This is a genomic window from Kitasatospora sp. NPDC057198 (genome assembly GCF_042670125.1).
In the GTDB taxonomy this organism is placed as follows: domain Bacteria; phylum Actinomycetota; class Actinomycetes; order Streptomycetales; family Streptomycetaceae; genus Kitasatospora.
Genome location: NZ_JBHUWH010000012.1, coordinates 1 through 46,017 on the forward strand (window position 1 = coordinate 1; position 46,017 = coordinate 46,017).

Below are 46,017 nucleotides of genomic sequence, written 5' to 3' on the forward strand. Positions count from 1 at the left end.
GCCGTGCTCGGGCCCGCCCTGCTGCTGGCCGGGTGCGCCTGGCCGTCGTCCACCGCACCGGGGGCGTACCGGTGAGAGCGGTTCCGGCGGCGGGCGGCACGTCCGCGGCGGGCGCCCGGGGACGGTTCCGGGCGGCTGCCGGGCGCGCGGCGGTGGGTTTTCCCTGCCGGGCCCGTGCGGTCGGGCCGGGGCTGGCCGGTCGCCGGGCCCGTGCCGTCCGGGGACGGGTGTGCCGGTTCGTCGATCAGATTTCGTTCCGCCCGGCGGGTGCCGGGCCCGAGGGAAGGACTTGGACCCGATGAGGGTGCTGCTGCTGGGGGCCGACGGGTTCATCGGCCGGCGGGTGGCCGACCGGCTGCTGGCGGAGGAGGGGCCCCAGGTGACCGTGCTGGGGCGGGGCGATTCCGCCGACATCCGGTTCGACCTGGCCGCGGGGAGTCCGGGTGCGCTGGCCCGGTTCCTGGACGCGGTCGCCCCGCAGGTGGTGATCAACTGCGCGGGGGCCACCTACGGGACGTCGCGGAACCTGATCCGGTCCAACACGCTCGCGGTGGCGACGGTCTGCGAGGCGATCCGGCGCAGCCGGGAGCCCGCGCGGCTGGTGCACGTGGGTTCGGCGGCCGAGTACGGCCCGGCGCAGCCCGGCGGGCCGATCCCGGAGGGTGCGGAGCCGCGCCCGGTGGGCCCGTACGGGGTGTCCAAGCTGGCGGGCACCGAGCTGGTGCTGAACTCGGGGCTGGACGCGCTGGTGCTGCGGGTGTTCGACGTGGTCGGGCCGGGGGCGCCGACGGCCTCGCTGTTCGGGCGGCTGGCGGAGGGGCTGCGGCGGGCGCTGGAGCAGGACGAGAACCAGGTGCGGATGCCCGACCTGTCCGGCTACCGGGACTTCGTGGACGTCCGGGACGTGGCGCGGGCGATCCAGGCGGCGGCGGTCTCGGCCGCCACCGGGGTGATCAACATCGGCTCCGGCCACGCCGTCCGGGCCCGGGACGCGGCGCACCTGCTGGTGCGGGCGTCCGGGTTCGAGGGCACCGTCAGCGAGGACGCCCGGCAGGTGGTGCTGCCCGCCCAGCAGGCCGGCGCGGAGGGGCTGCGGGCGGTGGAGGCGCGCGCGGTGGTCGAGCCGGTGCAGTGGCGGCAGGCGGACGTCCGGACCGCCCGGGACCGTCTCGGATGGCGGACGCAGGTGCCGCTGGAGGAGTCGCTCGGGGACGTCTGGCTGGAGACCGCCTGCCGGGTGTGAGCGAGAACGGCCGGGCCTGACCAGGGGGTTGGCCCGGGGAGCCGAGGTCTCGGCATCCGGTGTCGTGCATCTCACCCACTGGACCCACTGTCTTGGAATACCCCGGGCACGTGACACTGTTGGCGTAGTCGAACAGAACCTGACGACCATCGGAGTCCCCGTGTCGCTGCCACCCCTGGTCGAGCCCGCCGCCGAGCTCACCGTCGAAGAGGTCCGCCGGTACTCCCGCCACCTGATCATCCCCGACGTGGGCATGGACGGGCAGAAGCGGCTGAAGAACGCCAAGGTGCTGTGCGTCGGCGCCGGCGGCCTCGGGTCCCCGGCCCTGATGTACATGGCCGCCGCGGGCGTCGGCACGCTCGGCATCATCGAGTTCGACACCGTCGACGAGTCGAACCTGCAGCGCCAGATCATCCACGGCCAGTCCGACATCGGCCGGTTCAAGGCCCAGTCCGCGCGGGACTCGGTCAAGGAGATCAACCCGCTGGTCGAGGTGGTCCTGCACGAGGAGCGCCTGGACAACGACAACGTGATGGAGATCTTCTCCGGCTACGACCTGATCGTCGACGGCACGGACAACTTCGCCACCCGGTACCTGGTGAACGACGCCGCGGTGCTGCTCGGCAAGCCGTACGTGTGGGGTTCGATCTACCGCTTCGACGGCCAGGCCAGCGTGTTCTGGGCCGAGCACGGCCCGTGCTACCGCTGCCTCTACCCGGAGGCCCCGCCGCCGGGCATGGTCCCGTCCTGCGCCGAGGGCGGCGTGCTGGGCGTGCTGTGCGCCTCGATCGGCTCGATCCAGGTCAACGAGGCCATCAAGCTGCTGGCCGGCATCGGCGAGCCGCTGGTCGGCCGGCTGATGATCTACGACGCCCTGGAGATGCAGTACCGCTCGGTGAAGGTCCGCAAGGACCCGAACTGCGCCCTCTGCGGCGAGAACCCGACCGTCACCGGGCTGATCGACTACGAGTCGTTCTGCGGTGTCGTCTCGGAGGAGGCCAGCGCGGCCGCCGCCGGCTCCACGATCACCTCCAAGCAGCTCAAGGAGTGGATCGACAACGGCGAGCCGATCGACATCATCGACGTCCGCGAGATCAACGAGTACGAGATCGTCTCGATCCCCGGCGCCCGCCTGATCCCGAAGAACGAGTTCCTGATGGGCAACGCCCTGCAGGACCTGCCGCAGGACAAGCGCATCGTGCTGCACTGCAAGACCGGCGTGCGCTCCGCCGAGGTCCTCGCGGTGCTCAAGTCCGCGGGCTTCGCGGACGCGGTGCACCTGGGCGGCGGCGTGATCGGCTGGGTCAACCAGATCGAGCCGGAGAAGCCCGTCTACTGACGGACGCCCGCGTCGAGACCGCCCGGTCGGGGAGTTCCCCGGCCGGGCGGTCTCGTGCGTTCAGGGGGAGGCCAGGCCGAGCAGGGTGCCGGTGCGGTGCATCAGGTGGTCGAAGTACGCCGCCGGGTCGGCGGTGATCCGTGCGAGGTGGCCGAACAGCTCCAGGGCGAGCGCGCCCAGCAGGTCGCTCCAGCCGGCCAGCGCGGAGACCACCAGGTGGTCGGGGGTGCCGGGGGGCAGCCGGTCCAGCAGCGGGGCGAGCGCGGCCCGGACCGGGGCGGGGACGGCCGGGTCGCCGGGCGGGCGGTAGGCACCCGCGGCGGCGGCCTCCTGGAAGAGCCGGCCGATCAGCAGCGGCAGCCGGGTGCCCGGCCCGGTGGTGTCCTCGGGGGCGGTGTAGCCGGGCACGGGGGAGCCGTGGACGAGCGCGAACTCGTGCGGGTGGGCCACCGCCCAGCCGCGGACGGCCCGGCAGACGGCCAGCCAGCGGGCCGCGTGGTCGGCGCCGTCGAACGGGTCCGCGGCGGCGTCCGCGGCGTCGCCCAGCGCGTCGTAGGCGTCCGCGATCAGGGCGGTCAGCAGGGCGTCCCGGCCCGGGTAGTAGCGGTAGAGCGCGGAGGCGGAGACCAGGCCCACGTCCTTGGCCAGCGTCCGCATCGAGAGCCCGGCGGGCCCGTGCTCGGCGAGTTGGCGGCGGGCGGCGTCCTTGATCTCGCGGGTGAACTCGGCGCGGATCCGCTCGCGGGGGGTGGGGGCCTTCGGCATGCGGATCATCCTCCCAGCGGGCGAGAACGGCCGCAACATTCGAGTACGTCGTTCTCTGGGGAGAACACTGTTCTTGACAGTGGCGCGGGGGCTGCGCCAGGCTGGACACCGAGCGAGAACACCGTTCTCCCGGACTCCGAGCGGAGCGTTCCCATGAGCAAGCACCTGGTCGTCGGCGCCGGACCGGTCGGCTCCACCACCGCCCGGCTCCTCGCCGAACGCGGCGAGGAGGTCGTGGTCGTCACCCGCACCGACGCCGCCGCCCGCCCGCTCGACGGCGTCCGCCGCCTCCACCTGGACGCCGCCGACACCGACGCGCTCAGTGCCGCCGCGGCAGGCGCGGCGGCGCTCTACAACTGCGCCAACCCGCCCTACCACCGCTGGACCGAGGTCTGGCCGCCGCTCGCCGCGTCCCTGCTCACCGCCGCCGAACGCACCGGCGCCGTGCTCGCCACCGTCTCCAACCTGTACGGCTACGGCGCGGTGGACGGCCCGATGCGCCCCGACAGCCCGCTGCGGCCCAACTCGGCGAAGGGCGAGGTCCGCGCCGCGATGTGGCGCGAGGCGCTGGCCGCCCACGGGGCCGGACGCGTCCGGGCCACCGAGGTGCGCGGCTCCGACTACCTCGGCCCGGGTGTCACCGGCGTCCTCGACGGCCGGGCCCTCGGCCGCGCGCTGGCCGGCCGCACCGTCCAGGTCGTCGGCGACCCGGACGCCCCGCACAGCTGGACCAGCCCCGAGGACACCGCCCGGCTGCTGGTCACCGCCGCCGCCGAGGAGCGCGCCTGGGGCCGCCCCTGGCACGTCCCCTCCAACCCGCCGCGCAGCCAGCGGCAGGTCGTCGCCGACCTCTGCGCGGCCGCGGGGCGGCCCGCCCCGAAGGTCACCGCGATCCCGCGGCCGGTGCTGGCCCTGCTCGGGCTGGCCAACCCGGTGGTCCGCGCCGTCCGCGAGACGGCGTACCAGTTCGAGCGGCCGTTCGTCATCGACGACAGCGCGACCCGGGAGACCTTCGGGCTGGAGCCGGTGCCGTGGGAGCGGATCGTCGCCGAGCTGCTGCCGTGAACGTTCAGAGGGGCTCGGGAGTGCAAGCACAACAGGGGCTCGGGGAACGGCGAGGCCCAGTCTGCTGGCGGTTCACTGCCGGAGCGCGCATCGGCTTCTGGTTCTGTTCAAGACACGCAGCAGCACGGACCTTCGATGGGCTCCGGCCGTCAGCAGCACGGACTCGCCGTTCCCCGAGCCCCTGACGGGGCTCTCTCAGAGGGCGTTTCGGCGCTGGAGGATGTTGTAGGCGATCCAGCCCGGGAGGACCGGGAGCCAGAAGGTGAGCAGGCGGTAGAGGAAGACGGCGGGGGTGGCGGCCGTCGCGGGGACGCCGGCGACGGTGAGGGCGGTGATCAGGGCGATCTCGACGGGGCCGATGCCGCCGGGGGTGGGGACGGCGGAGCCGGCCGCGTTGGCGGTGAGGAAGACCACGGCGACGGCCGCGTAGGTGACGTTGGCGCCGCCGCCGAAGGCGTGCACGGAGGCGTCCAGGCAGGCGGTGAAGGAGAGGGTCAGCAGGAGGATGCCGCCGAAGCCGGTGAACAGCTTGCGGGGGGTCTGCATCAGGTCGAGCATCCGCGGGATGACGCCGAACAGCAGCGAGCGGACCCGGGTGACCACGAAGCGGCGCAGCGGGGCGACCGCGGCGACCACCAGGGCGAGGACGGCCGCGGTGAGGACGCCGATGATGACGGCCCGGGACGCGCCGAGGTCCCCGTTGGTCTGGGAGCCGGTGATCAGGCCGAAGGCGAACAGCAGCATCAGGTGGCCGCCGAGGCCGGCCAGTTGGGAGGCGCCGACCGAGGCGACGGCCTGGACCGGGCGGATGCCGGCCTTCTGCAGGTAGCGGGTGTTCAGGGCGATGCCGCCGACCGCGGCCGGGGCGACCAGCTTGACGAAGGAGCCGGCCAGCTGGGCGGCGACGGTGCGCCAGAACGGGAGCCGCTCCGGGACGAAGCCGGTCAGGCTCATCGCGGCGGCCACGTACGAGAAGGCCGAGGCGGCCAGTGCGACCGCGGCCCAGGCCCAGTTCATCTGGGAGACCTTGAACTGGTCGGGCCGGATGGTGGTCAGGGCCAGGTAGGCGGCGAAGGCCAGCGCCACCACCATGATCAGGGTCTTGGGCTTGAGGCGTTCCAGCTTGGCGGGGGCCAGCGGGGCCTCGGGGGCGATCTGCAGGATCTGGGCGCGGATCCGGGAGAGCAGGTCCTCGCCGGCCCTGGCGATGTCCTCCTCGGCCTGCTGCTGGGTGCGCTCGCCGGCGGCGACCTGCTTGAGGGCGAGGGCCTGGGCGGCGGTCTTGCGCTCCTTGGTCATCCGCTGGAGGTCGCCGCGGGTCTGCCGGCTCAGGCCGACTGGCTGCAGCAGCGGCAGCGCCTCGGCGACCCGGGTGGGGCCGAGGACGCCGGTGGCGACGGCGACCGAGCGTTCCGGACCGATCCGCAGGGCGAAGGTGGTGAGCAGTTGGGCGACGTCGATGCGCAGGGTGAGGTCGCCGGCCGCGATGTCGCCGCCGGAGAGGTTGACCAGGCAGCCGGTGCGCTCGTCGACGACCAGCAGGGACTCGCCGGTGAGCCGGCGGTGGGCGATCCGGCGCTCGTGCAGGGTGGCGACGGAGGTCCAGAACGAGGCCATCACCGGGTCGGTGACCTCCTCGTCGGCCAGGTCGTCCAGCGTCCGTCCGGCGACGTTCTCGTAGACCAGGATCGCGGCGTCCGGCCCCAGTTCGGAGGTGGCGACCAGTTGCGGGGCGCGGGCCCCGGAGGCGGCGGCCGCGTACGCGATCAGGGCCTCCTGCTCGAGGGCCTGGCGCAGCGACTGGGGGCTGCGGCGGATCGCGACCGAGCGCAGCCGCAGGCGGCGCCAGGCGCGGTAGAAGAAGCCGGACGCCTGCTGCTCGCGGTCGATGATGTGGACGTCGAGCAGCGGGCCGGCCTGCTGGGTGACCAGGTAGCGGCGGGTGCCGCCGGGCGCGGCGGGGGCCAGGTGCGCGGCGGACGGGGCGAAGCCGACCTTGCGCAGGCCGATCATCAGGTGCTGCCCGGTGGGGCGGATGTTCGGCGAGCCGATCGCGTACAGCGTGCCGTAGGCCACCGACCAGCCGATCAGGACGGTCAGCACCAGGGACAGCGGGGTGGTGTTGCCGTTGATCAGCTCGGCCGCGCCGGAGAGGATCACCACCACCCACAGCGCGACCCGCCAGCGCGGCCGGCTCGACATGCCGACCGCCGTCATGTAGGCGATCACCGGTGCCAGGTAGCCGTGCACCGGGTCGGTGAGCGTCTCGCCGCCGCCCGGCGGGAACTGGGTCAGCGCGTTGCGGATCTCCTCGGGCGCGCTGGCCGCCACCCACCAGTCGACGCCCAGCGAGACGCCGTACGCCAGCACCGAGGCGAGCACGCCGTCGGCGACCCGCAGGCCGTCGCGCTTGATCAGCCGTTCGACGGCGAAGGCCAGCGGCACGGTGAGCACCGCGATGGAGGAGACCAGCGCGGAGATCTTGGACAGCACGCCGGGGATCCGGTCGGCGTTGACCGTGATGTCCTTCTCGATGCCGGTGGTGGTGGAGACCGCCACCTGCGCCAGCACGAACACCAGGACGATCAGGAGCAGTCCGCCCAGGAACTTCAGCAGGTCGGACGGCCGGTGCGCGCGCGGGGCGAGCAGCGGCTCGTCGACGGCCAGGTACTCCCCGGCGGGCTCCTCGGCCGGCGGTCCGCCGTCCGCCGGCGGTCCGTCGTCGGCCGATGGCCCGTCGTCCGCCGATGGCCCGTCGTCCGGCTCCGGCGGCCGGTCCGGTGTGTCCGGACGCCCCGTCCCGTCGTCCGGCGGCAGCTGTGCGGCCACCGTTGCCTCCCCCGTGTGGTGCGCGTCCCGCGCCCGGTGGCGCAGGTCGACCGGCCGTGCGGCAGAACCGTCGGTGGCGGGCTGCTCGGAGCCCTCGTCCACGTTCAATCCCGCCGTCCCGGTCATCTGGTCTTCGTCCTCGTGTGTCGCACTGCCCCGAAGATGCTGCCATGCCCGCCACCCGGGTGCGGTCCAGGGGCGGCATCCCGCGCGCCGGGTCGCCCGCACGGGGTGCTGGAAATCGACCGGATGGGGAAGAATGCGGCGGATGACCGACTCCGAGGACGCCCCCGAGATCCCGCCGTACGCCGAGGCGGTGCTCGACCTCGCCGAACGCATCCCGCCCGGGAAGGTCATGACGTACGGGGACGTCGCCGAGTACCTGGGCCGCGGCGGCCCCCGGCAGGTCGGCCGGGTGATGGCGCTGTACGGGGCGCCGGTGCCCTGGTGGCGGGTGATCCGGGCGGACGGGCGGCCGCTGCCCGGCCACGAGCACCGGGCGCTGCCCGAGTACCGGGCCGAGGGCACCCCGCTGCGCACCGTCGGCGGCGAACCCCGGGTCGACCTGCGGGCCGCCCGCTGGGACGGGGCCGGCTGACCTGGAGGGGTGCGCCCGAGGGGTCTGTGGGTGCAGGATCGTAGGCTCGTCGCGTAGGCCCTCCCCTCCGGATCCGGAGGGGAGGGCCGGGCCACCCCGCGGCCCGCCACCGAACCGCCGTACGACCCTGGACCGCAGTGACCTCACCGTTCCGCCTGGTGCGCAGCCCCCTCGCCCAGCCCGACCCGCCCCAGCTGGACGCCTTCCAGCAGGCGGTCGTCGAGCACGCCTCGGGGCCGCTGCTGGTGCTCGCCGGGCCCGGGACGGGCAAGACCACCACCCTGGTCGAGGCGGTCGCCCGCCGGGTCGCCGACGGCACCGCGCCCGACCGCGTCCTGGTGCTGACCTTCAGCCGCAAGGCCGCGATGGAGCTGCGCGACCGGATGACCGCCCGGATCGGCGCCACCGCCCCGCAGGCCACCACCTTCCACTCGTTCTGCTACGCCCTGCTGCGCGCCCACCAGCCGCCCGAGGAGTACGCCGAGCCGCTGCGGCTGCTCTCCGGCCCCGAGCAGGACGTGATGGTCCGCGAACTGCTCGCGGGCGGCGCCGAGGACGCCAGGGCCGGCGTCGGCACCATCGCCTGGCCGCTGGACCTGCGGGCCTGCCTGACCACCCGCGGCTTCGCCGACGAGGTGCGCGCCGTGCTCGCCCGCAGCCGCGAGCTCGGCCTCGGCGAGCAGGAGCTGGAGCGCTTCGCGGCGGGCGTGCGGCGCCCCGACTGGGCCGCCGCCGCGCACTTCCTGGCCGAGTACCTGGACGTGCTGGACCTGCGCGGCGTCCTCGACTACGCCGAACTCGTCCACCGCGCCGTGCTGCTCGCCGAGCGCGAGGACGTCGCCGCCCAGCTGCGCGAGCGCTACGACGCGGTGTTCGTCGACGAGTACCAGGACACCGACCCCGCCCAGGTCCGGCTGCTGCAGCGCCTCGCCGGCCACGGGCGGGACCTGGTCGCGGTCGGCGACCCCGACCAGTCGATCTACGCGTTCCGCGGCGCCGACGTGAACGGCATCCTGGAGTTCCCCGACGCCTTCCGGCACGCCGACGGCCGCCCCGCCGAGGTCAGGGTGCTGCGGGTCTCCCGGCGCTCCCGGCCGGTGCTGCTGGCCGCCTCCCGCGAGCTGGCCCGCCGGATGCCGATGGGCCGGCTGCCCGCCGACAAGCTCGCCGCGCACCGCGCCCTGCTGCCCTGCGCCGACGGCCACGGGCGCGAGGGCGGCTCCGTCGAGGTGTACACCTACCCGACGCCCGGCGCCGAACTCGACTCGGTCGCCGACCTGCTGCGCCGCGCCCACCTGGAGGACGGCGTCCCCTGGGGCGAGATGGCCGTGCTGGTCCGGGCCGGCTCCCGGACCATACCGGCGGTGCGCCGCGCGCTGGCCGCCGCCGGCGTCCCGCTGGAGATCGACGGCGACGACCTGCCGCTGCGCGAGGAGAGCGCCGTCGTCCCGCTGCTGCTCGCCCTGCGGGTCTGCGCCGAGGGCCCCGGCGCGCTCACCGCCGACCTCGCGCACACCCTGCTCACCGGCCCGCTCGCCGCCCTCGACGGCTCCGACCTGCGCCGCCTCGGCCGCACCCTGCGCGAGGAGGAGCGCCGCGCGCTGGCCGCCGACGGCGCCCCGGGCGTGGTCCGCCCCGCCGAGGAGCTGATCCGCGAGGCCCTGGAGCACCCCGACCAGCTGGCCCTGGTGGACGCCCCCTACGCCCGCCGCGCCCACGAACTGGGCATGCTGCTGCGCAAGGTCCGCGAACTGCTGGCCGGCGGCGCGAGCGCCGAGGACGCGCTGTGGGAGCTGTGGGACGGCTCCCGGCGCTGGCGCGAACGCCTGGAGCGGGCCGCCCTGCGCGGCGGCCCCGCCGGGCGCAACGCCGACCGGGACCTGGACGCGCTGTGCGCCCTGTTCGAGACCGCCGCCCGCGCCGAGGAGCGGGTCACCGGCCACCGCGGCGCCCTCGACCTGCTCGCCGAGGTCGAGGCCCAGGACATCGCCGCCGACACCCTGCACGTGCGCGCCGTGCGCCCCGACGCCGTCCGGCTGATGACCGCGCACCGCTCCAAGGGCCTGGAGTGGCGCCTGGTCGTCGTCGCCGGCGTCCAGGAGGGCCTGTGGCCCGACCTGCGCCGCCGCGGCTCGCTGCTGGAGGCCGACCGGATCGGCCGCGACGGCCTCGCCGAACCGCTGTCGGCGGCCGCGCTGCTCGCCGAGGAGCGCCGGCTGTTCTACGTCGCCGCGACCCGCGCCAAGGACCGGCTGGTGGTCACCGCCGTCAAGGCGCCCGCCGAGGACGGCGACGAGCCCTCCCGGTTCCTGCGCGAGCTCTACCGGGAGAGTGTCGACCCGCGCACCGGCCGGGTGCTGGAGCGCGTCCCCCGGGTCAAGGTCGCCGACGTCGCCTCCCGGCCGCGCCGCCCGCTGTCGGTGCCCGCGCTGGTCGCCGAACTGCGCGCCGTCACCGTCGACCCGGACCGCTCCCCGCAGCTGCGCCGGGCCGCCGCCGAACGCCTCGCCACGCTGGCCGCCGCCACCGACGGGGACGGCCGCCCGCTCGTCCCCGCCGCCCACCCCGACCAGTGGTGGGGCCTGGAGGACCCCACCGCCGCCCCGCAGCCGCTGCGCGAGCCCGAGCAGCCCGTCCGGCTCTCCGGCAGCGGCCTGGAGCAGCTGGAGTCCTGCACGCTGCAGTGGTTCCTGGAGAAGGACGTCCGGGCCGGCACCACCGCCTCCGCCGCCCAGGGCTTCGGCAACGTGGTGCACGCCCTCGCCGACGAGGTCGGCTCCGGCCGCACCCCCGCCGACCTGGCCGTCCTGATGGAGCGCCTGGACACCGTCTGGGACGCCCTCGCCTTCGACGCGCCGTGGAAGTCCACCCAGGAGAAGGGCGAGGCCCGCGCCGCCCTGGAGCGCTTCCTGCGCTGGCACGTGCTGGAGCGCGAGCGCACCACCGTCGCCACCGAGCACGGCTTCGACCTGACGCTGGACGTCGGCGGCGTCGCGGTGCGCATCCGCGGCTCGATGGACCGGGTCGAGGCCGACGCCGCGGGCCGGGCGTACGTCGTCGACTTCAAGACCGGCAAGCACGTCCCGACCGACAAGTCGCTGCCCGAGCACCGCCAACTCGCCGTCTACCAGCTGGCGGTGAGCCGCGGCGCGCTCGACGGGCTGCCCGGCTTCGAGCACGGCGCCACCCCCGGCGGGGCCGAGCTGGTGCAGCTGCGCGAGCCCGACAGGAAGGACCCGGAAGCGCCCAAGGTGCAGCGGCAGCTGCCCGAGGAGAGCACCCCCTGGATCGAGGACCTGCTGGTGGAGACCGCCGGCAAGGTGCTCGCCGAGAAGTTCACCCCCACCGCGGGCGAGCGCTGCGGCCGCTGCGCCTTCCGCGGCAGCTGCTCCGCGCAGCGGGACGGGCGGCATGTCGTCGACTGAGCCGCTCAGGCACCCGGCCCGGCTCCGCGAACTGCTCGGCATCCCGTTCAACGACGAGCAGTTGGCGGCGATCGGCGCACCCCTGGAACCCGGCGTGATCGTGGCCGGCGCGGGCTCCGGCAAGACCACCGTGATGGCCGCCCGGGTGGTCTGGCTGGTCGGCTCCGGCGCGGTGCGCCCCGAGCAGGTGCTCGGCCTGACCTTCACCAACAAGGCGGCCGGCGAGCTCTCCGAACGCGTCCGGGCCGCCCTGCTGCGGGCCGGCGTCCGCGAGGAGGACGAGGACGCCCTCGGCGAGCCGCAGATCTCCACCTACCACGCCTTCGCCGGGACACTGCTCAAGGAGCACGGCCTGCGCCTGGGCATCGAGCCCGACGTCCGGCTGCTCGCCGACGCCACCCGCTTCCAGCTCGCCGCCCGCGTGCTGCGCCAGGCCCGCGGCCCCTTCCCGGCGCTCACCGGCACCTTCTCCGCGCTGGTCGCCGAGATCGTCGCGCTGGACTCCGAACTCGCCGAGCACCTGGTCGAGCCCGCGCAGCTGCGGGCGTACGACGAGGAGCTGCTCGACCGGCTGGCCACCGTCAAGCTCACCAACGAGGACCTGCGGGCCGTCCCGAAGGCCGCCCGCGGCCGGCAGGAACTGCTGCGCCTGGTCGAGGACTACCGGGCCCGCAAGCAGAAGCTCGGCCTGCTCGACTTCGGCGACCAGATCGCCGCCTCCGCCCGGCTCGCCACTCAGCGCCCCGAGGTCGGCGAACTGCTGCGCGAGCAGTACCGGGTGGTGCTGCTGGACGAGTACCAGGACACCTCCGTCGCCCAACGCCTCATGCTGGCGGGCCTGTTCGGCGGCGAGCGGGGCGCCGGCCACCCGGTCACCGCGGTCGGCGACCCCTGCCAGGCGATCTACGGCTGGCGCGGCGCCTCGGTCGCCAACCTGGACGACTTCCCCCGGCACTTCCCGCGCGCCGACGGCAGCGGGGCGCACCGCTTCGCGCTCAGCGAGAACCGCCGCAGCGGCGGCCGGCTGCTCGACTTCGCCAACCGGCTCGCCGCCCCGCTGCGCGCCATGCACGAGGGCGTCGAGGCGCTGCGCCCCGCCCCCGGCGCCGAACGCGACGGCTTCGCCCGCGTCGCGCTGCTGCCCACCCACGCCGAGGAGGTCGACTGGCTGGCCGACTCGATCGCCCACCTGGTGCGCACCGGCACCGCACCCGGCCGGATCGCCGTGCTCTGCCGGGCCGGCTCCTCCTTCCCCGACATCCACGCCGCGCTGGTCGGGCGGAAGGTCCCGGTCGAGGTGGTCGGCCTCGGCGGGCTGCTGCAACTGCCCGAGGTGGCCGACCTGGTGGCGCTCTGCGAGGTGCTCCAGGACCCGACCGCGAATGCCGCCCTGGTCCGGCTGCTGATCGGCCCGCGCTGGCGCACCGGCCCGCGCGACCTGGCGCTGCTCGGCCGCCGCGCCGCCGAACTCGTCCGCACCGCCCGCCCCGGCGAACAGGACGCGCTGGCGGCCGCCGTCGCCGAGACCGACCCGACCGAGGTGGTCTCGCTCGCCGACGCGCTGGAGACCTTCGTCGACGCCGAACAGCCCGACGACCTGCCGTTCTCGCCCGAGGCGCGGGTCCGCTTCGCCCGCTTCGCCCGGGAGATCCGCGAGCTGCGCCGGGCGCTGGCCGAGCCGCTGATGGACGTCCTGCACCGGGTGCTGACCGTCACCGGCCTGGAGGTCGAACTCTCCGCCTCCCCGCTGGCGCTGGCCGCCCGCCGCCGCGAGACCCTGCACTCCTTCCTGGACATCGCCGCCTCCTTCGCCGACCTGGACGGCGACCCCGGGCTGGCCGCCTTCCTGGCCTTCCTGCGCGCCGCCCAGGAGTACGAGCGCGGCCTGGACGCCGGGCTGCCCGGCGGCGAGGACACCGTCAAGGTGCTCACCGCGCACAAGTCCAAGGGCCTGGAGTGGGACGTGGTCGCCGTCCCCGGCCTGGTCAAGGGCGGCTTCCCGTCCGGCCAGGGGCGCGAACGCTGGACGTCCACCCGCCGGGTGCTGCCGCACGCCCTGCGCGGCGACGCCGCCACGCTGCCCGCCGACCCGGCCTGGAACGCCAAGGGCATGGGCGCCTTCAAGAAGGAGACGGCGCGGCACGGCGAGGTCGAGGAACTGCGGCTCGGCTACGTCGCCTTCACCCGGCCGCGCTCGCTGCTGCTGGCCTCCGGGCACTGGTGGGGGCCGACCCAGAAGCGCCGGCGCGGGCCGTCGGACTTCCTGCTGGAGCTGCGCGAGCACTGTGAGCGGCCCGGTGGCGGCGGCGAGATCGAGCACTGGGCCCAGGAGCCCGCGGCGGACGCGCGGAACCCGGCGTTCGACGTCTCGGTGGAGACCCCCTGGCCGCTGCCGCTCGACCCGGCCGCGCAGCACGCCCGCCGCCGGGTCGCCGGGGTGGTGCGCCGGCGGCTGGCCGGCGCCCCCGCGCCCGCGCCCGAGCCCATGGGCGTCGAGGACCAGCGGCTGGTGGCCTCCTGGGACCGCGACCTGACCGCCCTGCTCGGCGAGCTGGAGCGCTCCCGGCGCGCCGTCCGGGACGTCGAACTGCCCGCCTCGCTGTCCGCCTCCCAGCTGATGCGGCTGGCCGCCGACCCCGACGGCTTCGCCCGCGACCTGGCCCGCCCGATGCCCCGCCCGCCCGCGCCCGCCGCCCGCCGCGGCACCCGCTTCCACGCCTGGGTGCAGTCCCGCTACGACCAGCCGCTGCTGCTCGGCCCCGACGCGCTGCCCGGCCTGGACGAGGAGGAGATCGAGGACGAGCGCGACCTCGAACGCCTCAAGGAGGCGTTCCTGCGCGGCCCCTACGCCCGCCGCACCCCGCACCGGGTCGAGACGCCGTTCCAACTGGTGCTCGCGGGGCGGGTGGTGCGCGGCCGGATCGACGCGGTCTACCGGGACGCCGACCGTGGCGCAGGGTCACCGCGCTACGAGGTGGTCGACTGGAAGACCGGCCGGGAGGAGAGCGGCGACCCGCTGCAACTCGCCATCTACCGGCTGGCCTGGGCCGAGCAGGTCGGCGTCCAGCCCGAGGAGGTCACCGCCTCGTTCTGCTACGTGCGCTCGGGGCGGGTCGAAACGCCGTCAGGACTTCCCGGCCGAAAAGAGTTGAGCGATCTTCTGATCGGGAATAGGTAGAAAAGAGTCACTCAGAGCATTCAACCCGTCACGAGATCACGCGAAACCTGTGCGCCCTGCACGTTTCGTGCCTATTGTGGGGTCGGTAACCGGTCATCCCTCGTACTCCGGCCGCCGTCAGGGCTCTCCCGACCCCCTGACCTCCCGTCAGACCCGCAGGTGCCGAGCAGCACCCGCACCTTCCGCTGGAGAGACCGACGTTGAGCGCGACCGGATGGATCAGGGACGTCCTCCACGGCCCCACCCCAGGCCCGGTACCGGGCACCGTCACCGGCACCTGGCCCAAGACCTCGCACGCCCTGCCGCTGATCGGCATGGCGCTGATCCTCACCCTCGACCTGCTGACCGACAGCCAGGTCACCGTCGAACCCGCCCTGACCGCCGTCCCCGCCCTCGCCGCGGTGGTCTCCCGCCGCACCTGGTACCCGCTGCTGACCGGCGCCCTCGCCGAGGTCAGCGCCTTCGGGATGGCCTGCTACCACGGCATCCTCGGCCAGTCCGTGCACACCGCCACGGTCGCCGCCATCGTCGTCATCGCCGGCATCGGCCACCTCAGCGCCAACCTCAGGCTCCGCCAGGAACACGCCCTGGCCGAGGCCCAGCTGGTCGCCGAGATCGCCCGCCGGGTGCTGCTGCGCCCCGTCCCCGAACGCGTCGGCCCGGTCCGCGCCGCCGTCCGCTACGCCGCCGCCGCGGCCCACGCCTCCATCGGCGGAGACCTGTACGAGGTCGTCAACACCCGGCACGGCGTGCGCGCCGTGATGGGCGACGTCCGCGGCAAGGGCCTCGCCGCGGTCGAGACCGCCGCCGCCGTGCTCGGCGCCTTCCGCGAGGCCGCCCACCAGGAGGCCGCCCTCGACAAGGTGGCCGGCTGGCTCGCCGTCAGCCTCGACCGGGCCCTGCACGAGAACGAACACCCCGGCGTCGAGGAGGAGTTCGTCACCCTGGTGCTGATCGGCGTCCGCCCCGACGGCGTCCTGGAGATCGCCAACTGCGGCCACCCCGCGCCCGTCCTGCTCCGCGGCGAGGACGCGCCGCGACTGCTCGCCGCCGACGAGACCGTCCCCCCGCTCGGCGTCCTCGACCCCGCCGACGTGTGCCCCCCGCTCCAGCTCCTCGAAGCCGAACCCGGCGACCGCATCCTGCTCTACACCGACGGCGTCATCGAGGCCCGCGACCACCGCGGCGCCTTCTACCCCCTCACCGACCGCCTCCCGCTGCTCGCCGACGGCGGCCCGGTCGAAGTCCTGCACCGCCTCCACGACGACGTCGTCCGCCACGTCGGCCACAAGCTCGGCGACGACGCGGCGATGCTGCTGCTCCAGTTCGACCCGGTCGTGCTGCCGGCGCAGAACGCGTACCAGGAGACGCGCATCTAGGGGCTCACGAGAGCGCATTCAGGGGCTCGGGGAACGGCGAGGCCCGGTCTGCTGCGGGTTCACTGCCGGAGCGCGCATCGGCTTCCGGTTCTGTTCACGGCACGCAGCAGCCCCGACCTCCGATGGGCTCCGGCCGCCAGCAGCTCGGACTCGCCGTTCCCCGAGCCCCTGATCTCGCCCCTCTACGCTTCGATGTCGACGACCAGCGGGCGGTGGTCGGACACCCCCGTGCGCGGGGCGGAGACCGAGCCGACGGTGTTGCGCGGGACGCCGATGCCCAGGATGTGGTCGAACTGGACGGTCGGGCGGTGCGAGGGGTAGGTGGGGGTGCGGGCCAGGTCGTACCAGCCCTGCAGGCGGGTGCGCCGCGCGGTGCGGACGCGTTCGCGCCTCGCGGTGCGCTGGATCGCGTGCGCCGAGCCGAGCACGGTGCGCGGCACCGCGCCGATCAGGTTGAAGTCCCCCAGCACCAGGTAGGGCTGCGGCAGGTCGGCGATCCAGCGCCGGATCGCGGCGAGCTGCCCGACGTTCCACCCCGGCACGAAGGACAGGTGTGCGGCGACCACGGTGAACTCCCCGCCCGGACCGGCCAGTACGGCGGCCAGCGCCGCCCGCGGCTCGTCCGGGACGGGGGTGAGCCCGCGCCGCCCGGCGACCCGCAGCGGCAGGCCGAAGGGCGCGGGCGCGAACCGGCGGGCCCGCCAGTGCAGCACGGGCAGCCGGGTGAGCAGCGCGGTGCCGTACGAGGGCCGGGAGCCGTCGTCGAGGTCGCCGGGGCCGTAGACGGCGAGGCCGGGCCGCCCGGGGTCGGCGATCCAGCCGGCGCCGGGCGCGGGGACGCCGTGCAGCGCGGCGGCGAAGCGCCAGTCCGCGGCGCCCATGGCCTTGGCGGCGAGGGCGCTCTGGTCGGTGCGCCCGGAGCGCTCCTGGTGGCGGTCGACCTCCTGGAGGGCGAGCACGTCGGCGTCGAGGGAGGCGACGGCGTCGGCCAGCGGGGCGCCCGGGTCGGTGGGGTAGGGCGCCGGGCTGCCGTCGGGGGCGAGCGGTTGGCCGTGCAGCAGGTTGTACGTGGCGATCCGCAGTGTGGTCACGCCGTCGACCGTACCGGGCCGGTGTGAACGGGGCGGCGGCCCGCGGTGGTTGCGGGCGGCGCGCGGTGGTCGCGGCTTGAGCGGAGGGAGCCATACCGGGTATACATACTCGGTATGTCGATCCGTCACGGCCTGCTCGCCCTGCTCGACCAGGGCCCGCGCTACGGCTACCAACTGAGAACCGAGTTCGAGGCCAGGACGGGGGCGACCTGGCCGCTGAACGTCGGCCAGGTCTACACCACGCTGGGCCGCCTGGAGCGCGACGGGCTGGTGGAGGCCGCCGGCGAGGACGACGAGGGCCACCAGTTCTACGCCGTCACCGACGAGGGACGCGCCGAACTGCGCCGCTGGTTCGACACCCCGGTGCCGCGCACCAACCCGCCGCGCGACGAACTCGCGATCAAGCTGGCGATGGCGGTCACCATCCCGGGCGTGGACGTGGCCACCGTGGTGCACGGCCAGCGCCGGCACAGCATGCAGGCGCTCCAGGACTACACCCGGCTCAAGGGCCGGGCGCTGGCCGCCGACGACGGCTCCGGCAAGGACCTGGCCTGGCTGCTGGTGCTGGAACAGCTGATCTTCCAGACCGAGGCGGAGATCCGCTGGCTGGACCACTGCGAGTCCCGGCTCGCCCAGCACGCCGAACGGACCGCCGCCGCGCCGTCCGCGCCCGCCGCCGCCGCGCCGTCCGCCCGGCGCGCCGCCAAGAGCCGCGACCGCGGCCGCATCTGAACCTCCTGGGGGAGCGATGACCGAACAACTCAAGCCCGCCGAGCCCGTGCTGCACCTCGACCAGGTCAGCCGCACGCACGGCCAGGGCGCGGCCCAGGTGCACGCGCTGCGCGCCGTCGACCTGCGGGTCCACCCCGGCGAACTGGTCGCCGTGATGGGGCCCTCCGGCTCCGGCAAGTCCACCCTGCTCACCCTGGCCGGCGGCCTGGACAGCCCCACCGGCGGCCGGGTGGTCGTCGAGGGCACCGTCCTCGGCGACCTGGACCGCAAGAAGCTGGCCGCCGTCCGCCGCCGCTCGGTGGGCTACGTCTTCCAGGACTACAACCTGATACCGGCGCTCACCGCCGCCGAGAACATCGCGCTGCCCCGCGAACTGGACGGCACCTCCGCCCGCGCCGCCCGCCGCGAGGCGCTCGCCGCGCTGGAGGAGCTCGGCATCGCCGAACTCGCCGACCGCTTCCCCGACGACATGTCCGGCGGCCAGCAGCAGCGCGTCGCCATCGCCCGCGCGCTGATCGGCGACCGCCGCCTGGTGCTCGCCGACGAACCCACCGGCGCCCTCGACTCCACCACCGGCGAGTCCGTGCTCGCCGTGCTGCGCGCCCGCTGCGACGCCGGCGCCGCCGCCATGATGGTCACCCACGAGGCCCGGCACGCCGCCTGGGCGGACCGGGTGGTCTTCCTGCGCGACGGCCTGCTGGTCGACGAGACCGCCCGGCAGGACGCCGGCAGCCTGCTCGTCACCGCCGCCGCCAACGCCCGCAAGGACGGTGACCGGTGAAGCCCAGCGCCTGGCGCGCCGCCCTGCGGATCGCCCGCCGCGACGCCGCCCGGGCCAAGGGCCGTAGCGCCCTCGTCCTGGCGATGATCGCGCTGCCGGTGCTCGGCGTGGCCGGCGTGGACGTGATCGCCCGCAGCGCCCAGCTGGAACCGGCCGAGCAGGCGGCCCGCGCGCTGGGCACCGCCCAGGCGGCCGTCACCATGTCCATGCGCGGCGGCAGCCTCCTGCAGGTCCCCGCCGGCGACGAGTCCATCAGCCGGATGCCCGACCAGGAGCACCCGCAGACCGCGGCGCAGAAGCGCAGCGCCGACACCGACCCGGCGCAGCTGGTCACCGAACTGCTGCCCGGCGCCGTCCTGGTGCCGACCGGGGGCTACCACAGCACCTCGGCCAGCACCAAGGAGGGCCGGATGTCCACCGCGGTCGAGGAGGTCGACCTGACCGACCCGGTGTGGCACGGCAAGCTCAACGTGGTCGAGGGCACCGCCCCCACCAGGCCCGACCAGATCGCCGCCACCCGGGGCTTCCTGGACCGCTCCGGCCTGCGGGTCGGCGACCGCACCGTGCTGCACTCCCTGGACGCCGAGCCGTACACCATCACCGCCGTCGCCGAGGACCCGGACAGCCTGGAAGAGGTCAGGCTGTACGGCCGCCCCGGCGCGGTGCTCGACGCGCTCGCCCGGACCGACCCGGAGTCGGGCCGCAGCGGGCCGCAGAACACCGCCTCCTGGCTGGTCAAGCTGCCCGCCGGGCAGCAGGTCGACTGGCCGAAGGTGCAGGAGCTCAACGGGTACGGCTTCCTCGTCGTCTCCCGGGACGTCCTGCTGCACCCGCCGGCCCGCGCCGACGTGCCGTACTACCAGCAGCAGTGGCAGTCCTCCTCGTTCGTGAACAAGAGCGTGCTGGCCGTCGCCGCGCTGGTGCCCGGCATGGCGCTGCTGGAGATCGTGCTGCTCGCCGGGCCCGCCTTCGCGGTCGGCGCCCGCCGCTCGCGCCGCCAGCTCGGCCTGCTCGCGGCCGGCGGCGGCGACCGCTCGCACGTCCGGGCCGTGGTGCTGGCCGGCGGCGCGGTGCTCGGCACCGGCGGCGCCGTGCTCGGCCTGCTCGGCGGCGTCGGCCTGGTCGCTCTGCTGCGCACCCAGGCCGAGGAGTACGCCGGGAAGCGCTTCGGCCACTTCGACCTGCAGCCCCTCGACCTGCTCGCCGTCGCCCTGGTCGGCCTGGTCACCGGCCTGCTCGCGGCCGTCGTCCCCGCCGTCCAGGCGTCCCGGCAGGACGTCGTCGAGGCGCTCACCGGCCGCGGCGGCAGCAAGCCCGCCAACCGGGTCGTCGCCGTGATCGGCCTCGTGATGGTGGCCGGCGGCACCGGCCTGGCCCTGCTCTGCGCGGTCACCAACACCGCCCCCGTGCCCGGCCTGCTCGGCGGCTCGGTGATCGCCGAACTCGGCATGCTGCTGTGCACCCCGCTGCTGATCGGCCTGTTCGGGCGGCTCGGCCGCCACCTGCCGCTCAGCCCGCGGCTCGCGCTGCGCGACTCGGTGCGCAACCGCGGCCGCACCGCCCCCGCCGTGGCCGCCGTGATGGCCGCCGTCGCGGGCGCCGTCGCGGTCGGCATCTACCAGGCCAGCGACGTCGAGAAGCAGCGCCAGGACTACCGGCCCTCGCTGCCGGCCGGGGCGGTCGCGCTGCTGGACCGGGCCCGCTCGGGGGACGAGGCGTCCCGGCTCCCGGCCCTGCGCGAGGCCGTCGAGAACGACCTCGGCGACCTCGGGGAGCGCGCCGACGTGATGTCCCCGACCGCCCTCCCCGGGCAGTGCCGCGACAAGTACGAGTGCGGCTACGTCCGGGCCGTGAAGTCGCTCGACAAGCGGTGCCCGGCGGAGGACGCCAAGACCGACGAGGAGCGGCAGCGGGCGTACGACGACCCCCGGTGCGCGAGCACGCACTCCCTCCCCGACGAACTGGGCAGCATCTTCGGCGACACCCTGGTCGGCGACGCCGCGCTGCTGCGCAACCTGCTCGACGTGCACGACCCGGCCGCCGAACAGGCCCTGGCCGACGGCAAGGCGCTGGTCTTCCGCCCCGACCGGGTCGCCGACGGCAAGGTCACCGTGCGGGCCGAGGAGCCGCCCACCCAGGAGCAGATGGACGCCCACGACTACCGGGGCACCACCCACGACGTCTCCCTGGACGCCGTGGAGGTGCACTCGCCCGCCCCGTTCGCCACCCTCGTGATGAGCCGGGCGGCCGCGGAGAAGGCCGGGCTCGGCACCCAGGTCGAGGGGGCGATGTGGATGCCCGCCGCGACGCTCTCCGACGGCCGGGTGCAGAAGGCCACCGACCACCTCGGCAAGCTCGACGACGGGGCCTACCTGATGGTCGAGCAGGGCTTCAAGGCCAAGCGGGACCTGGTGACCACCGGTCTGATGGCCTTCGCCGCGCTGGTCGCCCTCGGCGCGGCCGGCATCGCCACCGGCCTCGCCGCCGCCGACTCCCAGCAGGACCTGGCCACGCTGGCCGCGGTCGGCGCTTCCGGCGGCATCCGGCGGCGGCTGTCCGGCTTCCAGTGCGGGGTGATCGCCGCGATGGGCGCGGTGCTCGGCCTGATCTGCGGGGCCGTCCCGCCGGTGGCGCTGCGGCTGCTGGAGGCCCGGAACTCGACGGTCTGGATCAACGGCCGCATGGTCGGCCACGAGGACCCGGTCATCGCCGTCCCGTGGGTCGACCTGGCCGCCCTGCTGGTCGGCCTGCCGCTGGTGGCGGTCGCCCTGGCCGCGCTGCTCACCCGGTCCCGGATCGGGCTGACCCGCCGGGCCGGCTGACCGGTCCGCGGGTGATCGTGCTCACGGCCGGGGGAGGCCGTGAGCACGCACCCGTCCGGGCGAACTACAGTCGTCCGCATGACGAAAACGCCGGACAGCGCCGTCCGCTCCTACATCGACCGGCACGAGGACGCCTTCCTGGCCGACCTCGCCGACTGGCTGCGCATCCCCTCGGTCTCCGCCGACCCGGGCCGGGCGGGCGAGGTCCGCCGCTCCGCGGAGTGGCTGGCCGGCAAGCTGCGCGCGACCGGGTTCCCGGTCGCCGAGGTGTGGGAGACGGACGGGCTGCCCGCGGTGTTCGCCGAGTGGCCCTCCGGCGAGGAGGGCGCGCCGACCGTGCTGGTCTACGGCCACCACGACGTGCAGCCCGCCGCCCGCGAGGACGGCTGGGACACCGACCCGTTCGAGCCCGCCGTGGTCGGCCGCCGGCTGTACGCGCGCGGCGCCGCCGACGACAAGGGCCAGGTCTTCTTCCACACCCTGGGCGTGCGCGCCCACCTTGCCGCCACCGGCCGCACCGCGCCCGCGGTCAACCTCAAGCTGCTGGTCGAGGGCGAGGAGGAGTCCGGCTCGCCGAACTTCGCCGCCCTGGTGCGCCGCGAGGCCGAGCGCCTCGCCGCCGACGTGGTGATCATCTCCGACACCGGCATGTGGTCCGAGACCACTCCGACGGTGTGCACCGGCATGCGCGGCCTGGCCGACTGCCAGATCGACCTGTACGGCCCGGACAACGACATCCACTCCGGCTCCTTCGGCGGCGCCGTCCCCAACCCGGCCGAGGTGGCCGCCGAACTGGTGGCCGGCCTGCACGACGCCGACCGCCGGGTCGCCGTCCCCGGCTTCTACGACGGCGTGGTCGAACTCACCGACGAGGAGCGGGCGCTGTTCGCCGAGCTGCCCTTCGACGAGGAGCGGTGGCTGCGCACCGCCAAGTCGCACGGCACCCGGGGCGAGGCCGGCCACACCACCCTGGAGCGGGTCTGGGCCCGGCCGACCGCCGAGGTCAACGGCATCTGGGGCGGCTACACCGGCCCCGGCGGCAAGACCATCGTCCCCGCCGAGGCGCACCTGAAGCTGTCCTTCCGGCTGGTCGCGGGTCAAGAGGTGGAAAAGGTCCGGGAGTCGGTGGCGGCCTGGGTTTCCGAGCAGGTCCCGGAGGGCATCCGGTACGAGATCGTCTTCCCCGGCGCGACCCGCCCCTGCCTGACGCCGCTGGACCACCCCGCGCTCCGGTCCACCGTCCGGGCGATGGAGCGGGCCTTCGAGCAGAAGGTCCTGTTCACCCGCGAGGGGGGCTCCGGCCCGGCCGCCGACCTGCAGGACGTGCTGGGGGCGCCGGTGCTGTTCCTCGGCATCTCGGTGCCCTCGGACGGCTGGCACTCGATCAACGAGAAGGTGGAGCTCGACCTGCTGCGCAAGGGCGTCGAGACCTCCGCCTACCTGTGGGGCGACCTCGCGGAGAACTTCCGGTGACGGCCCGCCGCCACCGCCGCACCGAACGCGAACGGGGATGGACGAGTTGAGCAGCGCACCCGAGACCAAGCACCTCGCGCTGGCCCGCGCCGGGGTGGACCGGGCGGCGCACCGCCGGCTGGACGAGCCCTGGCTGGCCGCGGCCTGGAGCCACCCCACCACCCGGGTGCTGCCGATCGCCGGCGGCGAGGCGTTCGTGGTGGACACCGCCACGGGCAGCGAACTGGTGCTGCTGCCCTCCTTCGAGGCCCCCGAGACCGGCCACCGGTACTTCCTGGGCACCGACGAGGACGGCACCCACTACTTCGCGCTGGACTGCGAGTCGCTGCCCGGTCGGCTCGACGGCGACGCCCGCCCGGCCGGCCTGCGCGAGGTCGGCGGCACGCTCAGCGTCCGGGACGCCGGGCTGCTGGTGCACGCCGTCGCGCTGGAGCACTGGCACCGGCTGCACTCGTTCTGCTCCCGCTGCGGCCACCCCACCGAGAAGGCCGGGGCCGGCCACCTGCGCCGCTGCACCTCCTGCGCGGCCGAGCACTACCCGCGCACCGACCCCGCGGTGATCATGCTGATCACCGACGGCGAGGACCGCTGCCTGCTGGGCCGCCAGGCGCTCTGGCCGGAGGGCCGCTGGTCCACGCTGGCCGGCTTCGTCGAGCCCGGCGAGTCGATCGAGCAGGCGGTGGCCCGCGAGGTGTGGGAGGAGGCGGGCGTCCGGGTCGGCGAGGTCGAGTACGTGGCCAGCCAGCCCTGGCCGTTCCCGTCCAGCCTGATGCTCGGCTTCCTCGGCCGGGCGCTGCCCGACGGCACCGGGATCACCGTGGACGGCGAGGAGATCTCCGAGGCCCGCTGGTTCAGCCGGGAGGAGCTGCGGGCCGGGATGGCCGCGGGGGAGATCCTGCCGCCGTCCGGCATCTCGATCGCCCGGCACCTGGTCGAACTCTGGTACGGCGAACCGCTCCCGGCGGCCACCCGCTGGTGACCCGGCGCCGACGGGGGCGTGCGGAGCACTCCGCGCGCCCCCGTCGTGCGTCCGGCGGGCACCGGGACGGCCGGAGGGGCCGGGGCCGCCGGAGCGTTCCGGCGGGGGTTCCCCGTCGCCGGATCCGGGGCGCGGTTGGCGGATTCCGCTGAAACCGCGCGAGCCCACTGGCTACATTCACTCGCGTGACGATCCCCCGCGGCCCCGCGCACCCGCCCAAGTACCAGCGGCTCGCCGCCGACCTGCGCCGGCGCATCGCCTCCGGCGAATGGGAGGGCGGCGGCCGGCTCCCGGTCGAGACCGAGCTGGAGGAGCAGTACGGGGTCGCCCGCAACACCGTCCGGCTGGCCGTGGACGCCCTGGTCAACGAGGGCCGGGTGGTGCGCGTCCAGGGCAAGGGCACCTACCTGCGCGAGCCCTCCCGGCACGACCACCGGGTGCACGCCCGCCCGCACCGCCCCGCCCGGCGCGGGCCGCTCACCCCCAGCGGCGAGGTCTACGCCGCCGAGGCGGTGGCCGCCGGACGGCAGCTCACCGTCGACTTCGAGGTGGCCGCCGTCCGGGCCCGCCGCGACATCGCCGCCTGGCTCGGACTGCGCCCCGAGGACACCGTGATGATGCGCCGCCGGCTCTGCCGGGTCGACCAGGAGCCGTACGCCATCGAGGAGAGCCACTACCGGGCCGGGCTGGCCGCCGGCACCCCGCTGATGCAGGACCGGCCCGTCCCCGGCGGGGACGAGCGGATACTGGCGCAGCTCGGCCGGACCGAGACCGCCGCCACCGACCACCTCACCGCCCGGATGCCCGACCCGGCCGAGGCCGCCTGGTTCGGGCTCGGCCCGGGGGTGCCGCTGCTGGTCAACACCCGGATCAGCAGCGACCGGCGCGGCCCGATCCGGGTGGTGGAGACCCGCTACGCCGCCGACCGGGCCCGGCTGCTCTACGAGCTCGGCGACGGCGCGGCGGCCGGCTGACCCCGGAGCCCGGGGCCCGCCGGCCGGGAGCCGGTCAGACCAGCGCGGCCTGGACCTGGCGCAGGCTCGGGTTGGTCATCACGCTCTGCTCGCCGGAGGCGGAGACCACCACGACCGTCGGCACCGTCTGGTTGCCGTCGTTCACCGACTCCACGTAGGACGCCGAGGCCGGGTCCTGCTCGATGTTGACCTCCGTGTAGGCGATGCCCTCGCGGTCCAGCTGGCTCTTGAGGCGGTTGCAGTAGCCGCACCAGGTCGTGCTGTACATCGTGACGGTGCCGGACATGGCGAGGTGCTCCTTCGGTCGACGGACGGTGGCCGGGCGGCCGCCCGGTGCAACGCCCGGCGGGCCGGGCCCATTCCGGGACGGGCACCGGTGCGACGATCCGACCACCGCGGGCGGCCTGTGGACAAGTCCGTCCGAACTGTCCGGAGCGCCTGCGAGGATGGGGGCATGCAGGAAGACCTCCCCGGGTTCGACGACCCGCACGCGCAGTACGGCCACGCCCCCCTCGGAGCGGACGCGGTGCTGGCCGGGCTCGACCCCGAGCAGCGCGCCGTCGCCACCGCCCTGCACGGCCCGGTCTGCGTGCTGGCCGGCGCCGGCACCGGCAAGACCCGCGCCATCACCCACCGGATCGCCTACGGCGTGCGCAGCGGCGTCTACCACCCCGCCCAGGTCCTTGCCGTCACCTTCACCGCCCGCGCGGCCGGCGAGATGCGCGGCCGGCTGCGCCAGCTCGGGGCGGACGGCGTGCAGGCCCGCACCTTCCACTCCGCCGCGCTGCGCCAGCTCCAGTACTTCTGGCCGCGCGCCGTCGGCGGCTCCTTCCCCCGGCTGCTGGAGCGCAAGGTCCAGCTGGTCGCCGAGGCGGCCGGCCGCAGCGGCCTGCGCGTCCAGCGCACCGAACTGCGCGACCTGACGGCCGAGATCGAGTGGGCCAAGGTCACCCAGGTCGTCCCCGACGACTACCCGGCCGCCCTCGCCAAGTCCGGCCGGGAGGCCCCGAGGGACCCGGCGGAGACCGCCCGGGTCTACCGCGCGTACGAGAAGCTCAAGGGCGAGCGCGACCTGATCGACTTCGAGGACGTGCTGCTGCTCACCGCCGCCATCCTGGAGGAGCGCCCGGAGGTCGCCGACCGGGTCCGCTCCCAGTACCGGCACTTCACCGTCGACGAGTACCAGGACGTCTCCCCGCTCCAGCAGCGCCTGCTGGAGCAGTGGACGGGCGGCGACGGCGGCGCCAGCCTCTGCGTCGTCGGCGACGCCAGCCAGACCATCTACTCCTTCACCGGCGCCACCCCCGACCACCTGCTGAACTTCCGCCACCGGCACCCCGACGCCACCGTGGTCAAGCTGGTCCGGGACTACCGCTCCACCCCGCAGGTCGTGCACCTGGCCAACGGGCTGCTCTCGCAGGCCCGCGGCCAGGCCGCCCAGCACCGGCTGGAGCTGGTCTCGCAGCGCGAGGCCGGCCCCGAGCCGGTCTACCGCGAGTACCCGGACGAGCCCACCGAGGCCGAGTCCACCGCCCGCCTGATCCGGGACCTGCTCGGCACCGGCGTGCGGGCCAGCGAGGTCGCCGTGCTGTTCCGCACCAACAGCCAGTCCGAGGTGTACGAGCAGGCCCTCGCCGACCTCGGCATCGCCTACCAGCTCAAGGGCGCCGAGCGGTTCTTCGAGCGCCCCGAGGTCCGCGAGGCCGGGGTGCTGCTCAAGGGCGCCGCCCGGGCCGCCGACGACCCGCTCACCTCCGGCGCGCCCGACCTCGCCGCCCAGGTCCGCGCGGTGCTCGCCACCCGCGGCTTCGCGGCCACCCCGCCGGCCGGCTCCGGCGCCGTCCGCGAGCGCTGGGAGTCGCTGAACGCGCTGGTCCGGCTCGCCGAGGAGTTCGAGGCCGCCCGCACCGCGGCCGGCGAGCGCGCCGACCTCGCCGCCTACGTCGCCGAGCTGGACGCCCGGGCCGCCGCCCAGCACGCCCCCGCCGTCGAGGGCGTCACGCTGGCCTCGCTGCACGCCGCCAAGGGCCTGGAGTGGGACGCGGTGTTCCTGGTCGGCCTGAGCGAGGGCACGCTGCCGATCATCTACGCCAAGACCGACGAGCAGGTCGAGGAGGAGCGCCGCCTGCTGTACGTCGGCGTCACCCGGGCCCGCCGCTTCCTCACCCTCTCCTGGTCGCTCTCCCGCTCCCCGGGCGGCCGCGCCTCCCGCAAGCCCACCCGCTTCCTGGACGGGCTGCGCCCCGGCTCCAGCGGCCCCGGCGCGCGCACCCGCGGCGGGCGCGGGGGCGTCGAGCCCGGCGCGGAGCGCTCCGCCGCGCGCCGCGCTCGAGGCCCGGTCAAGTGCCGGGTGTGCGAGCGCACCCTCACCGAGGGCCGCGAGATCAAGCTCCGCCGCTGCGACGACTGCCCCTCCACCATGGACGAGGCGCTGTACGAGCGGCTGCGCGAGTGGCGCTCGGTCAAGGCCAAGGAGCAGGGCGCCCCGGCCTACGTGGTGTTCACCGACGCCACCCTGACGGCCATCGCGGAGGACGTGCCGGGCAGCCTCGCCGAGCTGTCCCGGATCTCGGGAGTGGGCGCCATGAAGCTGGACAAGTACGGCGCCGACGTGCTGTTGTTGTGTGCGGGGGAGAGTCCGGAGCCGGTGGGGGAGACCGACCGGGAGCCGGAGCCCGCCCCCGTCGAGGGCGAAGCCGGGAACGAGGCCGAGAACTCGCCGGAAAAATAGTTTGCGCGCCGCGTGTACGGCGCAATAGCCTGCCGGAGCGGTCAAGGGGACGAGACCGCGAAGCTCGCAGAGGGCTTGTTTCTGCGTGCGCCGACCATCAACCAGATATCGGAACCCGGGCGACCGGGTACCGCGAGACGCCGAGAGGAGGCGAGTTCAGTGGAGACCACGATGATCACGAAAATGACCAACCTGATGACTACCCTCGCCATGCCCTCGCGCGTCAGCGTCACGGGTCTGGGTCTGGGTCTCGGTACGGCCGGCGGCAACGCCGGAGCCCTGCTGTCGGAGCGCTGCCTTGTCAGTGATCTGGGCAATGCTGTGGGCACCCGTGTCGAGGCAGGTCTCTCCCGTGACTGGGCGGCGTTCGGCGGCGGCATTTCGCTGTCCGACGAGCGACCGACCGAGGCACCGAAGGCAGTAGCGGCAGAAGCCCTCCATGGGCGCTATGCGGCCGTCATCGGTGCCGGATCCAACAAGCAGGACCAGCAGATCTCCCTGGCCGAGGTCGCCGTTCGCGGCGCCGAGGCAGGCCGGAAGCAGGTTTTCCGCGGGCCTGGACCCTGGAGCGAACGACCCTGACTGAGTCAGTCACGGGCGGTGCCTCCAGGGCCGCGGAAACCCAGCAACCGGGTTCCGCGGCCCTTCTGTTTTGTCCGGTACGCAAGACCACCCAGGCCCCACGGGGCCTCCGGCCCGATCCGAACCACGGAACGGCCGGATCCACATCGAAGACGAGGAAGATGCCCACAGTGTCCACGGTCACCACACCGCCGCCCCTCCCGTCCGTACCGACCGACAAGACCGTCAAGGCCGACCAGGCCGACCCCCCGGAGGTAACACTCATGCAGCTCACCGCCATCGACGAGGCTGACTCGCTCGGGCTCCCCATCCCGTGCCGGGCCTTCGACCCGGAGGTCTTCTTCGCGGAGACCCCCGCGGACGTCGAGTACGCCAAGTCGCTGTGTGGCACCTGCCCCGTCAAGGCCGCCTGTCTCACCGGCGCCATCGAGCGCCGCGAGCCCTGGGGCGTCTGGGGCGGCGAGCTCTTCGTGCAGGGCGTCGTCGTCGCCCGGAAGCGCCCGCGTGGCCGTCCGCGCAAGACCGAGGTCATGGCGTGAACCCCGCAGCCAGGGCCGTCCGCAGCGGCACCGGAGCCGTCCGCAGGGGAGAGCAGCCCCCGCTGGACACCGCTCTGCGCCACTCGGTACGCATCGCGGCCGCCAAGGCCGACGCAGAACAGACCCGTCCCTTCCCGACCACGCACCACGAGCAGGACCACCACATGAACCCCGCCGGCATCGATCCGACCGTCCGCTCCGAGCAGACCACCGAACTTCAGATCCAGAACAGGACTCTCGAGATGAATCTCCTCCAAGAATCCCTGGCGCGCGCGCATATGCAGCAACGCCTCCACGAGGCCGAGGAGCAACGCCTCGGCCTGCGGGTGATGCGCGCGGCGCGCCTGCGTCGCAAGGCCGAACGCGCCTCCCTGCGCGCCCGCAAGGCCCTCGCCGTCGCCCTGATGTGACGGAGGCTCCACCCCCGCCGGCCGGCCGCGAGGCCCCGCCGGTGAACCACCCCTGAACGCCGACGGCCGACTCCCCGCCCCCGGGCAGTCGGCCGTCGGCGTGTTTCCGGGGCCCCCGGCGCTGCCCCGGCACCGTCTGCCCGGTTCCGCCGCATTCATCCCACCGGGCCCAAATGCCGCCCTCCGCACTACTGTTCGCCGCTCGAACAGGTCGTGCAAGGATGGGCCCCATGTGGCCCTCCCTCCCGCTCGGCGAGAAGCTGCGCACCGTCCTCGGCCAGCCGCGCAAGGTCCGCCGCCTGGTCAGCAGCCCGCGCTCCCGGGTCTGGCGGGCCGAACTCTCCGGCCGGCCGGTGGTGGTCAAGCAACTGGTCGACTCGCCCGGCGCCGACGAACGCTACGCCCGCGAGGCCGCCGCGCTCGCCCTCGCCGCCCGCCCCGGCCGGCCCGGCCGCCCGGTGGCGCCCGCGCTGCTCGGCACCGACCCGGCCCACCGCCTGCTGGTGCTGGAACGCCTGGAGGACCGCACCCCCGGCCCCGGCTGGCAGAACGACTACGCCACCGCGCTCGCCGGACTGCACGCCAGCGCCCCCGCCGACCTCGACGACCTCGCCGGGACGGCCCCCGGCACCGACCTGCCCGCCTGGACCGGCCCGACCGAACGCGACCTCGGCTGCTTCATCGCGCTCGCCCGGATCCTCGACGTGCCCGCCCCGCCCGGTGCCCGCGCCGAGGCCGAGGCCCTGATCGGCCGGCTCTCCGCCACCCCCGTCCGGCACGCGCTGCTGCACGGCGACCCCTGCCCCGGCAACGACCTGCACACCGCCGACGGTGTCCGGTTCGTCGACTTCGAGCAGTCCGCCCTCGGCCCTGGCGCGGTCGAACTCGCCTACCTGCGGATCGGCTTCCCCACCTGCTGGTGCGCCACCACCCAGCCCGCCGCGGAGCTGGCCGACGCCGAGGCCGCCTACCGCACCGCCTGGCGGGCGGCCACCGGCACCGCGGCCCCCGGCACCGCCGAACTCGCCGACGCCTGCGCCGGCTGGCTGATCCGCGGCGACGCCCTCGTCCCCAAGGCCGAGCGCGGCACCGCCGACCACCTGGCCCGCGTCCACCACGGCGACTGGACCTGGGGCAACGCCACCGCCCGCCGCCGCCTCCTGCACCGCCTGCGGGTCGTCGCCGAACTCGCCGACGCCGACACCGCGCTCCCGGTCTTCGGCCGCTTCTGCGGCACCCTCGCCGCCCGCGCCCGCACCACCTGGCCCGCCGCCGGCCCGCTCGCCACCGAACGCACCTGACCGCCCCGGCCCCCGGCCTTTGGCCCTGCCGCCGCTCAGGCCCGGACGACCGTCACCCCCCACTGCTCCAGCAGCCGGGCCACGTCCTCCGGCAGGCAGCGGCCGGTGGCCGGGTCGACCACCTCGGGCAACTCCCGTTCGGTGGCGGCGAAGTCGTGCCAGACCAGGGCGAACGGCCGGGCGACCCCGAAACCGCCGCCCAGGCAGTCGCGCAGGCTGTTCCAGCACCGCCCGTAGTAGCCGCCGGGGCCGTTCAGCGCCGCACCGAGCGCGCAGTGCAGGCCCGCCGCGTCCTCCACCGCCCGGCCGTCCAGGTGGTACACGCCGCCGGAACGGTCCGGTCCGGGCTCGCGGAGGTGGAACGCCAGCGACAGCCACGCCTCCCTGGTGGTGGTGGACAGCCCGCGCCAACTGCCCGGCTGCCACGGTGGCCCGGCCCGCCGGCTCCGCCGGACCCCGCGGGCCGCCGAGCCGGGCAGCCGCTCGCCGTCGACCGACAGCAGCATGTCCAGCAGCCCGCCGCCGAGCACCGACGGCCCGACCCGCTCGACGGACAGCCCGGTGGTGACGGGCTCCATCACCCGCCCGCCGTCGTCCAGCGCCCACAGCTCGGTGAACGCCGGCCAGTCCAGCTGCCCGGCGGACCAGCCGGGCCCGCAGCGGTTCGGCGGGCTCGCAGCCGATCAGCCGCACCGGCAGCGGCGCCGGGGCTCGCGCTCCACCAGCAGCCCCGTGACCTCGGTGCAGACCGCCGGCGGCTCGCCGGTGGGCCAGCCCGTGGTCAACTCGAAGCGCACGCAGGGGTGCTGCGCCAGCCGGAACGCCTCCGCCTCGCCGACCGCCGCCCCGACCGCCACGTCGACCAGCGCCGGATCGGCGGCGTGCGGCCCGACCGCGAGCACCTCGGCGTCCGGCAGCTCCCACCAGTGGTCCGCCCGGAGCCGGTCCGCCCCTCGATGCAGGCCGACCCGAGCCACCCGGGCGCCACCCCCGGCGTGCAGCCGCGCATGACCAGCACCTCGCGCGGCGGCGGGGGCGGGTCGGCGAACAGCCCCTCGACGGCCGCGCACCGGCCCAGCAGCAGCTCGCTGCCGTCCTCGCCGTCCAGGGGCTCCCCGATGATCAAGTACCGTACCGGGAAAGGCCGTTCCCACCGCAGGTGCTCCTCGGACCGCACGCCCGCCCCGTCCGTCGCCACCACCGACGGCCCAGCCTCCAGGGCCGGGCCGGACCGGACCGGGGCGGGCCGGGGCGCCGCGACGGCATTTCCGCTCAGGCCCGCAGCACCGTCACCCCCCGCTCCTCCAGCTCGCGGGCCAGCTCCTCCGGATAGCCCGGCCCGGCGGCCGGGTCGTGCTCCCCGGCCAACTCCCGTTCGGTGGCGGCGAAGTCGTGCCAGACCAGGGTGAACGGCGGGACGAGCCCGAAGCCGCCGCACAGGCTGTCGAAGAGGGCGTCCCACCCCCAGCCGTAGTAGCCGCCGGGGCCCAGCAGCGCCTCGCCGATCGCGCAGTGCAGGCCGGGCTCGTCCCGCAGGCCCGCTCCCGCCAGGTGGTACTCGCCGCCGGAGCGGTCCGGCCCGGCCGGGCGTTCGCGGCGCATCGCCAGCATCAGCCAGGCGTGCCGCCCGGCCGCGTCCAACTCGCGCCAACTGCCCGCCCGCTGCGGCGGCCCGGCCCGCCACAGCCGCCAGGCCGGGCGGGCCGCCAGACCGGGCAGCCCGTCGGCGTCGACCGACAGCAGCACGTCGACCAGGGCCCCGCCGAGCACCGACGGCCTGGTCCACTCGGCGTCGAACCCGATCGCCCGCCGGTCCATCACCCGCCCGGTGTCGTCCAGAGACCACAGCTCGGTGTACCCGGGGTGCCTGCCACGCCGCTTGCGCAGCGCCGCCCGCATCGGCTCGGCCGGCTCGCAGCCGACCAGCCGCAGCGGCAACGGCTCGGCCGCCGCGCGGTCGGCGACCAGCCCGTCGGTGGCCGACCGGGTCACCGCCCGCACCGCGCCCCGGCCGGTGGTCAGTTCGAAGCGGACGAACGGGCCGTCGGCGTGCCGGTGCCAGTCGTCGGGGAGCACGCCGGCGCCGATCGTGACGTCCACCAGCGCCGGATTGCCGGTGTGCGGCGCGACCGACAGGACCTCGGCGTCCACCAGCGTCCACCAGACCTCGAAACCGCTCTCCGTCCGGCCGACGACCGACGCCGCCCCGAGCCACTCGGCCCGCACCCCCGGCGCGCAGCCGCGCAGCACCAGCACCTCGCGCGGTGGCGGCGGCGGGTCGGTGAACAGCCCCTCGACGGCCGCGCACCGGCCCAGCAGCAGCTCGCCGTCCCCCTCGCCCTCGGCCATGATCAAGTACCGCACCGGGAAAGGACGTTCCCACCGCAGGTGCTCCTCGAACCGCACGCCCGCCCCTCCCCCCGGTGCCGGCCGGTACCGGCTCAGTCGGCTTCCGGCTCGGCGAAGCCGGGCAGCCAGCGGAGCAGTTCCTCGTGCAGGCGGACGGTGGCGCCGAGCTGGCACAGGACGCCGATGGTGGACAGGGTGACCCGGTGGATCAGCAGGTAGGAGGGCGGGAGGTTGAGCCGCTTGCCCAGGTTGTAGGCGGGGGAGCGCGGGTCGGCGATCCGGGCGGCCTGGGCGCGCATCCAGTCCCGGCTGAAGGTGAACTGCTCGGCGCGGGTGGGCTCGATGATCGGCAGCAGGTAGTCGAGCACCGCGTCCGGGTCGAGCGAGATGCCGGCCCGGACGAAGTTCTCCTGCCGGAGCAGCTCGTACACCGCCCCGGCGTCGCCCGCCAGGGCCAGCCGCAGCGAGGTGCCGATCGGGCGGGGCAGGCCGCCGGGGAGGCGGTCGACGGTGCCGAAGTCGAGCACGCCGAGCTTCCAGCTCGCGGCGGTGCGGCCGGTCTTGACCAGCCGGAAGTTGCCCGGGTGCGGGTCGGCGTGCAGCAGGCCGGTGCGGGCCGGGCCGGCGAACAGGAAGCGGGCGAGCAGCTGCCCGGCCCGGTCGCGCTCGGTGCGGGTGCCGTCCGAGACGACCTGGGAGAGCGGCTTGCCCTCCAGCCACTCGGTGACCAGCACCCGCCCGGACTGGGCGACCACCCGGGGCACCACGATGTCGGCGTCCCCGGCGAACTCCTCGGCGTGCAACTGCTGGGACTCCGCCTCCAGTCGGTAGTCCAGCTCCTCGGAGACCCGCTCGCGCAGCTCGGCGATCAGCGGCTTGATGTCCACGCCCGGGATCAGCGGGCCCAGCACCCGGGCCAGCCGGGAGAGCTGCCCGAGGTCGCTGAGCAGGGCGTCGCCCGCGCCCGGGTACTGGATCTTGACCGCGACGTCCCGCCCGTCCCGCCAGACGGCGCGGTGCACCTGGCCGATCGAGGCGGCGGCGGACGGCTGGTCGGAGAAGGAGCGGAAGCGGTCGGCCCAGTCGGCGCCGAGGTCGCCGGCGAGCACCGCGTGCACGGTGCGGGTCGGCATCGCCGGGGCGGACTCCTGGAGCTTGGTGAGCGCGGCCCGGTAGGGGCCCGCGACGTCCTCCGGGAGGGCGGACTCGAAGACCGACATGGCCTGCCCGAACTTCATCGCACCGCCCTTCAACTTGCCGAGCGTCGCGAAGAGTTGCTCCGCGGTCTGGGCCTGGAGTTCGGCCGCGACCTCCTCCGCGGGCCGCCCGCCCAGCCGCTTGCCCAGGCCGAGGGTGGCCCGCCCGGCGAAGCTCAGCGGCAGGGCCGCCAGCCGGGCCGTCCGGGAGACCGCCTTGCGGGGCATCTCAGACATCCGCCGCCCCCGCCCGGTCGGCGCGGCCGGTGGCGGCCGGGGCCGCCCCGGCACGCGGGCGGGCCACCGGCAGGCCCTCGCCGGTTCCTGTCGTGCGCGGTAGATCGCTCACCGGACCTCCTGATCCTCCGGACCGACCGGCGCCCCGCCGGCGGTCGGTACAGCGGCGTTCCGGGCCCCGTGGCTCGAAGACGGGCCCTGGGCCGTGGCTCGAAGACAGACCCTAGGCCATTGTGCCCGTTCGCCCCGGTGCGGAGGACTGCCACAGGCAACCGCAGTCCGGGTGGCTGCGCAGCCGCAGCCGCCGCACCATGCCGTCGGCGGCGGACAGCTCGCACCAGCCGTCCACGCTGGGCGGCAGCGCCCCGTCCAGGTACAGCTGGACGTGCAGCGCGGCGAGCCCCGCGACCGCGGCGGCGACCGCGCCGTCGCAGGCCGGGGTCCGGGCCCGGCCCGGACCGCCGTCGATCAGCTGGGCCAGCAGCCGGGGCCACGCCTCGTCCTCGTCCCGCCTGGTCAGGGTGGCGCAGCTGCCGCAGGCGGAGGCGCCGGGGACGACCAACGGGCCGACCACGCCGAGGTGTTCGAGCACTCCGGTGTACAGGTGCGGGACGCCGGCCCGCATCAGCTCCTGGGCGTCGACGGCGGCCCCGGTGTACGCGGCCGAGCCGTCCCGCGGGGCGAGCACCACCAGGGTGGGCGGCGGGGGAGCGGCGGGCGGGCGCCGGTAGCGCTCGCCGACGGGGGCGCCGGTGGCCCGGTGCACCAGCTCGCGGGCGGCGGTGGCGCGCAGCCGCCCGATGTCGCCCGGCGGCAGGCCGCCGGGCGCGCAGTCCCGGGCGGTGACCCGGCCGCGGTCCAGCACCGCGACCTCGCCGATCCCGCCGGCCGCCAGCGCGGCCCCGACGGCGGCCCCGATCCGCCCGGCCCCGCGCACCTCGACCCGGGCCCGGGAGCGCCCCTGCAGCACGGCCGCGGCCTCGCCCGGCGCCGGGTGCACCAGGGAGAGCGAGGCCAGGTCGGGGCCGAGCAGCTCGCGCCGGGCGGGCGGGTACAGCTCCAGCACGTCCCGCAGGGACTGCGCGTCGTCGAGCAGTTCGCCGGCGCCGAGCGAGTCGAGCACCGCCCGGCAGTACTCGGCGCTCAGGCCGAGCCGCTGCCCGGCGGCGATCAGCGCGGGGCCGTCCCGGCTGCCGTCGACCAGCTCCAGGAAGCCGGCCAGGCCCCGGTCGACGCCTTCGACCACCCGGGCGTGCCGCCGGACGGTGCCGAACTGCAGGGTCTGCTTCTCCCGCCACAGCCGGGACAGCGCGGGCTTGATCACGGGGCGCATGCGGGTACCTCCCACGGTCGGGATCCCGGCGTCGGGATCGCTGGTGACCGCAGCTTGCCCGCCCGTCCCGGACGGCGGAAATCCGTTGTCCACAGCCCCGGTAGGACGATCGGACCATCACTGTGCACAGCCTGTGGACAACGCACCCGGGTGGTCCCCCGGGCCGCGCCGTCCCGGTGCCGGACTTCTGTCACGGGGACGGGGTAACGTCCTGTGCCATGGCAGCCGAACGGGACTCCCACCGGTCGGCGTCGCGTCGGCGTGTCCGGGCAGCCTCCGGACCGGCGGTCGCGGCGCCGGGTGCGCACGCCAGCACCGGGGCCGGCCGTGAGTACACATCCGATTGCGAGCACGCACCCGACCCGAGCCGCCCGCCCGAGCGCGGCGGCGGCGAGCGCACGGGCATCGAGCGTACGGGCACCGAGCGCACGAGCACCGACCGCAGCAAGGTCGAGGTGCGCCGCAGCGCCCGCCGCAGCCGCACCGTCTCCGCCTACCGCGAGGGCGACCGCACCGTGGTGCTGATCCCGGCCCGGATGTCGCACGCCGAGGAGCAGCGCTGGGTGGCCCAGATGCTCGACAAGCTGGCCGCGCAGGAGAGCCGCCGGGCGCTCGGCGACGAGGCCCTGCACTCCCGCGCCCGCGAGCTCTCCCAGCTCTACCTGGGCGGCCGGGCCGTCCCCGAGCAGGTCCGCTGGGTGACCAACCAGAACTCCCGCTGGGGCTCCTGCACCCCCAGCGAGCGCACCATCCGGCTCTCCCACCGCCTGCAGGGCATGCCCGAGTACGTGATCGACTACGTCCTGCTGCACGAGCTCGCGCACCTGCTGGTGCCCGACCACGGCCCCCGGTTCTGGGCCCTGCTGGACGCCTACCCGCGCACCGAGCGGGCCCGCGGCTACCTGGAGGGCGTCGCCTCGGCGGCCCGGCTGCCGCACATCCCGCCCGCCCGCGCGACCTGAACGACGGCGGCCCCCGGCCGCCGAGGGGCGGCGGGGGCCGGTGGCGGAGCGTGTCAGACCAGCGCGCGGGCCCGGTCGACCAGGTCGCGCACCGAGCGGTCGGTGTCGGCGGGCAGCTCGTCCCAGCCGAACCAGCGCAGGTCCAGCGACTCCTCGCTGATCAGCTCGCGCGCCCCGGCCGGGGCGAGGGCCACGTACTGCACGTCCAGGTGGGTGTTCTCCGGCCGGTCCTTCCCGGCGCAGCGCACCCGGTGCCGGTCCAGCTTCACCGGCGCGGTGCGGCCGCCGACGGCGAGCAGCGCCAGGTCCGCGATGCCGGACTCCTCGACCGCCTCGCGCAGCGCGGCCGCGGCCAGCGTCTCGTCGCCGGGCTCGCAGTGGCCGCCCATCTGCAGCCACAGCCCGACCTTCGGGTGCAGGGTGAGCAGCACCCGCCCGCCGTCGGGGTCGACCACCAGCGCGCTGGCGGTGAGGTGGCCGGGCAGGCAGGCCCGCCACATGCCGTCGGGGCGCTCGGCCAGGTGGGCCAGGTAGTCGCGGCGCAGCGCGTCCTGCCCGGCCCCGTCGGGCGCCCAGTCGGTCAGGGCGCGGACGGCGTCCGCGTGCAGCGAGGTCACTTGGCGGTGCCCTCCGGACCCTGCTCGCCGCCCTTGCCGTCCTCGCGGCCCTCGCCGTCCTCGTCCGGGGCGTCCTGGCCCTTGCCCTCCCCGTCCGGAGCGGCCTCCTGGGCGGCCCCCGGAGCGGCTTCCGGTGCGGTCTTCGGGGCGTCGTCCGGAGAGGCGCCCCCGGCGTCCTTGGTCAGGTCGGCCTTCCCCGCACCGGCGGCGCCGCCGCCGGCGGCCTCGCCGAGCAGCTTGTCCAGCGCGTCGAAGTCGAAGCCGCCCTCGGCGACCGCCGCGGTGTCGCGGTGCACGAAGCCGTCCGGGTCGTCCAGGTCGGCGGCGGTGGGCAGCATGTCGGGGTGGCTCCACAGCGCGTCCCGGCCCTCGACGCCGCGGGCGTCGGCGAGCGAGGCCCACAGCCGGGAGGCGTCGCGCAGGCGGCGCGGGCGCAGTTCGAGGCCGACCAGGGTGGCGAAGGTCTGCTCGGCGGGGCCGCCGGAGGCGCGGCGGCGGCGGAGCGTCTCGCGCAGCGCGGCGGCGTGCGGCAGGTGCGGGGCGGCGGCGGTGTGCACCACGGCGTCCACCCAGCCCTCGACCAGGGCGAGCGCGGTCTCCAGCCGGGCGAGCGCGGCCTTCTGCTCGGGGGTGTCCTCGGGCTGGAGCAGGCCGCCGGCCAGCGCGTCCTGCAGGGCCTCGGGGTTGCTCGGGTCGATCTGGCCGACCAGCTCCTCCATCCGCGAGGTGTCGACCTTGATGCCGCGCGCGTACGCCTCGACGGCGCCGAACAGGTGCGCCCGCAGCCACGGCACGTGCGCGAACAGGCGCTGGTGGGCGGCCTCGCGCAGGGCCAGGTAGAGCCGGACCTCCTCGGCGGGCACGTTCAGGCCCTCGCCGAACTCGGCGACGTTCTGCGGCAGCAGCGCGGCCTTCCCGGCGGGGGCGAGCGGCAGGCCGACGTCGGTGGAGCCGAGCACCTCGGCGGCCAGCGCGCCGAGCGCCTGCCCGATCTGGGTGCCGAACATGGCGCCGCCCATCGAGCGCATCATGCCCATCAGCGGCCCGGCCACCGCCTGCATCTCCTCGGGCAGCACGCCGCCCATGGCATTGCCGACCCGCTCGGCGACCGGGTCGACCAGGTCCTTCCAGACCGGCAGGGTGGCCTCGATCCACTCGGCGCGGCTCCAGGCCACCGCCGCGGAGGAGGTGGACGGGAACTCGGTGGCGGAGTCCAGCCACAGGTCGGCGAGCCGGACGGCCTCGGTGACGGCGGTGCGCTCGGCCGCGCCGACCGAGCGGTCCTTGGTCTTCCCCTCGGGCTGCTCGGCGACCACGGTCTGCCGGGCGATGTTCTTGGCCAGCTCCCAGTTCACCGGGCCGCCCTCGAACGAGAGCATCTGCCCGAGCTGCTGGAAGGCCGCGCCGAGGTCGTTGGGGTTGAAGCCGCCCATCATCGCGGCGAACGGGTTGTCCCCGCCCTGGCCGCCGCCGGGGCCGCCCGCGCCGAAGAGCGCCCCGAAGGGGTTGCCGGTGCCGAAGCCGAAGGGCTGCTGCGGGGTCGAGTCGCCCTGCTCGCCGTCCTTCTTGCCCTTGTTCTCGCCGTCCTCGGGCTCCTCGGGGGGAACGCCGAATCCGAAGGGGAGGTCGCTCACGGGGGTCCTCGATCTGATCGGCCGTCACGCGGGTGGTGTGGCGGGAAAGTCTGCCGCCCGGGGGCTCCGAGCGGTTTCAATGGTCTCGCGGCGACCGCGCCGGGTGCACCGCCGGGGCCGAGCCTCGGGCAGGATGGTCAAGTGCGTGACACTCGTACGTCCGCACTTAAGCTAACCGTGGAGGATGGCCGGTGAGTTCCCCGCCTTCGGACGTTCGCTCTGGGCTGACCGAGGGCGAGGGTGTGCCGGCCGACGCCGGTTCGCCGACTCCAGCCTACGGCGGCAGGCCGCTGACCGTGGCCGTCACCGGCGCGGCGGGGGTGCTCGGCGAGCGTGTCGCGCGGCGCCTGGTCGGCTCCCCGCACGTGCGCCGGGTGCTCGCGGTGGACGAGCGGCGCGGCGACGTCCCGGGCGTGCAGTGGCGGGTGCTGGACGTGCGCGACCCGGCGGTGGCCGAGCGGCTGGCCGGGGTCGACGTGGTGGTGCACCTGGCGATGGACCTCGGCATGGAGTCCGATCCGCGCACCCGCAGCGCGTACAACGTGCGCGGCGCGCAGACCGTGGTGACCGCCGCCGCGGCCGCCGGGGTGCACCGGGTGGTGCTGTGCACCTCCGCGATGGTCTACGGCGCGCTGCCCGACAACGAGGTGCCGCTGGCCGAGGACTCCGAGCTGCGGGCCACCGAGGAGGCGTCGCTGGTCGGCGACCTGCTGGAGATCGAGCGCCTGGCCCGGCGGGCCCCGCGCGCCCACCCCGGGCTGCAGGTCACCGTGCTGCGCCCGGCCGTGGTGGTCGGCCCCGGCATCGACACCGTGCTGACCCGGCACTTCGAGGCGCCGCGGCTGCTGGTGGTGGCGGGCTCCCGGCCGTGCTGGCAGTTCTGCCACCTGGACGACCTGGCCGCGGCGCTGGAGTACGCGGCGCTGGGCCTGGTGGAGGGCGAGGTGACGGTCGGCTGCGACGGCTGGCTGGAGCAGGAGGACGTGGAGGAGCTGTCCGGGATCCGCCGGATGGAGCTGCCCGCCTCGCTGGCCCTGGGCACCGCGGCCCGGCTGCACCGGCTGGGCCTGACCCCGGCCCCGGCGGGGGACCTCGCGTACACCATGTACCCGTGGGTGGTCTCCGGCAGCCGGCTGCACGAGGCGGGCTGGCGGCCGCGGCACACCAACGAGGAGGTGCTGGCCGAGCTGCTGTCCCAGGTGTCCGGCAAGCACGCGGTGGCCGGGCGCCGGCTCGGCGGCAAGGAGGCCGCCACCAGCCTGGGCGCGGCCGGGGCGACGGTCGCGCTGATCGGCACCGCCGCGCTGGTGCGCCGGGCCCGCAAGCACCGGCGGATCTGATCACCACCTTTTCGCATCACGGAATTACCTCATCGTGATACGAAAATTCTTGCGGTCGGCCGACCGGCATGCGGAATGATGGTGGGCATGTCCGAGAACCACGACCCGATCCGCCTGCTCGCCGTCCGCGAGACCCCGCTCTCGCTGGACGAGGTCCACGCCGCGGTCGGCGACGACGCGGCCGGCGGCACCACCCTGTTCGTCGGCACGGTGCGCGACCACGACGGCGGCAAGCCGGTCGCCGCGCTGGAGTACAGCGCCCACCCGACCGCCCTGCGCGAGCTGCGCCGGATCGCCGAGAAGGTCTGCACGGACTTCCCGGTCCGGGCGCTGGCCGCGGTGCACCGCACCGGCCGGCTGGAGATCGGCGACACCGCGGTGATCGTCGCGGTCTCCTGCCCGCACCGCGGCGAGGCGTTCGCGGCCGCCCGGCGGCTGATCGACGACCTCAAGCACGAGGTGCCGATCTGGAAGCACCAGATCTTCACCGACGGCGAGGAGGAGTGGGTCGGCGCGGGCTCCTGCTGACGCCCCCGTGTCCGCTCCGGGCGGGGCTCGTTCCCCGTTCGGCGGTACCCCTCGCGGTGGAAGGCCGGGCCCGGGCCCGTAACCCGGATGCCGCCCGCGCCGTTCCCCCTACAGGCGGCTAATCTGCTGATACGCACGAGACGAGCCTGTGGGGAGTTCGAAAATGGCTGTGCTCGCCTGGTTGAGCATTCCCGTGGTGGCCTGTGTACTGGCCACGGTCTGGGCCACCTGGGCGGCCCGCCCGCCCCGCGCGACGACCGATCCGAGCTCGCTCGCCGAGCACGAGCGGTTCCGCGCCGCGATGGAGCGCAGCACCGGCGCCCGGGACTGACGGGGGGCGCCCCGATCAGCCGTGCGGGGCCCGGGGCAGCGGTACACCCGGACCCGCACTTCCCGTACTGTCGTGACATGCCACGCCGATCGGCGACGATGCTCGCCGCCACCCTGCTGCTGATAGGTCTGCTCTGCGCCTCGGTCGTCTTCAAGGTGCCGTTCACCGAGATGAGCCCGGGGCCGACCTACAACACCCTCGGCGAGCAGGGGAAGACCGGTACGCCGGTGATCACCATCACCGGCCACGAGACCTACCCGACCAGCGGCCACCTCAACATGACCACCGTCCAGGTCACCGGGGCGAGCTACCAGCCCAGCCTGGTCTCGGCGATCGTCGGCTGGATCCGCGACGACGTGCTGGTCGTCCCGCACGACAACGTCTACCCGCAGGGCCAGACCGACCAGGAGGCCCAGCAGGAGAACGCCGAGCAGTTCGCCTCCTCCGAGGACAGCGCCAAGACCGCTGCCCTCAAGCAGCTGGACATCCCGGTCGGCACCGAGGTGATCGTCTCCGCGGTGACCGCGGGCGGCCCCTCCGAGGGCAAGCTGCACGCCGGTGACCAGATCGTCGCGGTCGACGGCGTCGCCATCAGCGACCGGACGCAGGTCGCCGAGCAGATCACCAAGCACCAGCCCGGCGAGACCGTGGTCTTCACCGTGGTGCCGCAGGCCAAGTCCAGCGCGACGCCGAACCCGGCGGACGAGGTCCAGGTGCCCGTGGTCACCGCGAAGTCCGAGGACGAGGGCCCCGCGCGGGCGGTGGTCGGCATCACGCCCGGCGTCGATCACGTCTACCCGTTCAAGATCGACATCGGCCTGCAGGAGGTCGGCGGCCCCAGCGCCGGCCTGATGTTCGCGCTCGGCATCGTCGACAAACTCACCCCCACCGACCTCACCGGCGGCAAGTTCGTGGCGGGCACCGGCACCATCGACGACGACGGCGCGGTCGGCCCGATCGGCGGCATCCAGATGAAGCTGATCGCCGCCCGGGACAAGGGCGCCGAGTACTTCTTCACCCCCGCGGACAACTGCTCCGAGGCGGTCAAGGGCACCCCGTCCGGCCTCACCCTGGTCAAGGTCGAGAACCTGGACGGCGCGATGAAGGCGCTGGACAGCATCCGCGCCGGCGACAAGGCGGCGCTGCCCAGCTGCAAGTAGCGCGGGCCCGCACCGCCAGGGGCTCGGGAAGAACGGCGAGAGGCGAAACCAGGGGCTCGGGGAACGGCGAGCCCGGGGCTGCTGACGGTTCACTGCCGTTGCGCGCATCTGCTTCCGGTTTCTTTAAAGACACGCAGCAGCACGAACCTCCGATGGGCTCCGGCCGTCAGCAGCACGGACCCGCCGTTCCCCGGGCCCCTGACGGGGCCCATGCGCAGCACGGACCCGCCGTTCCCCGGGCCCCTGGTGGTGCATGCTCATCTGCCGACAGTTCTCCGGGTCAGGAGAAGGTCGAGAGCAGGGCGTCGGTCAGGTTGGGGACGAGTTCCGGGCCGGTGAGGACCTCGCGGGCGAGGTCCTTCTCGCGCAGGCGGAGGGCGACCTCCTTGGAGCCGTCGCGCAGCACGGCCGCGGTGATCCGGACCTCCTGGCGCTGCGGGTGGGTCGCCACCCACTCGTTGATCTCCTTCTCGGAGGCGTTCTTCGGCCGGGACGCCTCCGCGCCGGGCGGGAGCATCAGCCGCTCGACCACCAGGGCGCAGCCGACCACGCCGTCGGGCCAGGCGATGGTGCCGAGGAAGCGGTCGAGCTCGGTGCCCGCGGGGATCTCCTCCTGCTCGACCGGGGTGAGGCCGGTCGGGTTGTCGTCCAGGCCGAGCTGCGAGGCGAGCCGCGGGTTGGCCTTGCGCATCTGCGCGTTGTCGACCAGGGCGAACAGGCGGGCGGGGAGGTCCCAGCCGAGGGTCGCGGCGTGCTCGTCGATCTCCAGGGCGGCCCGGGTGAGGGGGGTGGCCGCGGGGAGGCCGGAGGCGGCGGCGGTCAGGTCAGGGGAGTCGGACATGGGGTCATCCTCACATGTCCGGGGGGCCCCGCTCCAACTCCGACGCAGCGTCCGGGAACTCAGGTAAAGACTGATGAAGTTGCATGGAAGACCGCTGTCCGCCATGGTGCGGCGGCACGCAACTCCGACGACGACAGCTGAGGTGGCGCCTTGACCTTCCAGATGCCGGACCGCTCCGGTCCGGGTTCCCGAGCGAGAGTCGGCCCGCCGTCGCGCCGGGCGAAGGTGCTGCTGCTGACGGTCGGCGTGCTGGCCGCGCTGTTCCTGCTGTTCGTGATGTTCGCCGGGCTGTGGACCGACTGGCTGTGGTTCGACTCGGTGCACTACGGCTCGGTGTTCACCACGCAACTGAGCGCCAAGGTCGGCCTGTTCGCGGTGTTCGGGCTGCTGATGGCGCTGGTGGTCGGCTTCAACCTGTGGCTGGCGTACCGGCTGCGGCCGCCGCTGGCCGCGATGTCGGTGGAGCAGCAGAGCCTCGACCGCTACCGGATGGGCGTCGCGCCGTTCCGCAAGTGGCTGCTGATCGGCCTGTCGCTGGTGGTCGGCGTGGCGGCCGGCGCCGCCGCGGGCGCCCAGTGGCGGACGTGGATGCTGTGGATCAACGGCACCCCCTTCGGCGTGAAGGACGACCAGTTCCACAAGGACGTCTCGTACTACGCGTTCGACCTGCCCTGGTACCAGTTCGTGCTGGGCTTCGCGTTCAGCGCGGTGCTGGTCTCGCTGCTGGCCGCGACGGCCGTGCACTACCTGTACGGGGGCCTGCGGCTGCAGGGGCCCGGGCGGCGGGCGAGCGCCGGGGCGCAGGGCCACCTGGCCGTGCTGCTGGGCGTGTTCGTGCTGCTGAAGGCGGTGGCGTACTGGCTGGACCGGTACGCGCTGGCGGTGAAGAGCGAGTCGTTCAAGAAGGTCGACGGCTGGACCGGCCTGCGCTACGTGGACGCGAACGCGTTCCTGCCGGCCAAGACGATCCTGTTCTTCGTGGCGGTCATCTGCGCGCTGCTGTTCTTCCTGACCCCGATCCGGCGGACCTGGGCGCCCGCGCTGATCGGCTTCGGCCTGATGGCGCTCTCCGCGCTGCTGGTCGGCGGGCTCTACCCGGCGCTGGTGCAGAAGTTCCAGGTCATGCCGAACGAGCAGGCCAAGGAGACCGCCTACATCCAGAAGAACATCGACGCGACCAGGCAGGCGTACGGCATCGCGGACGCGGTCGAGCAGCAGTACGCGCCGACCGACTCCATCGACGCCGACAAGGTCAAGCAGGACGCGCAGACCATCACCGACATCCGGCTGGTGGACCCGAACGTGGTCTCGCCGACGTTCCAGCAGAACCAGGCGCTGCGCAACTACTACGCCTTCCCCAAGACCCTGGACGTGGACCGCTACGGCGACCAGGACACCGTGCTGGGCGTGCGCGAGCTGGACCTGTCGGGCGTGCAGCAGCGCAACTTCATCAACGACCACTTCAAGTACACCCACGGGTACGGCGTGGTGTCCGCCAAGGGCAACCAGGTCGACGCCAACGGCAACCCGGTCTACACCGAGCAGTCGCTGCCGACCACCGGCGACCTGGGCGAGTACCAGCAGCGGGTGTACTACGGCGAGAAGTCGCCGCTGTACTCGGTCGTCGGCCCCGGCATGGACGAGATCGACTACACCCGGGACGGCCAGCCCGACCAGACCTGGAAGTACGACGGCGGCAGCGGCGTCTCGCTGGACAACCCGCTGACCAGGGCCGCGTACGCGGTGAAGTTCGCCGAGCCGCAGATCTTCTACTCGGGGGCGATCAAGGACGGCGCGAAGATCCTGTACGACCGCACCCCCAAGGAGCGGGTCGAGAAGGTCGCGCCGTGGCTGTCGATCGACGCCGACCCGTACCCGGTGGTGCAGGGCGGCCGGCTGGTGTGGGTGCTGGACGGCTACACCACCTCGGACGGCTACCCGTTCTCCTCGAAGACCACCTTCGGTGACGCCACCAAGGACTCGATGACCGACCAGCGCGGCCGCACCCTGACCGCGACCAACCAGGTCAACTACATCCGCAACTCGGTGAAGGCCACCGTGGACGCGTACACCGGCGAGGTGACGCTCTACCAGTGGGACGAGGCCGACCCGGTGCTGAAGACCTGGATGAAGGCGTTCCCCGGCACGGTGAAGGCGAAGGCGGACATCCCGTCGACCCTGCTGCCGCACCTGCGCTACCCGCAGGACCTGTTCAAGGTCCAGCGCGACCTGCTCGGGCAGTACCACATCACCGACGCCTCCGCGTTCTTCAACGGCACCGACATCTGGGACGTGCCGGTGGACCCGACGGTCGACACCCAGGAGGTCCAGCCGCCGTACTACCTGACGGTGCGGACGCCGGACGCGAAGGAGGCCAGCTTCTCGCTGACCACCTCCTTCGTGCCCTCGGGGCGCAAGAACCTGGCCGCGTTCATGACGGTGGACGCCGACCCGGGCGAGGACTACGGCAAGCTGCGGATCCTGCGGCTGCCGTCCGGCTCGGGCGCGCTCGGCCCGGAGCTGACCCAGGCGAAGTTCAACTCCGACTCCGAGGTCGCCCACCAGCTGACCCTGCTGAGCAACAACAACGAGTCCGGCCTGGTGTACGGCAACCTGCTGACCCTGCCGGTCGGCGGCGGCATCCTCAACGTGGAGCCGGTGTACCTGGTGGCCCGCGGCGCCAAGGTGCCGGCGCTGAAGAAGGTGCTGGCCGTGTACGGCACCGGCAACGTGGCGATCGGGGACAGCCTGAGCGAGGCGCTGACCAAGGTGCTCGGCGGCGCGGCGGACGGCGTCGCCACGCCCACCGCTCCGGCCCAGCCGGAAAACCCGGGCACCCCGACGGGCCCGACGACGCCCACCGCGCCGGGCACCCCGGAGGACCCGGACGTGCAGAAGGCGCTCGCGGACGCCCAGAAGGCGTTCGACGAGGGCCAGGAGGCGCTGAAGAACGGCGACTGGACGGCGTACGGCAAGGCCCAGGAGACGCTGAAGAAGGCGATCGCCGACGCGGTGGCCGCCGAGCAGAAGTCCGGCGGCGGGGCGTCCCCCGCACCGAGCGGATCGCCGAGCGGATCGCCGAGCGGATCGCCCTCGGCCTCGCCCACCGGCTGAGCTGCGGAAACCGGTTTGTTGGTCCACCCCGTGATCGTGATACAGTGGTTTCACCGACGCGGGGTGGAGCAGCTCGGTAGCTCGCTGGGCTCATAACCCAGAGGTCGCAGGTTCAAATCCTGTCCCCGCTACTCAGTGG

Annotated in this window: 36 protein-coding genes and 1 tRNA gene; 25 read left to right on the forward strand and 12 right to left on the reverse strand. The window is 74.7% G+C overall.

The window, feature by feature from the left end:
- Nucleotides 1–298: 298 nt before the first annotated feature.
- Nucleotides 299–1,243 carry an NAD-dependent epimerase/dehydratase family protein gene (locus ACFUEL_RS02855; RefSeq protein WP_380234128.1) on the forward strand — a complete coding sequence of 315 codons (945 nt, stop codon included), beginning with the start codon at nucleotides 299–301 and terminating at the stop codon, nucleotides 1,241–1,243.
- A 160-nt stretch (nucleotides 1,244–1,403) separates the two neighbouring features.
- The gene (gene moeZ, locus ACFUEL_RS02860; protein ID WP_380234129.1) at nucleotides 1,404–2,582 is read left to right on the forward strand and encodes an adenylyltransferase/sulfurtransferase MoeZ; all 1,179 of its coding nucleotides are present in this window, start codon (nucleotides 1,404–1,406) and stop codon (nucleotides 2,580–2,582) included.
- Between the two features lie 60 nt (nucleotides 2,583–2,642).
- On the opposite strand, the gene ACFUEL_RS02865 is transcribed toward moeZ, so the two are convergent.
- The gene (locus ACFUEL_RS02865) at nucleotides 2,643–3,347 is read right to left on the reverse strand and encodes a TetR/AcrR family transcriptional regulator (RefSeq protein WP_380234130.1); all 705 of its coding nucleotides are present in this window, start codon (nucleotides 3,345–3,347) and stop codon (nucleotides 2,643–2,645) included.
- A gap of 153 nt (nucleotides 3,348–3,500) precedes the next feature.
- On the opposite strand from ACFUEL_RS02865, the gene ACFUEL_RS02870 reads away from it, so the two are divergent.
- A complete protein-coding gene (locus ACFUEL_RS02870; RefSeq protein WP_380234131.1) occupies nucleotides 3,501–4,412 on the forward strand; it encodes an NAD-dependent epimerase/dehydratase family protein in 912 nt (303 codons plus the stop codon).
- Nucleotides 4,413–4,607: 195 nt separating this feature from the next.
- Here the strand turns inward: ACFUEL_RS02870 and ACFUEL_RS02875 are convergent, their stop codons facing one another.
- Nucleotides 4,608–7,367 carry a flippase-like domain-containing protein gene (locus ACFUEL_RS02875; protein WP_380234132.1) on the reverse strand — a complete coding sequence of 920 codons (2,760 nt, stop codon included), beginning with the start codon at nucleotides 7,365–7,367 and terminating at the stop codon, nucleotides 4,608–4,610.
- A 142-nt stretch (nucleotides 7,368–7,509) separates the two neighbouring features.
- Here ACFUEL_RS02875 and ACFUEL_RS02880 point away from each other — a divergent pair, with 142 nt between their 5' ends.
- The 4 genes from ACFUEL_RS02880 to ACFUEL_RS02895 all read left to right on the forward strand — a co-directional run bounded on the left by ACFUEL_RS02880 (nucleotide 7,510) and on the right by ACFUEL_RS02895 (nucleotide 15,821).
- Complete coding sequence (locus ACFUEL_RS02880; protein ID WP_380234133.1) at nucleotides 7,510–7,839, forward strand: MGMT family protein; 330 nt, start codon at nucleotides 7,510–7,512, stop codon at nucleotides 7,837–7,839.
- 137 nt (nucleotides 7,840–7,976) lie between these two features.
- Nucleotides 7,977–11,264: an ATP-dependent helicase gene (locus ACFUEL_RS02885; RefSeq protein ID WP_380234134.1), complete on the forward strand. Its 3,288-nt coding sequence runs from the start codon at nucleotides 7,977–7,979 to the stop codon at nucleotides 11,262–11,264.
- Nucleotides 11,251–14,442 carry a UvrD-helicase domain-containing protein gene (locus ACFUEL_RS02890; RefSeq protein ID WP_380234136.1) on the forward strand — a complete coding sequence of 1,064 codons (3,192 nt, stop codon included), beginning with the start codon at nucleotides 11,251–11,253 and terminating at the stop codon, nucleotides 14,440–14,442. Before ACFUEL_RS02885 ends, ACFUEL_RS02890 begins: the two co-directional genes overlap by 14 nt.
- Before the next feature lie 200 nt (nucleotides 14,443–14,642).
- A complete protein-coding gene (locus tag ACFUEL_RS02895) occupies nucleotides 14,643–15,821 on the forward strand; it encodes a PP2C family protein-serine/threonine phosphatase (RefSeq protein WP_380234137.1) in 1,179 nt (392 codons plus the stop codon).
- A gap of 182 nt (nucleotides 15,822–16,003) precedes the next feature.
- On the opposite strand, the gene ACFUEL_RS02900 is transcribed toward ACFUEL_RS02895, so the two are convergent.
- Nucleotides 16,004–16,912 (reverse strand): endonuclease/exonuclease/phosphatase family protein, encoded by a 909-nt coding sequence (locus tag ACFUEL_RS02900; RefSeq protein WP_380234138.1) that lies wholly within the window; start codon nucleotides 16,910–16,912, stop codon nucleotides 16,004–16,006.
- 114 nt (nucleotides 16,913–17,026) lie between these two features.
- Here ACFUEL_RS02900 and ACFUEL_RS02905 point away from each other — a divergent pair, with 114 nt between their 5' ends.
- From ACFUEL_RS02905 to ACFUEL_RS02930, 6 genes are all read left to right on the forward strand, one after another.
- Nucleotides 17,027–17,644, forward strand: a complete 618-nt coding sequence (locus tag ACFUEL_RS02905; protein ID WP_380234139.1) for a PadR family transcriptional regulator — start codon at nucleotides 17,027–17,029, stop codon at nucleotides 17,642–17,644.
- A gap of 16 nt (nucleotides 17,645–17,660) precedes the next feature.
- Complete coding sequence (locus tag ACFUEL_RS02910) at nucleotides 17,661–18,425, forward strand: ABC transporter ATP-binding protein (RefSeq protein ID WP_380234140.1); 765 nt, start codon at nucleotides 17,661–17,663, stop codon at nucleotides 18,423–18,425.
- Nucleotides 18,422–21,247: an FtsX-like permease family protein gene (locus ACFUEL_RS02915; RefSeq protein WP_380234141.1), complete on the forward strand. Its 2,826-nt coding sequence runs from the start codon at nucleotides 18,422–18,424 to the stop codon at nucleotides 21,245–21,247. The genes ACFUEL_RS02910 and ACFUEL_RS02915 overlap by 4 nt, the downstream gene beginning before the upstream one ends.
- Before the next feature lie 78 nt (nucleotides 21,248–21,325).
- On the forward strand, nucleotides 21,326–22,720 hold the full coding sequence (locus tag ACFUEL_RS02920; protein ID WP_380234143.1) for a dipeptidase: 1,395 nt from the start codon (nucleotides 21,326–21,328) through the stop codon (nucleotides 22,718–22,720).
- 37 nt (nucleotides 22,721–22,757) lie between these two features.
- The gene (nudC, locus tag ACFUEL_RS02925) at nucleotides 22,758–23,699 is read left to right on the forward strand and encodes an NAD(+) diphosphatase (protein ID WP_380234144.1); all 942 of its coding nucleotides are present in this window, start codon (nucleotides 22,758–22,760) and stop codon (nucleotides 23,697–23,699) included.
- Between the two features lie 185 nt (nucleotides 23,700–23,884).
- Nucleotides 23,885–24,673 carry a GntR family transcriptional regulator gene (locus ACFUEL_RS02930; protein WP_380234145.1) on the forward strand — a complete coding sequence of 263 codons (789 nt, stop codon included), beginning with the start codon at nucleotides 23,885–23,887 and terminating at the stop codon, nucleotides 24,671–24,673.
- 34 nt (nucleotides 24,674–24,707) lie between these two features.
- On the opposite strand, the gene ACFUEL_RS02935 is transcribed toward ACFUEL_RS02930, so the two are convergent.
- Nucleotides 24,708–24,959, reverse strand: coding sequence for a mycoredoxin (locus ACFUEL_RS02935; RefSeq protein WP_030917164.1), 252 nt, complete (start codon nucleotides 24,957–24,959; stop codon nucleotides 24,708–24,710).
- Nucleotides 24,960–25,127: 168 nt separating this feature from the next.
- On the opposite strand from ACFUEL_RS02935, the gene ACFUEL_RS02940 reads away from it, so the two are divergent.
- The 5 genes from ACFUEL_RS02940 to ACFUEL_RS02960 all read left to right on the forward strand — a co-directional run bounded on the left by ACFUEL_RS02940 (nucleotide 25,128) and on the right by ACFUEL_RS02960 (nucleotide 30,236).
- Nucleotides 25,128–27,404 (forward strand): ATP-dependent DNA helicase UvrD2, encoded by a 2,277-nt coding sequence (locus tag ACFUEL_RS02940; RefSeq protein ID WP_380234146.1) that lies wholly within the window; start codon nucleotides 25,128–25,130, stop codon nucleotides 27,402–27,404.
- A 159-nt stretch (nucleotides 27,405–27,563) separates the two neighbouring features.
- Nucleotides 27,564–27,986 (forward strand): hypothetical protein, encoded by a 423-nt coding sequence (locus ACFUEL_RS02945; RefSeq protein WP_380234147.1) that lies wholly within the window; start codon nucleotides 27,564–27,566, stop codon nucleotides 27,984–27,986.
- Between the two features lie 161 nt (nucleotides 27,987–28,147).
- On the forward strand, nucleotides 28,148–28,525 hold the full coding sequence (locus tag ACFUEL_RS02950; RefSeq protein WP_380234148.1) for a WhiB family transcriptional regulator: 378 nt from the start codon (nucleotides 28,148–28,150) through the stop codon (nucleotides 28,523–28,525).
- Nucleotides 28,522–28,935, forward strand: coding sequence for a hypothetical protein (locus tag ACFUEL_RS02955; RefSeq protein ID WP_380234150.1), 414 nt, complete (start codon nucleotides 28,522–28,524; stop codon nucleotides 28,933–28,935). Before ACFUEL_RS02950 ends, ACFUEL_RS02955 begins: the two co-directional genes overlap by 4 nt.
- A 230-nt stretch (nucleotides 28,936–29,165) precedes the next feature.
- Nucleotides 29,166–30,236 carry an aminoglycoside phosphotransferase family protein gene (locus ACFUEL_RS02960; RefSeq protein ID WP_380234151.1) on the forward strand — a complete coding sequence of 357 codons (1,071 nt, stop codon included), beginning with the start codon at nucleotides 29,166–29,168 and terminating at the stop codon, nucleotides 30,234–30,236.
- A 35-nt stretch (nucleotides 30,237–30,271) separates the two neighbouring features.
- Here the strand turns inward: ACFUEL_RS02960 and ACFUEL_RS02965 are convergent, their stop codons facing one another.
- The 5 genes from ACFUEL_RS02965 to ACFUEL_RS02985 form a co-directional block, all read right to left on the reverse strand.
- Nucleotides 30,272–30,814: a barstar family protein gene (locus tag ACFUEL_RS02965; protein ID WP_380234152.1), complete on the reverse strand. Its 543-nt coding sequence runs from the start codon at nucleotides 30,812–30,814 to the stop codon at nucleotides 30,272–30,274.
- A gap of 105 nt (nucleotides 30,815–30,919) precedes the next feature.
- Nucleotides 30,920–31,213: a hypothetical protein gene (locus tag ACFUEL_RS02970; protein ID WP_380234153.1), complete on the reverse strand. Its 294-nt coding sequence runs from the start codon at nucleotides 31,211–31,213 to the stop codon at nucleotides 30,920–30,922.
- 295 nt (nucleotides 31,214–31,508) lie between these two features.
- Nucleotides 31,509–32,600, reverse strand: a complete 1,092-nt coding sequence (locus ACFUEL_RS02975) for a barstar family protein (RefSeq protein WP_380234154.1) — start codon at nucleotides 32,598–32,600, stop codon at nucleotides 31,509–31,511.
- 77 nt (nucleotides 32,601–32,677) lie between these two features.
- Complete coding sequence (locus ACFUEL_RS02980; RefSeq protein WP_380234155.1) at nucleotides 32,678–34,018, reverse strand: ABC1 kinase family protein; 1,341 nt, start codon at nucleotides 34,016–34,018, stop codon at nucleotides 32,678–32,680.
- Between the two features lie 223 nt (nucleotides 34,019–34,241).
- Nucleotides 34,242–35,351 (reverse strand): ThiF family adenylyltransferase, encoded by a 1,110-nt coding sequence (locus ACFUEL_RS02985; RefSeq protein ID WP_380234156.1) that lies wholly within the window; start codon nucleotides 35,349–35,351, stop codon nucleotides 34,242–34,244.
- A 404-nt stretch (nucleotides 35,352–35,755) separates the two neighbouring features.
- On the opposite strand from ACFUEL_RS02985, the gene ACFUEL_RS02990 reads away from it, so the two are divergent.
- On the forward strand, nucleotides 35,756–36,313 hold the full coding sequence (locus ACFUEL_RS02990; RefSeq protein ID WP_380234167.1) for a M48 family metallopeptidase: 558 nt from the start codon (nucleotides 35,756–35,758) through the stop codon (nucleotides 36,311–36,313).
- Between the two features lie 53 nt (nucleotides 36,314–36,366).
- On the opposite strand, the gene ACFUEL_RS02995 is transcribed toward ACFUEL_RS02990, so the two are convergent.
- Together ACFUEL_RS02995 and ACFUEL_RS03000 are read right to left on the reverse strand one after the other, a co-directional pair.
- Nucleotides 36,367–36,930, reverse strand: a complete 564-nt coding sequence (locus ACFUEL_RS02995) for an NUDIX hydrolase (RefSeq protein WP_380234158.1) — start codon at nucleotides 36,928–36,930, stop codon at nucleotides 36,367–36,369.
- Nucleotides 36,927–38,564, reverse strand: coding sequence for a zinc-dependent metalloprotease (locus ACFUEL_RS03000; protein WP_380234160.1), 1,638 nt, complete (start codon nucleotides 38,562–38,564; stop codon nucleotides 36,927–36,929). The genes ACFUEL_RS02995 and ACFUEL_RS03000 overlap by 4 nt, the downstream gene beginning before the upstream one ends.
- A gap of 191 nt (nucleotides 38,565–38,755) precedes the next feature.
- Here ACFUEL_RS03000 and ACFUEL_RS03005 point away from each other — a divergent pair, with 191 nt between their 5' ends.
- From ACFUEL_RS03005 to ACFUEL_RS03020, 4 genes are all read left to right on the forward strand, one after another.
- Entirely contained in the window at nucleotides 38,756–39,904 is a 1,149-nt protein-coding gene (locus tag ACFUEL_RS03005) for an NAD-dependent epimerase/dehydratase family protein (protein ID WP_380234161.1), read from the forward strand.
- 87 nt (nucleotides 39,905–39,991) lie between these two features.
- A complete protein-coding gene (locus tag ACFUEL_RS03010; protein WP_380234162.1) occupies nucleotides 39,992–40,432 on the forward strand; it encodes a molybdenum cofactor biosynthesis protein MoaE in 441 nt (146 codons plus the stop codon).
- A gap of 163 nt (nucleotides 40,433–40,595) precedes the next feature.
- Nucleotides 40,596–40,763 (forward strand): hypothetical protein, encoded by a 168-nt coding sequence (locus tag ACFUEL_RS03015; protein ID WP_380234163.1) that lies wholly within the window; start codon nucleotides 40,596–40,598, stop codon nucleotides 40,761–40,763.
- 77 nt (nucleotides 40,764–40,840) lie between these two features.
- Complete coding sequence (locus tag ACFUEL_RS03020) at nucleotides 40,841–41,923, forward strand: PDZ domain-containing protein (protein ID WP_380234165.1); 1,083 nt, start codon at nucleotides 40,841–40,843, stop codon at nucleotides 41,921–41,923.
- Nucleotides 41,924–42,203: 280 nt separating this feature from the next.
- On the opposite strand, the gene ACFUEL_RS03025 is transcribed toward ACFUEL_RS03020, so the two are convergent.
- Nucleotides 42,204–42,764 (reverse strand): PPA1309 family protein, encoded by a 561-nt coding sequence (locus ACFUEL_RS03025; protein ID WP_380234166.1) that lies wholly within the window; start codon nucleotides 42,762–42,764, stop codon nucleotides 42,204–42,206.
- Between the two features lie 162 nt (nucleotides 42,765–42,926).
- On the opposite strand from ACFUEL_RS03025, the gene ACFUEL_RS03030 reads away from it, so the two are divergent.
- The gene (locus ACFUEL_RS03030; RefSeq protein WP_380234168.1) at nucleotides 42,927–45,878 is read left to right on the forward strand and encodes a UPF0182 family protein; all 2,952 of its coding nucleotides are present in this window, start codon (nucleotides 42,927–42,929) and stop codon (nucleotides 45,876–45,878) included.
- A gap of 57 nt (nucleotides 45,879–45,935) precedes the next feature.
- Nucleotides 45,936–46,009, forward strand: a tRNA-Met gene (locus ACFUEL_RS03035).
- Nucleotides 46,010–46,017 lie beyond the last annotated feature (8 nt).

Bases quoted from the DNA above. Each gene is read 5' to 3' on its own strand.
- ACFUEL_RS02855 (WP_380234128.1), top strand. From the start codon at position 299: ATGAGGGTGCTGCTGCTGGGGGCCGACGGGTTCATCGGCCGGCGGGTG.
- ACFUEL_RS02865 (WP_380234130.1), bottom strand. From the start codon at position 3,347: ATGCCGAAGGCCCCCACCCCCCGCGAGCGGATCCGCGCCGAGTTCACC.
- ACFUEL_RS02870 (WP_380234131.1), top strand. From the start codon at position 3,501: ATGAGCAAGCACCTGGTCGTCGGCGCCGGACCGGTCGGCTCCACCACC.
- ACFUEL_RS02875 (WP_380234132.1), bottom strand. From the start codon at position 7,367: ATGACCGGGACGGCGGGATTGAACGTGGACGAGGGCTCCGAGCAGCCC.
- ACFUEL_RS02880 (WP_380234133.1), top strand. From the start codon at position 7,510: ATGACCGACTCCGAGGACGCCCCCGAGATCCCGCCGTACGCCGAGGCG.
- ACFUEL_RS02890 (WP_380234136.1), top strand. From the start codon at position 11,251: ATGTCGTCGACTGAGCCGCTCAGGCACCCGGCCCGGCTCCGCGAACTG.
- ACFUEL_RS02905 (WP_380234139.1), top strand. From the start codon at position 17,027: ATGTCGATCCGTCACGGCCTGCTCGCCCTGCTCGACCAGGGCCCGCGC.
- ACFUEL_RS02910 (WP_380234140.1), top strand. From the start codon at position 17,661: ATGACCGAACAACTCAAGCCCGCCGAGCCCGTGCTGCACCTCGACCAG.
- ACFUEL_RS02920 (WP_380234143.1), top strand. From the start codon at position 21,326: ATGACGAAAACGCCGGACAGCGCCGTCCGCTCCTACATCGACCGGCAC.
- nudC (WP_380234144.1), top strand. From the start codon at position 22,758: ATGGACGAGTTGAGCAGCGCACCCGAGACCAAGCACCTCGCGCTGGCC.
- ACFUEL_RS02935 (WP_030917164.1), bottom strand. From the start codon at position 24,959: ATGTCCGGCACCGTCACGATGTACAGCACGACCTGGTGCGGCTACTGC.
- ACFUEL_RS02940 (WP_380234146.1), top strand. From the start codon at position 25,128: ATGCAGGAAGACCTCCCCGGGTTCGACGACCCGCACGCGCAGTACGGC.
- ACFUEL_RS02950 (WP_380234148.1), top strand. From the start codon at position 28,148: ATGCCCACAGTGTCCACGGTCACCACACCGCCGCCCCTCCCGTCCGTA.
- ACFUEL_RS02960 (WP_380234151.1), top strand. From the start codon at position 29,166: ATGTGGCCCTCCCTCCCGCTCGGCGAGAAGCTGCGCACCGTCCTCGGC.
- ACFUEL_RS02965 (WP_380234152.1), bottom strand. From the start codon at position 30,814: ATGGAGCCCGTCACCACCGGGCTGTCCGTCGAGCGGGTCGGGCCGTCG.
- ACFUEL_RS02980 (WP_380234155.1), bottom strand. From the start codon at position 34,018: ATGTCTGAGATGCCCCGCAAGGCGGTCTCCCGGACGGCCCGGCTGGCG.
- ACFUEL_RS02985 (WP_380234156.1), bottom strand. From the start codon at position 35,351: ATGCGCCCCGTGATCAAGCCCGCGCTGTCCCGGCTGTGGCGGGAGAAG.
- ACFUEL_RS03010 (WP_380234162.1), top strand. From the start codon at position 39,992: ATGTCCGAGAACCACGACCCGATCCGCCTGCTCGCCGTCCGCGAGACC.
- ACFUEL_RS03015 (WP_380234163.1), top strand. From the start codon at position 40,596: ATGGCTGTGCTCGCCTGGTTGAGCATTCCCGTGGTGGCCTGTGTACTG.
- ACFUEL_RS03020 (WP_380234165.1), top strand. From the start codon at position 40,841: ATGCCACGCCGATCGGCGACGATGCTCGCCGCCACCCTGCTGCTGATA.
- ACFUEL_RS03025 (WP_380234166.1), bottom strand. From the start codon at position 42,764: ATGTCCGACTCCCCTGACCTGACCGCCGCCGCCTCCGGCCTCCCCGCG.
- ACFUEL_RS03030 (WP_380234168.1), top strand. From the start codon at position 42,927: ATGCCGGACCGCTCCGGTCCGGGTTCCCGAGCGAGAGTCGGCCCGCCG.